Source organism: Thioalkalivibrio sp. AKL10 (genome assembly GCF_000381845.1).
GTDB classification, from domain to species: domain Bacteria; phylum Pseudomonadota; class Gammaproteobacteria; order Ectothiorhodospirales; family Ectothiorhodospiraceae; genus Thioalkalivibrio; species Thioalkalivibrio versutus.
This window is the reverse complement of record NZ_KB907145.1, coordinates 1-56,414: the sequence shown is the minus strand read 5'-3', so window position 1 is coordinate 56,414 and position 56,414 is coordinate 1. Positions and strand designations below refer to the sequence as shown.

At 67.3% G+C, this 56,414-nt stretch carries 53 protein-coding genes, 1 tRNA gene, 1 other RNA gene and 1 pseudogene; 17 read left to right on the top strand and 39 right to left on the bottom strand.

The annotated features are described in order from the left end of the window. Positions 1-101: 101 nt before the first annotated feature. From G333_RS14900 to G333_RS0111280, 7 genes are all read right to left on the bottom strand, one after another. Positions 102-236, bottom strand: a non-coding RNA gene (locus tag G333_RS14900) — RtT sRNA. 37 nt (positions 237-273) lie between these two features. Further along, a tRNA-Gln gene (locus G333_RS0111305) sits at positions 274-347 on the bottom strand. 40 nt (positions 348-387) lie between these two features. Beyond that, positions 388-780 carry a 30S ribosomal protein S9 gene (rpsI, locus tag G333_RS0111300; protein ID WP_018144105.1) on the bottom strand — a complete coding sequence of 131 codons (393 nt, stop codon included), beginning with the start codon at positions 778-780 and terminating at the stop codon, positions 388-390. A 31-nt stretch (positions 781-811) separates the two neighbouring features. Beyond that, positions 812-1,240 (bottom strand): 50S ribosomal protein L13, encoded by a 429-nt coding sequence (gene rplM / locus G333_RS0111295; protein WP_018144106.1) that lies wholly within the window; start codon positions 1,238-1,240, stop codon positions 812-814. 239 nt (positions 1,241-1,479) lie between these two features. Continuing rightward, a complete protein-coding gene (locus tag G333_RS0111290; RefSeq protein ID WP_018168109.1) occupies positions 1,480-1,995 on the bottom strand; it encodes a DUF4168 domain-containing protein in 516 nt (171 codons plus the stop codon). 303 nt (positions 1,996-2,298) lie between these two features. Next, positions 2,299-3,726: a sigma-54 dependent transcriptional regulator gene (locus tag G333_RS0111285; RefSeq protein ID WP_019628501.1), complete on the bottom strand. Its 1,428-nt coding sequence runs from the start codon at positions 3,724-3,726 to the stop codon at positions 2,299-2,301. Continuing rightward, positions 3,723-5,198 (bottom strand): ATP-binding protein, encoded by a 1,476-nt coding sequence (locus G333_RS0111280; RefSeq protein WP_019628500.1) that lies wholly within the window; start codon positions 5,196-5,198, stop codon positions 3,723-3,725. Before G333_RS0111280 ends, G333_RS0111285 begins: the two co-directional genes overlap by 4 nt. 367 nt (positions 5,199-5,565) lie before the next feature. On the opposite strand from G333_RS0111280, the gene G333_RS0111275 reads away from it, so the two are divergent. After that, on the top strand, positions 5,566-6,249 hold the full coding sequence (locus G333_RS0111275) for an MBL fold metallo-hydrolase (protein ID WP_019628499.1): 684 nt from the start codon (positions 5,566-5,568) through the stop codon (positions 6,247-6,249). A gap of 85 nt (positions 6,250-6,334) precedes the next feature. Here G333_RS0111275 and htpX read toward each other — a convergent pair whose 3' ends face one another. Continuing rightward, complete coding sequence (htpX, locus tag G333_RS0111270) at positions 6,335-7,222, bottom strand: protease HtpX (protein ID WP_018144111.1); 888 nt, start codon at positions 7,220-7,222, stop codon at positions 6,335-6,337. Positions 7,223-7,334: 112 nt separating this feature from the next. After that, positions 7,335-9,596 (bottom strand): DNA topoisomerase IV subunit A, encoded by a 2,262-nt coding sequence (gene parC, locus G333_RS0111265; protein WP_019628498.1) that lies wholly within the window; start codon positions 9,594-9,596, stop codon positions 7,335-7,337. Between the two features lie 126 nt (positions 9,597-9,722). Here parC and cls point away from each other — a divergent pair, with 126 nt between their 5' ends. After that, positions 9,723-11,144 carry a cardiolipin synthase gene (gene cls, locus G333_RS0111260; protein ID WP_019628497.1) on the top strand — a complete coding sequence of 474 codons (1,422 nt, stop codon included), beginning with the start codon at positions 9,723-9,725 and terminating at the stop codon, positions 11,142-11,144. 164 nt (positions 11,145-11,308) lie between these two features. Beyond that, a complete protein-coding gene (locus tag G333_RS0111255) occupies positions 11,309-14,212 on the top strand; it encodes an EAL domain-containing protein (RefSeq protein WP_019628496.1) in 2,904 nt (967 codons plus the stop codon). A gap of 15 nt (positions 14,213-14,227) precedes the next feature. On the opposite strand, the gene G333_RS0111250 is transcribed toward G333_RS0111255, so the two are convergent. Beyond that, the gene (locus G333_RS0111250) at positions 14,228-15,958 is read right to left on the bottom strand and encodes a diguanylate cyclase domain-containing protein (RefSeq protein WP_019628495.1); all 1,731 of its coding nucleotides are present in this window, start codon (positions 15,956-15,958) and stop codon (positions 14,228-14,230) included. Positions 15,959-16,111: 153 nt separating this feature from the next. Between G333_RS0111250 and G333_RS0111245 the strand changes: the two genes are divergently transcribed. Then, positions 16,112-16,609 (top strand): DUF3293 domain-containing protein, encoded by a 498-nt coding sequence (locus tag G333_RS0111245; protein ID WP_019628494.1) that lies wholly within the window; start codon positions 16,112-16,114, stop codon positions 16,607-16,609. 8 nt (positions 16,610-16,617) lie between these two features. Here the strand turns inward: G333_RS0111245 and G333_RS0111240 are convergent, their stop codons facing one another. Next, complete coding sequence (locus G333_RS0111240; RefSeq protein ID WP_018144117.1) at positions 16,618-17,085, bottom strand: CopD family protein; 468 nt, start codon at positions 17,083-17,085, stop codon at positions 16,618-16,620. A 171-nt stretch (positions 17,086-17,256) separates the two neighbouring features. Here G333_RS0111240 and G333_RS0111235 point away from each other — a divergent pair, with 171 nt between their 5' ends. Next, positions 17,257-17,646, top strand: coding sequence for a RidA family protein (locus G333_RS0111235; RefSeq protein ID WP_019571141.1), 390 nt, complete (start codon positions 17,257-17,259; stop codon positions 17,644-17,646). Next, positions 17,646-19,733: an ATP-dependent DNA helicase RecG gene (gene recG, locus G333_RS0111230; RefSeq protein WP_081624544.1), complete on the top strand. Its 2,088-nt coding sequence runs from the start codon at positions 17,646-17,648 to the stop codon at positions 19,731-19,733. Before G333_RS0111235 ends, recG begins: the two co-directional genes overlap by 1 nt. A gap of 304 nt (positions 19,734-20,037) precedes the next feature. Here recG and G333_RS0111225 read toward each other — a convergent pair whose 3' ends face one another. The 3 genes from G333_RS0111225 to G333_RS0111215 all read right to left on the bottom strand — a co-directional run bounded on the left by G333_RS0111225 (position 20,038) and on the right by G333_RS0111215 (position 23,185). Then, positions 20,038-20,580, bottom strand: coding sequence for a DJ-1 family glyoxalase III (locus G333_RS0111225; protein ID WP_019628492.1), 543 nt, complete (start codon positions 20,578-20,580; stop codon positions 20,038-20,040). Between the two features lie 22 nt (positions 20,581-20,602). Continuing rightward, positions 20,603-21,877, bottom strand: a complete 1,275-nt coding sequence (locus tag G333_RS0111220) for a S41 family peptidase (RefSeq protein WP_019628491.1) — start codon at positions 21,875-21,877, stop codon at positions 20,603-20,605. 126 nt (positions 21,878-22,003) lie between these two features. After that, complete coding sequence (locus G333_RS0111215) at positions 22,004-23,185, bottom strand: murein hydrolase activator EnvC (protein ID WP_038038323.1); 1,182 nt, start codon at positions 23,183-23,185, stop codon at positions 22,004-22,006. 74 nt (positions 23,186-23,259) lie between these two features. Here G333_RS0111215 and G333_RS0111210 point away from each other — a divergent pair, with 74 nt between their 5' ends. The 6 genes from G333_RS0111210 (at position 23,260) to G333_RS0111185 (ending at position 26,951) form a co-directional block, all read left to right on the top strand. Next, a complete protein-coding gene (locus tag G333_RS0111210) occupies positions 23,260-23,595 on the top strand; it encodes a helix-turn-helix transcriptional regulator (protein WP_026182005.1) in 336 nt (111 codons plus the stop codon). Between the two features lie 28 nt (positions 23,596-23,623). Beyond that, positions 23,624-24,052, top strand: coding sequence for a rhodanese-like domain-containing protein (locus G333_RS0111205; protein WP_018144124.1), 429 nt, complete (start codon positions 23,624-23,626; stop codon positions 24,050-24,052). Then, positions 24,052-24,342, top strand: a complete 291-nt coding sequence (gene grxC / locus G333_RS0111200) for a glutaredoxin 3 (protein WP_018938373.1) — start codon at positions 24,052-24,054, stop codon at positions 24,340-24,342. Before G333_RS0111205 ends, grxC begins: the two co-directional genes overlap by 1 nt. 111 nt (positions 24,343-24,453) lie before the next feature. Then, a complete protein-coding gene (secB, locus tag G333_RS0111195) occupies positions 24,454-24,981 on the top strand; it encodes a protein-export chaperone SecB (RefSeq protein WP_018938372.1) in 528 nt (175 codons plus the stop codon). A gap of 299 nt (positions 24,982-25,280) precedes the next feature. Then, positions 25,281-26,273, top strand: a complete 993-nt coding sequence (locus G333_RS0111190; RefSeq protein WP_019628489.1) for an NAD(P)H-dependent glycerol-3-phosphate dehydrogenase — start codon at positions 25,281-25,283, stop codon at positions 26,271-26,273. A gap of 99 nt (positions 26,274-26,372) precedes the next feature. Then, positions 26,373-26,951, top strand: coding sequence for a hypothetical protein (locus tag G333_RS0111185; RefSeq protein ID WP_018144128.1), 579 nt, complete (start codon positions 26,373-26,375; stop codon positions 26,949-26,951). 75 nt (positions 26,952-27,026) lie between these two features. Here the strand turns inward: G333_RS0111185 and G333_RS0111180 are convergent, their stop codons facing one another. From G333_RS0111180 to G333_RS0111165, 4 genes are all read right to left on the bottom strand, one after another. Further along, positions 27,027-27,311 (bottom strand): hypothetical protein, encoded by a 285-nt coding sequence (locus tag G333_RS0111180; RefSeq protein ID WP_018144129.1) that lies wholly within the window; start codon positions 27,309-27,311, stop codon positions 27,027-27,029. Positions 27,312-27,647: 336 nt separating this feature from the next. Then, positions 27,648-29,306, bottom strand: a complete 1,659-nt coding sequence (locus G333_RS0111175; RefSeq protein WP_019628488.1) for a BCCT family transporter — start codon at positions 29,304-29,306, stop codon at positions 27,648-27,650. Positions 29,307-29,374: 68 nt separating this feature from the next. Then, a complete protein-coding gene (locus tag G333_RS0111170) occupies positions 29,375-30,526 on the bottom strand; it encodes a putative zinc-binding metallopeptidase (protein ID WP_019628487.1) in 1,152 nt (383 codons plus the stop codon). A gap of 108 nt (positions 30,527-30,634) precedes the next feature. Next, positions 30,635-31,924 carry an alpha/beta hydrolase gene (locus tag G333_RS0111165; RefSeq protein WP_019628486.1) on the bottom strand — a complete coding sequence of 430 codons (1,290 nt, stop codon included), beginning with the start codon at positions 31,922-31,924 and terminating at the stop codon, positions 30,635-30,637. 246 nt (positions 31,925-32,170) lie between these two features. Between G333_RS0111165 and G333_RS0111160 the strand changes: the two genes are divergently transcribed. Beyond that, complete coding sequence (locus G333_RS0111160; RefSeq protein ID WP_019628485.1) at positions 32,171-32,647, top strand: cupin domain-containing protein; 477 nt, start codon at positions 32,171-32,173, stop codon at positions 32,645-32,647. A 126-nt stretch (positions 32,648-32,773) separates the two neighbouring features. On the opposite strand, the gene clpB is transcribed toward G333_RS0111160, so the two are convergent. The 3 genes from clpB to rluD all read right to left on the bottom strand — a co-directional run bounded on the left by clpB (position 32,774) and on the right by rluD (position 37,361). Next, positions 32,774-35,356: an ATP-dependent chaperone ClpB gene (gene clpB, locus G333_RS0111155; protein WP_019628484.1), complete on the bottom strand. Its 2,583-nt coding sequence runs from the start codon at positions 35,354-35,356 to the stop codon at positions 32,774-32,776. A gap of 270 nt (positions 35,357-35,626) precedes the next feature. Continuing rightward, positions 35,627-36,409 carry a peptidoglycan editing factor PgeF gene (gene pgeF, locus G333_RS0111150; protein ID WP_019628483.1) on the bottom strand — a complete coding sequence of 261 codons (783 nt, stop codon included), beginning with the start codon at positions 36,407-36,409 and terminating at the stop codon, positions 35,627-35,629. Then, on the bottom strand, positions 36,402-37,361 hold the full coding sequence (gene rluD / locus G333_RS0111145; RefSeq protein WP_019628482.1) for a 23S rRNA pseudouridine(1911/1915/1917) synthase RluD: 960 nt from the start codon (positions 37,359-37,361) through the stop codon (positions 36,402-36,404). The genes pgeF and rluD overlap by 8 nt, the downstream gene beginning before the upstream one ends. Positions 37,362-37,440: 79 nt before the next feature. Between rluD and G333_RS0111140 the strand changes: the two genes are divergently transcribed. Next, entirely contained in the window at positions 37,441-38,283 is an 843-nt protein-coding gene (locus G333_RS0111140) for an outer membrane protein assembly factor BamD (protein ID WP_018144137.1), read from the top strand. Between the two features lie 271 nt (positions 38,284-38,554). Here the strand turns inward: G333_RS0111140 and G333_RS0111135 are convergent, their stop codons facing one another. The 13 genes from G333_RS0111135 to G333_RS0111070 form a co-directional block, all read right to left on the bottom strand. Continuing rightward, the gene (locus G333_RS0111135; RefSeq protein WP_017940393.1) at positions 38,555-38,893 is read right to left on the bottom strand and encodes a P-II family nitrogen regulator; all 339 of its coding nucleotides are present in this window, start codon (positions 38,891-38,893) and stop codon (positions 38,555-38,557) included. 394 nt (positions 38,894-39,287) lie between these two features. Next, positions 39,288-40,319 (bottom strand): IS110 family transposase, encoded by a 1,032-nt coding sequence (locus G333_RS0111125; protein ID WP_019628480.1) that lies wholly within the window; start codon positions 40,317-40,319, stop codon positions 39,288-39,290. Between the two features lie 419 nt (positions 40,320-40,738). Then, a complete protein-coding gene (locus tag G333_RS0111120; RefSeq protein ID WP_019628479.1) occupies positions 40,739-42,433 on the bottom strand; it encodes an NAD+ synthase in 1,695 nt (564 codons plus the stop codon). Between the two features lie 7 nt (positions 42,434-42,440). After that, positions 42,441-43,316 (bottom strand): succinate--CoA ligase subunit alpha, encoded by an 876-nt coding sequence (gene sucD / locus G333_RS0111115; protein ID WP_018175814.1) that lies wholly within the window; start codon positions 43,314-43,316, stop codon positions 42,441-42,443. Continuing rightward, positions 43,313-44,473 (bottom strand): ADP-forming succinate--CoA ligase subunit beta, encoded by a 1,161-nt coding sequence (gene sucC / locus G333_RS0111110; RefSeq protein WP_019628478.1) that lies wholly within the window; start codon positions 44,471-44,473, stop codon positions 43,313-43,315. The genes sucD and sucC overlap by 4 nt, the downstream gene beginning before the upstream one ends. Positions 44,474-44,541: 68 nt before the next feature. Further along, positions 44,542-44,922 carry an aspartate 1-decarboxylase gene (gene panD / locus G333_RS0111105; protein WP_018144141.1) on the bottom strand — a complete coding sequence of 127 codons (381 nt, stop codon included), beginning with the start codon at positions 44,920-44,922 and terminating at the stop codon, positions 44,542-44,544. A 320-nt stretch (positions 44,923-45,242) separates the two neighbouring features. After that, on the bottom strand, positions 45,243-46,121 hold the full coding sequence (gene panC, locus G333_RS0111100) for a pantoate--beta-alanine ligase (protein WP_019628477.1): 879 nt from the start codon (positions 46,119-46,121) through the stop codon (positions 45,243-45,245). A gap of 30 nt (positions 46,122-46,151) precedes the next feature. Continuing rightward, on the bottom strand, positions 46,152-46,946 hold the full coding sequence (gene panB, locus G333_RS0111095; protein ID WP_019628476.1) for a 3-methyl-2-oxobutanoate hydroxymethyltransferase: 795 nt from the start codon (positions 46,944-46,946) through the stop codon (positions 46,152-46,154). A gap of 34 nt (positions 46,947-46,980) precedes the next feature. Next, entirely contained in the window at positions 46,981-47,631 is a 651-nt protein-coding gene (locus G333_RS0111090) for a deoxynucleoside kinase (protein WP_018144144.1), read from the bottom strand. After that, positions 47,628-48,173 (bottom strand): 2-amino-4-hydroxy-6-hydroxymethyldihydropteridine diphosphokinase, encoded by a 546-nt coding sequence (gene folK / locus G333_RS0111085; RefSeq protein ID WP_019562814.1) that lies wholly within the window; start codon positions 48,171-48,173, stop codon positions 47,628-47,630. Before folK ends, G333_RS0111090 begins: the two co-directional genes overlap by 4 nt. Further along, entirely contained in the window at positions 48,170-49,609 is a 1,440-nt protein-coding gene (pcnB, locus tag G333_RS0111080) for a polynucleotide adenylyltransferase PcnB (protein WP_019628475.1), read from the bottom strand. Before pcnB ends, folK begins: the two co-directional genes overlap by 4 nt. Positions 49,610-49,661: 52 nt before the next feature. Next, the gene (locus tag G333_RS0111075; RefSeq protein ID WP_018144147.1) at positions 49,662-50,132 is read right to left on the bottom strand and encodes an NUDIX hydrolase; all 471 of its coding nucleotides are present in this window, start codon (positions 50,130-50,132) and stop codon (positions 49,662-49,664) included. Beyond that, the gene (locus G333_RS0111070; protein ID WP_018938995.1) at positions 50,129-50,569 is read right to left on the bottom strand and encodes an RNA-binding S4 domain-containing protein; all 441 of its coding nucleotides are present in this window, start codon (positions 50,567-50,569) and stop codon (positions 50,129-50,131) included. Before G333_RS0111070 ends, G333_RS0111075 begins: the two co-directional genes overlap by 4 nt. Before the next feature lie 106 nt (positions 50,570-50,675). Here G333_RS0111070 and G333_RS0111065 point away from each other — a divergent pair, with 106 nt between their 5' ends. Next, positions 50,676-51,365, top strand: coding sequence for a glutathione S-transferase family protein (locus tag G333_RS0111065; protein WP_019628474.1), 690 nt, complete (start codon positions 50,676-50,678; stop codon positions 51,363-51,365). Positions 51,366-51,689: 324 nt separating this feature from the next. Here G333_RS0111065 and G333_RS15290 read toward each other — a convergent pair. Continuing rightward, positions 51,690-51,897: pseudogene (locus G333_RS15290) on the bottom strand (hypothetical protein). 421 nt (positions 51,898-52,318) lie between these two features. Then, the gene (gene fur / locus G333_RS0111060) at positions 52,319-52,744 is read right to left on the bottom strand and encodes a ferric iron uptake transcriptional regulator (protein ID WP_018145396.1); all 426 of its coding nucleotides are present in this window, start codon (positions 52,742-52,744) and stop codon (positions 52,319-52,321) included. A gap of 98 nt (positions 52,745-52,842) precedes the next feature. Between fur and G333_RS0111055 the strand changes: the two genes are divergently transcribed. Continuing rightward, entirely contained in the window at positions 52,843-53,205 is a 363-nt protein-coding gene (locus G333_RS0111055) for an outer membrane protein assembly factor BamE (RefSeq protein WP_018145395.1), read from the top strand. A 41-nt stretch (positions 53,206-53,246) separates the two neighbouring features. Here G333_RS0111055 and G333_RS0111050 read toward each other — a convergent pair whose 3' ends face one another. From G333_RS0111050 to G333_RS0111040, 3 genes are read right to left on the bottom strand one after another with little or no spacing between them, the layout of a single operon-like run. Continuing rightward, positions 53,247-53,600 carry an RnfH family protein gene (locus tag G333_RS0111050; RefSeq protein WP_018145394.1) on the bottom strand — a complete coding sequence of 118 codons (354 nt, stop codon included), beginning with the start codon at positions 53,598-53,600 and terminating at the stop codon, positions 53,247-53,249. A 28-nt stretch (positions 53,601-53,628) separates the two neighbouring features. Beyond that, positions 53,629-54,069, bottom strand: coding sequence for a type II toxin-antitoxin system RatA family toxin (locus G333_RS0111045; RefSeq protein ID WP_018145393.1), 441 nt, complete (start codon positions 54,067-54,069; stop codon positions 53,629-53,631). Further along, positions 54,069-55,427, bottom strand: coding sequence for a sodium-dependent transporter (locus G333_RS0111040; protein ID WP_018168070.1), 1,359 nt, complete (start codon positions 55,425-55,427; stop codon positions 54,069-54,071). Before G333_RS0111040 ends, G333_RS0111045 begins: the two co-directional genes overlap by 1 nt. Before the next feature lie 198 nt (positions 55,428-55,625). Between G333_RS0111040 and smpB the strand changes: the two genes are divergently transcribed. Beyond that, positions 55,626-56,105, top strand: coding sequence for an SsrA-binding protein SmpB (gene smpB, locus G333_RS0111035; RefSeq protein WP_018168069.1), 480 nt, complete (start codon positions 55,626-55,628; stop codon positions 56,103-56,105). Positions 56,106-56,414 lie beyond the last annotated feature (309 nt).

Sequence of the window (56,414 nt, the reverse complement as noted above, 5' to 3'; positions counted from 1 at the left end):
CGCAGTGCTTCGCTGCGCTTCGCCGAAGCTTCCAGGTTCGAACCCTGGTCCGCTCAAGTATCCATAGAGAAGGGCCCCACGAGGGGGCCCTTCTCTATGTTTGGCTGGGGAACCAGGATTACTCGGCGCTATGCGCCTCGCCCTTCGGGCCAGCGCCGCATACGGCGCTGTTCGGCTCGGCTACGCCTCACCGTCGAACCTTGCAGGTTCTCATCCTGAAATCTTCCAGCCATTCATGAAAAAAGGCCCCACAAGGGGGCCTTCTTCCATGAATGGCTGGGGGACCAGGATTCGAACCTGGGTTGGCGGAGTCAGAGTCCGCAGTCCTACCGCTAGACGATCCCCCAGTAAACCGGGTCGGGTGCAGCCCGAAACTCGACGCGAATTTTAGCGCTTCGAGTACTGGGTTGCACGACGGGCCTTGCGCAGGCCGATCTTCTTGCGCTCCACCTCGCGGGCATCGCGGGTCAGGTGACCACCACGACGCAGCGACGGGCGCATGTCTTCGTTGTACTGCACCAGGGCGCGGGCAATGCCCAGACGGATCGCGCCGGCCTGGCCGTTGCCGCCACCGCCTTCAACGGTCGCGATCACGTCGAAGTTGCCGGTCGACTCGGTCGCCTCCAGCGGCTGGCGTACCACCATGCGCGAGGTCTTGCGGCCGAAGAAGTCGTCCAGCGGCTTCTCGTTAACCGTGATGTTGCCCGTGCCGGGACGCAGGAAGACGCGCGCCGAGGCGGTCTTGCGGCGGCCGGTGCCGTAATACTGATTGATAGCCATTCGGATCGATTCCCTTGCTGATTCTGGCGGCTCAGACTTCGAGCGGCTGCGGCTGCTGGGCCGTGTGCCGGTGTTCGGTACCGGCGTAGACCTTGAGCTTCTTGAACATGGCCCGGCCAAGCGGGTTGCGCGGCAGCATGCCCTTGACGGCAAGCTCCAGCACCTTCTCCGGATGACGCTCGATCATCTGGGTGAAGTTGGCTTCCTTGATGCCACCCGGGTAACCGGAATGGTGGAAGTACTTCTTGTCCATGGCCTTGTTGCCGGAGACGCGGATCTTCTCCGCGTTGATCACGACGATGTAGTCGCCGGTATCGACATGCGGCGTGTACACGGGCTTGTGCTTCCCGCGCAGGCGATGTGCGATTTCCGTGGCGAGGCGACCGAGGGTCTTGCCGTCGGCGTCGACGAGAAACCAGTCGCGTTCGACTTCGGCCGGCTTGGCGCTAATGGTACTCATGATGTTCGATGCTCCGAGGTCGGGGCGATTCAGAAAGCGCGCAAGAATAACGCTTCCCTCTGCCCAATTCAAGCTACAGGGACAATTCCCGAGACGCGAAGGCGTCCGCCCTCGGGGGAATCACGGATCAATGTGCCGAACATTCGCGTGCATGCCCCGGACACAAACAAGGGGCCGCCCCGAAGGCCGGCCCCTGCAACCCCCCGGGCGCAATGCCCGGGGCGGTTTTGCGCTGCCCGTTACAGCTGGGCTTCAGCGCGCTCCTGGACTTCCTGCATCAACTCGGGGTCGTTCTGCAGGGCCATGGCCACTTCGTTGTATTCCTCGACGCTCATGCCCGAGTCTTCAACCGCGTTGACCATTTCGTCCTGTGCTTCCTGCTGCATGGACTGGGCCTCGGTTTCGTCCTCGGCACTCTGCAGGCGGTCGGCGAAGTCTTCGCGCACTTCCTGCACCGCAACGAAGGCGGTTACGAAAGTGTCGATGTCTTCTTCGCTCAGATCCACCTCGGGGGCTTCCTGCATCGGGGCACCGCCCTGGGCCGCGCCACCCTGGGCACCACCCTGAGGCGGCTGGCCGCCCTGAGCACCGCCACCGGCACCGCCTTCCTGGGCCGGCGGCTGGCCGCCCTGGGCACCGCCCATGTCGCCCCCACCGGCACCACCTTCGGCACCGCCGTACTGGGCAGAGGCGGCTCCACCCACGGCAAACAGGGAGGTCAGGGCCATCGCGAGCATCGTCTTGCGCATATTCATCATGTTGCTCCTTTTCCTTTGGATCGTTCGGATCTCGGGGCGAAGCCGGCGACGACTCAAGGTCGATCGTCCGCCCGCCCGATTTCGTTGCAACCGTGTGAGGAGGAATGGTCCATCACTGCGGTTCCGATTCCTCGATTGCTGTCCCAGGAGGAGCAGGCATCGTGCCAAGATTGGAAAAAGACAAACAAAACACTTTGAAACAGCGACTTATGCTCTCATCATCCCGAAAGGGCCGGGGAACGCCCCAACGGTAAACCGGGTCAGAATGACACATGGGTCAGGTCGACCCGGGTCAGGATGTCACGATGGGTCGGATTCCCCGAGTTTGCGGTACAGCGTCTTGCGGCCGATGCCGAGGATCCGCGCAGCGCGTTGCTTGTTGCCGTCCACATGCTCCAGCACCCGACGAATGTAGTCGCGCTCGCGCTCCTCCAGGGTCGGCCACTGGCCGTCGTCGCCCATCCCCGGTACCGGCGTCGCCCCCTCCGCCCGGTCGCCCGTCGTTCCGCCGGGATCCTCGGCGGGCGCCTCGAATACGCGCTCCGGCAGATCACGGGTCTCGATGACCTCGCCGGCCGCCAGGGTGGCGGCACGCTCCATCAGACTCGCGAGTTCGCGGACGTTCCCCGGGAACGGATACCGCACCAGCGCGCGCAGGGCCTCCGGGCTCAGGCGACGCTCGGGCAGGTCGCGGGCCAGGGCCTGCTGACGCAGGAACTGCAGGGCCAGGCGTTCGATGTCATCGCCACGCTCGCGCAGCGGCGGGATCTCGATACGAAAGGTCTCCAGGCGATAGTAGAGATCCTCACGGAAACGACCGTCGGCAATATGTGCCTGCAGATCCTGATGCGTGGCCGCCACGATACGCACATCGGTCGCGATCTCCTCGTTGGCGCCCACCGGACGCACGCGACCATCCTGCAGAAGACGCAACAGCTTGCTCTGCATGGCCACCGGCATCTCGGCAATCTCGTCCAGGAACAGGGTGCCGCCGTCGGCCTCGGTAAACAGGCCGCGCCGAGCCCCCTTGGCCCCGCTGAACGCACCGGCCACGTGCCCCAGCAACTCCGACTCCAGCAGGGCCTCGGGGATGCCCGCGCAGTTAATCGCCACGAACGGACCACCGGCCCGCTCGCTTTCCGCATGGAGCGCGCGCGCCACCAGTTCCTTGCCGGTCCCGGACTCGCCGGTGATCAGGACACTGCCGTCGGCGGCCGCGATCCGCCGAATCAGGTCGAACAACTGCAGCATGGCCGGACTGCGGCCCTGCATGCCGTGAAAGCCATCGGCCTGCGCAAGGACCTCACGATAGCGACGCACCTCGTCCTTCAAACGCCGCGCCTCGGTCACCCGGTCGGCGGCCAGGCGCAGGTGATCCAGATCCACCGGCTTGGTCAGGAAGTCATCCGCCCCCGCCTTCAGCGCGGCCACTGCCTGGTCGATGGTCCCGAAGCCCGTGAGCATGATGAACCCGGGTGCCGGCACCCGGGCGCGGGCCTCCTGGAGCACCTGGAAGCCATCCGCGCCGGGCAGGCGCAGGTCGCTCACCACCAGACTGAAGGCCTGCTGCGTAAGCACCCGCGCGGCATCCTCGGCACTGGCAACCGCCGTAACCGCGTAGCCGGCCTCGGTCAGTTCCTCGGTCAGCAGCTCGCGATGCCCGCGATCGTCCTCCACGACCAGGACCGACTCCGGGGGCGTTGCGGGGACTTGTGCCTTGCTGCTCATCGAAGCGAATCCTCCTGGGCGCCAGCGACCACCGGCAGATGCACGACAAATCGGGTCTCCCCCGCGACACTGCGATCCAGCATCACCGTACCCCCGTGGTCCTCCAGCGCCACCTGCGCCACCGCCAGCCCGAGCCCGGTCCCCTCGCCGGTGGGCTTGGTGGTAAAGAAGGGCTCGAACAGGCGTTCGGCCTGCTCATCGTCTATCCCTCGCCCGGCCGTGGGGCCGTCGTCCGCCACCACCAGCTCGACCCGGTCGGACGAGGCATACCAGCGGACCCGGACCTCGCGGGCGGCGACCTGCGCGGCATTCTCCAGCAGATTCTCCAGGGCCTGGCCCAAACGCAGGCGGTCCGCGGCGATGGTCAACTCGGGGCCTTCGAGCCGGAATTCCACCCCGCCGGAGGCATGCCGCTCGCGCACACGCTCGACCAGATCTCCAACCAGCTGCGCGAGATCCAGCGAGCGTTCCTGCAACGGATTGCGCCGGGCAAAGTCCAGCAGCTGGCGCACGATGGTCTCCACCCGCTCCAGCTCGGCCTTCAGCGCCTCCATCTCGGTGCGCGCCGGATCCGCCTCCGGCAGGTGCCGGATGGCGCGCTGCACGCGACCGGCGATAATCCCGAGCGGCGTCCCCAGTTCGTGTGCCACGCCGGCCGCCAGCTGGCCGATCGCCGCCAGCTTCTCCGAGTGCCGCAGCTTCTCCTCCAGCCGTCCCTGCTCAAGGCGTTGCGCCTCCAGTTCGGCCTCCGAGGCCTCGCGACGCTCCATCATGCGGTTCATCGAGACTGCCAGGCCGCGCAGCTCCGCCGGCCCCTGTTCCGGCGCCCGCAATCCACGCTGACCCTCGCCAATCGCGCGCATCGCGGCCATCAACCGAGACACATGCCGCCCCACCGCCCGGTGGTACCCGAACAGCACCACCAGCAGAAACAGCCCGCTAATCCCCAGCATCAGCAACCCACCCTGCCACTGGAGCTGCGCGACGAAGGCCCGGAACGGTGTGACGTCGCGCGTCACCTGCAACAGCCCCACGATGCGACCGGCCGGATCGGACAACGGAAGAAAGAACGAAAAGGTCTCGCGCCCCTGATGTTCGCCGAAAGCCCCGAGACTCCCGGTTTCGCTGATGACCTGCGCCTCGCCACGGCGCTGCAGGGTCGGACTGGGCGGGCCACTGGCCGCCACCATCCGGCCGTCGGCATCGTAGACATAGACCCCGAACACCTCCTCGATCTGGAACAGGGAGTCCAGCGACTGCTGCACACCGGCCGCGTCGTCCTGCAGCATCGCACCGGCCACAGGCAGGCGGATGGAGCGCGCCACCAGCTCGATGTCTTCCTGCATCCGGTTTTCCATCTGGGTCTGGAATTCGTGCAGACCCAGCGCCACCACCGCAGCCATCAACAGCAGCAGGGGCAGCAGCACGAACGACAACACCGCGGTGCGCAGACTGTTCAGGCGTCGAGTCATAAAGGGCGATTCGCAGCGTCGTCGAAGGCCACCATGGTAGACACGGCGGCCGGCATGACGCGAATTGCAGGCAAAAAAAAGCGCGGGTCGAAGCCCGCGCCAAGAAAACCACCAAAGGAGGATGGAGGAGTCCACCAACCGCTGACAGGGGGGACAGCGATTAGCGTATGCAAATCTTCTAATATGACGATATTCTTGTCAACCGGTGAATGCGCAGGGGGTTCGCAAATTCACCGCATCGTCATATCACGTACCCTTGAAGACCTGCACACCCCGTAAGACGCCCGCTCGCCAGTTCTATTCCCCGCTGCGTGCAATCCAGCGCCTCCAGCCTTCAAAATTCGAAATTGTTCACGGATCCACTGCCATGCTTCGCCATCTGAGCCACCCCGTCACCCCGCTTGCCCAGAACGCCACCCTGATCTGGTGCGACGTCACCGGGGCCGCGGCCTGGGTCGATCCCGGCGCGGATGCCGCGGCCCTGGAACGGATCGCGCGGGATCAGGGCGTCCACCTGGAAAAGATCCTGCTGACCCATGGCCACCTGGACCACGTGGGCGCGGCCGCCGAACTGGCCAAACGTACCGGCGCGCCGATCATCGGCCCGCACCGCGACGATGCCTTCTGGCTGGAGCAACTCCCGGCGCAGGCGCAGATCTTCGGCTTCTCCGAGGTGCAGCCACTGGTACCCGATCAGTGGCTGGACGATGGCGACACCATCGAGCTCGGGCAAGCCACCCTCCACGTCCTGCACTGTCCCGGCCACACCCCGGGCCACGTGGTCTTCCACGATCCGGAGGGCCGGCTCGCCCTGGTCGGTGACGTCCTTTTCCATGGCGCGATCGGCCGCAGCGATTTTCCGCGCGGCAACGGGCGTGAGCTGCTGGACTCCATCACCGGCAAGCTCTGGCCACTGGGCGACGACACCCGCTTTGTCCCCGGCCATGGCCCCGAGTCCACCTTCGGCGAAGAGCGCCGTAGCAACCCCTTCGTAAGCGACGACGTCATCTCCACCTCCGACGACGAACCCGGACGCGGTCGCTACTACTGATCCGACCGGCCGCAGCCCCGGCACTGCAAACGAAAAAGGCCGCCCCGAAGGGCGGCCCTCTCCTGGTACACATAAAGGGTTGCGGTCAGCCGTTGGCGCGCAGCGCCGCGATGCGCTGTTCGATCGGCGGGTGGCTCATGAACAGCTTCTTCAGCCCCTGGGCCATGCCACCGCGAATGCCAAAGGCGGCCATCTGGTCCGGCATGTCCACCGGGCGACCGGAGGCGCGCGCCAGCGACTCCAGCGCCCCGATCATCTTCTCGCGGCCGGCGAGCTGCGCCCCGGCCTCGTCGGCACGGAACTCGCGCTGGCGCGAGAACCAGAACACGATAATGGACGCCAGGATCGCGAGGATGATCTCGGTCACGATGGCGGTGATCCAGAACGCCGGCCCGTGACCGGACTCGTTCTTGAAGATCACGCGATCGACAAAGTGACCGATCACGCGCGACAGGAAGATCACGAAGGTATTGATCACCCCCTGGATCAGCGCCAGGGTCACCATGTCACCATTGGCCACGTGGCCCACCTCGTGCCCCAGCACGGCCTCGACCTCGCCTTGCCCCATGTTCTGCATCAACCCGGTGCTGACCGCGACCAGGGCATTATTCCTGCTCATGCCGGTGGCGAAGGCGTTCGGGTCCGGCGACTCGTAGATACCAACCTCCGGCATCCCGATTCCCGCCTCGCGGGCCTGACGGGTGACCGTCTCCAGCAGCCACTGCTCGGTGGCGTTGCGTGGCTTGTCGATCACGTGGACCTTCATCGTCTTCTTCGCCATCCACTTGGAGATGGCCAGCGAGATGAACGAACCACCGAAGCCAAACACGGCGGCGAAGATCAGCAACGCGGTCAGGTCGAGATTGACCCCCTGGTCGTCGAGGATGCTCTCGACCCCAAGGATGCGCAGAGTAATGCTAAGGACGATCAGGATGGCGAAGTTGGTCGCCAGAAACAGCACAATACGTTTCATGAAGCTTTCCTGTACTCCAATTAATAAACTCGACGGGATGAATCGATAGTCGGGGCGCAGCGGCCAAATTCAAGCACCGCCGCGTTCACAGACCACACAGGTACGCGCGGGTTCAGGCCGGGCGCACCTCCAGGCTGTCCGCGTTCTGATAACCGCGCGGGAGCTGACGCCCGCGACGCGCGCGCTCGCCAACGTACTCGGCCCATTCCGCCGGGGCCAGTGCCTTGAAGCGCTTGCCCGCATGCACGACCAGGGTGTCCTGCGGCGCCAGCACAGCCACCCCGAGCACCCGCTCGGAGCCATCCTTGAGCGCCGCGGACGGGATGCCGATCAGCTTGTTGCCCTTGCCGCGCGCCAGGTCCGGCAACCCCGCGGCCGGAAACACCAGCAGATAGCCGCGGGTCGTAACCACCGCGATGTGATCCTCGTGCGGGTTGCGCACCGGCGCCGGCTGCAGCACGGCCGCGCCAGCCGGTACGCTCAGCACGTTCTTGCCTGCCTTCTGCCGGCCGAGCAGGTCACCCAGCTTGGCAATGAAGCCGTAGCCGTGATCCGAGCCCAGCAGCCAGCGGTCTTCCTCCGCCCCGGTGGCCAGGCCCACAAAACGCGCCCCCTCCGGCGGGTTCACCCGGCCGGAAAGCGGCTCGCCCTGGCCGCGCGCCGACGGCAGCGTGTGGGCCGCAATGGTGTAGGTGCGACCGGTGGAGTCGATGAACGCCACCGGCTGGTTGCTGCGCCCGATGACTGCCGCCTGGAAGGCATCCCCGGCCTTGTAATTGAGCCCGCGGGGATCGACATCGTGGCCCTTGGCCGCCCGCGCCCAGCCCTTCTCCGAGAGCACAATGGTCAGCGGCTCGGTCGGCACCAGCGCCGACTCATCCAGCGCCTGCGCGGCCGCGCGCTCGACCAGCGGCGAGCGCCGCTCGTCGCCATACTCCTTCGCGTCCTTCTCGATCTCGCGACGCACCAGGGTGCGCAGGCGGCGCTCGGAGCCCAGCGTCTTCTCCAGCCCATCGCGCTCCTGACTGAGCTCGTCCTGCTCGCCGCGGATCTTCATCTCCTCGAGCTTCGCCAAGTGGCGCAGTTTCAGCTCCAGGATCGCCTCAGCCTGGATGTCGCTGAGGCCGAAGCGGCTCATCAGTTCCGGCTTCGGCTGGTCGTATTCGCGGATGATCGCGATCACCTCGTCGATATTGAGATAGGCGATCAGCAGGCCTTCCAGCACGTGCAGCCGCGCCTGCACCTTCTCCAGACGCCATTGCAGGCGCCGACGCACCGTCTCGATCCGGAACTGCAGCCACTCGCCGAGCAGCCCTGCCAGGTCGCGTACCCGCGGCCGACCGTCGAGGCCGATCACGTTCATGTTCACGCGGTAGGTCTTCTCGAGATCCGTGGTCGCGAACAGATGCGCCATCAGGCCCTCGACGTCCACCCGGTTCGAGCGCGGGGTAATCACCAGGCGCGTCGGATGCTCGTGGTCGGACTCGTCGCGCAGGTCCTCGACCATCGGCAGCTTCTTCGCGCGGATCTGGGCGGCGATCTGCTCCAGCAGCTTGGCACCGGAGACCTGATGCGGCAGCGCGGTCACCACGATGTCGTCGCCCTCGCGCTCGTAGCGCGCCCGGGCCCGGATCGAGCCCTGGCCGGTCTCGTAGACCTTTCGCAGCTCGGCCGGCGGGGAGATGATCTCGGCCTCGGTGGGGAAATCCGGCGCCGGGAGGATCGCGCACAACTCCTCGACCGTTGCCTTTGGGTGCTCCAGCAGGTGCACGCAGGCGGCGGCCACCTCGCGCAGGTTGTGCGGCGGGATGTCCGTCGCCATACCCACCGCGATCCCGGAACCGCCATTGAGCAGCACGTTCGGCAGCCGCGCCGGGAGCATCTTCGGCTCGTCCAGCGCACCGTCGAAGTTGGGCACCCAGTCCACCGTGCCCTGACCCAGTTCGGAAAGCAGCAGCTGCGCATAACGCGACAGGCGCGACTCGGTGTAGCGCATCGCCGCAAAGGACTTGGGATCATCCGGCGAACCCCAGTTGCCCTGCCCGTCCACGAACGGATAGCGATAGGAGAACGGCTGCGCCATCAGCACCATCGCCTCGTAGCACGCCGAGTCCCCGTGCGGATGGAACTTGCCGAGCACGTCGCCCACGGTGCGCGCGGACTTCTTGTATTTGGCGGTGGCGGAGAGCCCCAGCTCGCTCATCGCGTAGATGATCCGCCGCTGTACGGGCTTCAGGCCGTCGCCGATATGCGGCAGCGCACGGTCCAGGATCACGTACATGGAGTAGTCCAGGTACGCCTTCTCGGTGAAGTCCTTCAGCGGCAGCTGCTCGCCGCTGTTGGCGAACAGGCTGGGGGTCTCGATATCGGTCATCGACGGTCTCGCGGACGTGGATGGGCCGGGGTTTTACGCCGGGTCGGGCCCGCGTACTGTAGCGGGCACGCGCCCGGCGTTCCACGGGTGCAGTCGGAAAACGCATCATCGACAAGGAGTCCGTCCGTGCCGGATACAGGCTGGACCGCCAGTATCGTCGCCATCGCCGTCTTCGCCCTGGCGGTGATGAGCGTCGTGCACGCGCTGCTGCAACGCCGCGATACCGGGACCGTCATCGCCTGGGTCGGGCTGATCGTGCTGCTGCCCCTGGCCGGCTCGCTGCTCTACTGGCTGTTCGGCGTCAATCGTATTCGCCGGCGGGCCCACGCCCTGCGCGAGGGCTACCTGATCGCCGACCCCAGCACCGACGGGACCAGCCTGGCCGAGCCACCGGAACGCTGGCAGCGCCTGCTGCGTTCCGGGGACCGCCTGAGCCCGTTCCGCCTGGTCGGTGGCAACGCGATCGAACCGCTGTTCGACGGCGATCGCGCCTACGCGCAGATGCTGGCCGCGATCGACGCGTCCCGTCACAGCATCAGCCTGGCCACGTACATCTTCGACTATGACCAGGTAGGCGAGCGCTTCGTCGCCCACCTGCAGCAGGCACAGGACCGGGGCGTGCAGGTGCGCATCCTGATCGATGCCATCGGCGCCCGCTACAGCCGTCGCAACACCCTGCGCCAGCTGCGCCGGGTGGGCCTGCCTGCCGCCGCCTTCATGCCGGTACACCTGCCGAGCAGCCTGGCCGCCTTCAACCTGCGCAATCACCGCAAGATGCTGGTGATCGACGGCGCCCGCGCCTTCACCGGCGGCATGAACATCCGCCGCGGCCACAGCCACACCAACCCCGGTCCGCACCCCATACACGACCTCCACTTCGAGCTGCGGGGTCCGGCCTGCACCCAGTTGCAGCGGGTCTTCGCGGAAGACTGGCAATTCGCCACCGGCGAACGCCTGGAGGGTCCGCTCTGGCTTCCGCTGTCCGTAGACCCCGCCGGCGCGCGCGCCTGCCGCGGCCTGCCGGACGGCCCGGACGAGGACTTCGAGGTCCTGAACTTCACCCTGCAATCAGCGCTGGCCGAAGCACGCGAACAGGTCACCATCGTGACCCCGTACTTCCTGCCCGACGTGGCGCTCACCGGGGCGCTGAAGGCCGCGGCCCTGCGCGGGGTCCAGGTCGACATCCTGATCCCCGCCCGGAGCAACCTGCGCCTGGTGGAATGGGCCAGCCGCCCGCAGCAGGCGGAACTGCTGGAGCGCGGCTGCCGGCTGTGGCTCACACCACCACCGTTCAACCACGCCAAGCTGATGCTGGTAGACCGCGAGTGGGCCCTGGTTGGCTCCGCCAACTGGGACCCGCGCAGCCTGCGCCTGAACTTCGAGTTCAACCTGGAATGCCTGGATGCCGGACTGGGCCAGGAACTGGCCAGCTGGACCGACGCGCTGCGCGCACAGTCGCACCCCCTGACGCTCGAGGAGGTCCGTGCCCGGCCGCTCGCGACCCAACTGCGCGACGGGGCCGCGCGCCTGCTCACGCCGTATCTGTGACCGACCGTTAGCCACCCCCGCGGTGACCCTCACGCGAACCGGGACGCGCGCGCGTGGTCTTTTGTACTGTAGCGGCAGGGACCGAGCGCGGGCACCGACCCGCATCGCTTTACCGCAGGGCGGCAAGGGATGGCACGGCACTGGGATGCAAGCGCAGGGAACCGATGAACGGGATTCTTGCGCCATCGCTCTACCTTGCGGCGGGGCTGGCGATCTACGCCACGCTCAGCCACCTGCTGCACAGCCGGCAAAGCGCCCGGAGCACCGAGCACCGGTTGTTCGCCGCGATGTGCGCCCTGATGGCGGTGCTTGCCGTCGGATCGGCCCAGACCTACCAGGCCGGCACCGTCGAGGCCTATACCCGCGCACTCACCCTGAACGTCTATCTGCTGGGACCGTTCTACGTGCTGTTCGCCGCCTTCGTCGCGGCCCATACGCGCACCCCCGCCCGCTGGCTGATCTCCGGTCTTCTGGTACTGCTGGTCATCACCTGGGTGGTCAACACCCTGCAGCCCTACAGCATGCAGTACCAGGTGATCGACGAACTCCGCCCCCTGGAACTCCCCTGGGGCGAAACCGTGGCTCTCGCAGTGGGCACCATCAGCCCCTGGTTCGGCTTTGGCGTGCTCGCGGTCTTTCTGGTCCTGGGCTTCGCCCTCACCACACTCATCCGGCACTACCGGCGCTATCGCCAGACCACCACCCTGCTCCTGCTGGGCGGGATCGGGGTCTTCGTCCTGTTCACCTTGCAGGGCGTCCTGGCCCGGGGCGGCGCACTGGAGATGCCCCAGCTCGCGCCGTTCGGCTACGTGGTGATGGTCGTCATGATGAGCCTGGTACTGAACCGCGAGACCAGCGAACGCCTGCGTGACTCGGAAAGCCGTTTTCGGGCGCTGGTGGAGCAATCCCCGGTCGGCATCCAGGTACTCACACCGCAGGGCGAGATCCGCCAGTGCAACGCCGCCTGGGAAACCATGCACGGCGCACAAGCCTCCCTGCCGGGCGGCAACGTTCTGGACCGCCCGGATGCCATCGACCGGCACATCCACGAACCGCTCAAGGATGCCCTGCGCGGACACTACCGCGAGATCGGCCCGCTGCCCTACACCCCACCAGCCCGCCCCGACCAGTCGGCCGAACCCGCCGACCCCGGCCCGGCAACCCAGACCACCCCGCTCATCACCCCCGAGCGCTGGCTGCGGGGCTGCATCTACCCACTGCAGGATGCCCGCGGCGAGGTACAGGATGTGATCGTGATGCAGGAGGACATCACCGCCGCGCACCGCAGCGAGGACGCCCTGCGCCTGATCGCCGAGGGGCTGCAGGCGCGCTCGCGCGAGGAGTTCTTCCAGCAGCTGGTTCTCAAGCTGAGCAACCTGTTCGCTGCCGACCATGCCCTGATCGGCATCGAGGATCCGGAAAAACCCGGCGTGGTAGAGACCGTCGCCCTGTGCACCGCGGGGCAGATCGTGGAGAACTTGCGCTACGACCTCGCCGAGACCCCCTGCGAACGTGTGCTGGAGATCGGTACCTGTATCTACCCCTGCGACGTACAACAGCGCTTTCCGGCCGACGAGATGCTGGTGGAGATGGACGCCGAGAGTTATCTGGGGGCCCCGTTGCTGGACAGCCAGGGCACGCTGCTGGGGCACATCGCCATGGTCAACCGATATCCGGTGGAGGATGTCGACAAGGCGATGGAGATCCTCGGGATCATGGCCGACCGCGCAGGGGCCGAACTGGAACGCCTGCACACCGAGGAACACATCCATGCCCTGGCCTACCACGACCCCCTGACCGGGCTGGCCAACCGCACCCGCCTGCACGACGACCTGACCCGCCATATCGAGGAGGCCACCGCCGGCCACCTGCATGGCGGGCTGATCCTGATCGACCTGGACCACTTCAAGACCATCAACGTCGCCCTGGGGCATGCGGTAGGCGACACCGTGCTGGGCGCGGTGGCGGACCGCCTGCGCAGCCATGCCCCAGAGGATGCGCTGATCGTGCGCCTGGGTGGCGACGAGTTCGCCGTTGTCCTGCCCCCCTGCGCCCGGGTACGCGAGACCCTCGAGCCGGAACTGCAGGCAATCGCCGAGCGCATCCTGGAGGCCCTGCAGCGCCCGATTATCATCGGCGAACGCACCTTCGGGGTCGGCGCCAGTCTCGGCTGCGTATGCTATCCCGACGCCGGCGAGAGCTCGGCAGAAGCCCTGCGCCACGCCGATATCGCCCTGTACCAGGCCAAGCGTGCCGGCCGCGGCGGCGTGCAGTTCTACCGCCATGCACTGCAGGACGAGGCGCATGCCCGCCTGCAGATCGAGGACGGGCTACGACAAGCGGCCGAACGTGACGAGCTGGACCTGCACTACCAACCGCAGTTCGATGCCGCCGAGCGCCTGATCGGAGCCGAGGCCCTGCTGCGCTGGCAGCACCCGGAGATGGGCCAGGTCCCGCCGGATCTCTTCATCCCGGTCGCCGAGGAGACCGGCCTGATCCACGGGGTCGGTAACTGGGTCCTGGAACACGCCCTGATGCGGCTGTCGCAGTGGCAGGCCGGGAACCTGCAGCCACCTCGCCTGGCCTTGAATCTCTCGCCCTGGCAACTGGCGCGCCCGGACTTCGTCGACCAGTTCCAGGCGCGGCTGCGCCGATACGGGGTGGACGGCCACGCCCTGACCCTGGAGGTCACCGAATCCGGCCTGCTGCGCGACCTGCCGGACGCCATCACCAAGCTGGGCGCGCTGCGCCGGCTCGGCATGCGCATCGCCCTGGACGACTTCGGGACCGGCTATTCCTCGCTCGCCTACCTGCGCGACCTGCCGGTGGACGAGCTGAAGATCGACAAATCCTTCGTCAAGGAGCTGCTGGCCGGCGGTGACCGGACCCTGATCGAAAACATCGTGGACATTGCCCGCAACATGGAGCTCGACGTCATCGCCGAGGGCGTGGAGCACCCGGAGCAGCGGGAGCAGCTCCTGGCCCTGGGCTGCACCCGGTTCCAGGGCTTCCTGTTCAGCGCGCCGCTGACGCACGAACAATTCGTCGCGCGACTGCATCGACCGTAGACGAGGCCGGCCGATTCAGTCGCGAGCGGCCGGGTCTTCCAGCCCGCAACCCAGCGCGCCGCGCCGGCGCAGGGACAGATCCGTTTGCCGGCGCTCCTCTCCGGAGCATTCCCGGTACAGCACGATCCGGCTGCCGCCTTCCTCCTTCGCCACGTACATCGCGCGGTCGGCGCGCTGCAGCAACGCCTCCACATCGTCCCCGTCCTCGGGGTAGAGCACTGCCCCCATGCTGAGCCCGACGCGAACCGACTCGCGATTCACCTCCACCGGCTCCTCGAAGCGTTCGATCAGCTTGAGTCCGACCCCCGTCACCGCATCCGGATCACGCACATTCTCCAGCAGCAGCACGAATTCGTCGCCGCCCACGCGGGCCACCACGTCGCTCTCGCGCACGCCCTCGCGCAGACGCCGCGCCACGGTCACGAGCATCACGTCGCCGGCATCGTGTCCCAGACGATCGTTGATGGGTTTGAAGCCGTCGAGATCGCAGACCACCAGGGCCAGGCCGGTACCGGCGCGCTGGGCCCGGCGCAGGGCCTGCTGGATATGCTCCTGCAGCAGACTGCGATTGGGCAGGCCGGTCAGGGAGTCATGATGGGCCTGGTGCCACAGGCGCTCCTCGGAGGCCTTGTCGCGGGTGATGTCACGGACCATCCCGAGGACCTGCACGGCGCGGCCTTGGGCGTCCCGATCGATTTCGCCCTCGACCCGCACATGGCGCAGCCCGCCGTCCGCGCGCACCACCCGGTGATCCACCCGGTAATAGGCCTCGTGATCCAGCGCCTCGTTGGTGGCGCGGCGCACCCGCGTACGGTCGTCCGGATGGATGGCTCGCATGTAGGCCTCGAATCCCGCGGTATCGGTTTGCGGGTCGAGCCCGAACAGATCGAATACATGCGTGGACCAGTTCATCCGCAGACCACGAATATCCCAGTCCCAGTAACCGGCCCCGGCAATCCGCTGGGCCTCTTCCAGGCGCTCGGTGGTCTCCTGCAGGGCCGCGGTTCGCCGGGCCACCGCCGCCTCCAGCCCGGCCTGCGTCTCGCGCAGGCGCGCCTCGATCTGCTGGCGCCCCTCCAGTTCCTTGTGCAAGGCGGCGTGATCACGCCAGATCCTCCGGCGCACCCGCACCCACATCAGCGCAATCATCAGCATGGTCAGGACGGTGGCCACCAGCATCACCTGTTGCGCCTGTTCATGGCGTTGCGCCATGGCCGCCACCGCCTCCTCGTTATCACGTTCGAAGGCCGCGAGGATGGCCTCCATCTGTTCCAGCACATCCTCCTGCACCGGCATTGCGTCCGCATACAGGATCGCCAGCGCCTCGTTGCGCCCACCCGCCAGGGCAATGTCGAGGAGCTCGGACAGGATCGGGGCACCGGTCGCGGTCAGCGCACGCAGTTCGGCCAGCAGCGCGGCGTCGCGTGGGGTCCGAGCCAGTAATTCCGCACCCTCGCGGGCGTCCAGGAAGCGCTCGGCCAGCTCGCGAAACTCCCGCTGGTAGCGATCCTGCAGGGCCGGGTCCTCGGCACTGATCACCAGCGAGGCGCGCAGCATACGCTCGCGCACGAGGCTGCGCATGCGATGCACGCGGTCCACCTTCTGCACGTATTCCTCGGTAAGGGCCTGGACGTCGTACTGCAACTGCTGCACCCGAAGCCAGCTGGCGACGGCGACCACCGCAACCAGCAGCAGCACCACAACAAAGGCACCGGTCAGCCCGGGAACGAAGGGACGCGGGGCCATCGCGTCTCAATCCCAGCCGGGGAGGGGCCGGTCCATGGACGCACCCGCACCCGACGAGGCACCACAAACCGCTGTCGCATCCTTGACGCGCATCCCGCTCCCCCTGTTTGATCGACCACATCCGCACGATCCAGGCGGGGAGGTTGCCGCGAGATGTCCACCAATACAAGCAAATACCGCGACCGGATGTCCGCCTCGCGCCCGGAGTCGCCCGCTCCCGTAGCGCAGCTGGCGACACTGGAGAAGGCCTACCTAAGCGCCGCCTACTGCCTGGAGATCGAGGGCAGCAGCCGAGTTCTGCACATCGACCAGCCCGCGGAGGATGTCACGGCCTGGATGGCCGAGCGGGACATGCAGCGCCTGGTCCTGTTCACCGCCTGCAATCCGGGCAGCCGCCCAAGCACCGAGGGTGAAAACATCCAACGCCAGCGCCGGCTGGAGCAGACCGTGGCCGAGCACGGCCTGCGCGCATGGCCTGCCCGCAACCGCGACCCGCGCGGCCAGTGGCCGGACGAACCGGGCCTGGCCATCGCGGACCTGCCCGACGACCTGCTGGCGCGCTGGCTGGAGGCCTTCGGCCAGAACGCAGCCGTGCTACTGGAACCGCCGGCTCTGCCCCGGCTGGTATGGCACCCGGGGCTAGGAAGGTAGCGTGCCTCCTACAACGGCAGGCGACCGCCCGAAGCGACCACGATCGTCACCAGACCGATGACGGTGTTGATCCCGACCAGGATGCGGATCTGCCCCAGCCGGCGCAGGCCCTCCTCGGTATCGTTTGCCGCAATGGCCTTGCGCATCCGCCGATAGGGGGCGAAGAACACATGGGCAAAGATCGCCATCATGATCAGACCCAGCAGCAGCATGGTGTGCACGCTGGGATGCACATCACCCATGCCGCCGAACACCCCGAAGATCAGGTAGAAGCCGGTCACCAGGATTACCAGCACCGAGGCCCAGACCCAGGGGAAGAAGCGCGCGAACACCCCCTCCCAGAGCTTCAGCCGCGCCGGCCCCTCGAGCTGCTGCCCGGCCACCGGGCGCAGGAACATGTAGGCGAAGAACATGCCGCCCACCCAGATCACCACGGCCAGTACATGCAGCACGTTTGCCAATGCGTATCCCGTCATTGCCTGCTTCCTTTTGTCATTACGGATGTGGCCCGCAGTGTAGCCGTCCGCGTGCACGGCTGCCGAGCCCCCCGACCGCACACGCGTGCGGATTGATCAGTAGAATGGCGGGTCCGCATCCAGCAATCGCTGGCCCTATCAAGATTCAACCCGGCAGTACAAGGAGTCCACATGTCGCGCGAGATCATCCAGACCGAAAACGCCCCGGCCGCCATCGGCCCCTACTCGCAGGCCGTGCGTACCGGCGACACCCTGTACCTGTCCGGCCAGATCCCGCTGGACCCGGCCACCATGGAACTGGTCGACGGCGGCATCGAGGACCAGATCCGCCAGGTGTTCGCCAACCTCCAGGCTGTCCTGGAGGCGGCGGGAGCCAGCACCGCCGATATCGCCAAACTGAACATCTTCCTGATCGACCTGGCTCACTTCCCGCTTGTGAACAAGATCATGAGCGAAGTCTGCAACGAGCCCTACCCGGCACGTGCCGCGATCGGCGTGGCCGCCCTGCCCAAGGGCGCCCAGGTGGAAATGGACGCCATCGCCTGGTGCCCGCGCGACTGATTCGCGCTGCGCGAACCCAACCGGTGGAGCTGCAGGTCCCGCTGACCGCGCTGAAGGGTGTCGGCCCGGCGGTGGCGGAACGACTGGAGCGTCTGGGTCTGGAGCAGGCCGGGGACCTGCTGTTCCATCTGCCCCTGCGCTTCGAGGATCGCACGCGCCTGACGCCGATTGCCGCGCTGCGTCCGGGGCTGGCTGCACTGTTCGAGGGGCGCGTCACCCACTCCGAGGTGATCCACCGCCGCCGGCGCATGCTGGTGGTCACCCTGGCCGACGGCCAGGCCCAGGTCCTGCTGCGGTTCTTTCACTTCGGGGCCAACCAGCAGCGCCGCCTGAGCCCCGGCACGTGCATCCGCGCCTTCGGCGAACCCCGCGGCATGCCCGGCGCACTGGAGTGCGTGCACCCGGAGATCCAGACCGTGGGCGATAGCCCGCCGGCCATGGAGTCGCACCTGACCCCGATCTACCCGACCACCGAGGGCGTGTCGCAAAAGCTGCTACGCCAGCTGGTCGCGCACGCCCTGCCGGGGATGCAGGCCCTGCCCGACCTGCTTCCGGAACTACCCCGGCAGGGCCTGCCTGGCCTGCATAACGCCCTGGAGCAGCTCCATCACCCACCGGCGCAGGCCGACGCACTGGCCGCCCTGGACACCCCGGAGAACCGCAGCCCGGCGCGCACACGGCTGGCCCTGGAAGAGCTCTGCGCCCACCAACTCGCGCGCATGCAGCAGAGCCGGATGCCCGCGGACACACGCAGCGCCCCGGTCATCCAGCCCCCGGGGGCGCTGTGGCAACAACTGCGCGGGCAGCTCCCCTTCGAACCCACCGGCGCACAGGAGCGTGTTACCGAAGAGATCCTGGCCGACCTCGCGCGCCCGCAGCCGATGAACCGTCTGGTCCAGGGCGATGTCGGCTCCGGCAAGACCCTGGTCGCGGTCGCAGCCGCGCTGGCGGCGGTAGAGGCCGGCTATCAGGTGGCGTTCATGGCCCCGACCGAACTACTCGCCCGCCAGCACGGGCGCAATCTTGCCCAGTGGATGGAACCACTGGGCGTCGCGATCGCCTGGCTGGGCGGGCGCCAGACGGCCAGCGAACGCGGCCAGCTGCTCGCGGAACTGGCCAGCGGGCAGCGCCAGGTCGCGATCGGGACCCACGCCCTGTTCCAGGAGGAGGTGCGGTTTCATCATCTGGGGCTCGCAATCATCGACGAACAGCACCGCTTCGGCGTGCACCAGCGCATGGCCCTGCGCGACAAGGGCAACGGCCGGATGCCGCATCAGCTGATCATGACCGCCACCCCGATCCCGCGCACCCTGGCCATGGCCCTGTACGCGGAACTGGCCAGTTCGGTCATCGACGAACGCCCGCCCGGGCGCACCCCGGTACGCACCGCGCTGATCAGCCACGAGCGCCGTGACGAGGTCATCGAACGCATCCGCGCCGCCTGCGGCTCCGGCACCCAGGCCTACTGGGTCTGCCCGCTGGTGGAGGAATCGGAACAACTGGAGGCGGAATCGGCCGAGGCCACCGCCGAACGCCTGCGCGAGGCGTTGCCGGAGCTGACCATCGGACTGGCCCACGGACGCATGAAGGGACCCGAGCGCGATGCGGTGATGGAGCGCTTCCGCGCGGGCGCGATCGACCTGCTGGTGGCGACTACCGTGATCGAGGTCGGCGTCGACGTCCCCAACGCCAGCCTGATGATCATCGAGAATGCCGAACGCATGGGGCTGTCGCAGCTGCACCAGCTGCGCGGCCGGGTCGGGCGCGGCAGTGCCGCCTCGGCCTGCGTGCTGCTTTACCGTCCGCCACTGGGCGATACCGCACGCGAGCGCCTGGAGGCGATGCGCCGCACCGACGACGGCTTCGAGATTGCGGAGGTGGATCTCAAGCTGCGCGGTCCGGGCGAACTGCTGGGCACGCGCCAGACTGGCGATCGCAGCTTCCGCGTCGCCGACTGGTCACGCGACCAGGACCTGCTCGACGAGGCCACCACTCTCGCGGCACGCATCGAGAAGGACCCGGCGCGCGCCGCCGCCCTGATCGAACGCTGGCTGGGCACCGCCACCCGCTACGCGACCGTGGGATAGCCCAAAAACGAAGGGCGAATCCACCACGAAGCGCACGAGGAAGGTCAAAAGCTTCCACCACAGAGTTGGCGCCCCGTCCGGGGACGACGCGCTATCGCGCACGAAACAGCGCGTGTTGACGACCTCCATCGGGCCTTTTGAGGCGTATCAGAAAGGCCACGATCGTTTTGCAGCGGGCAGGATGCGGATGAGCGCAGCGAATCGCATCGGCCTCGCGGAATGATCCGGGCCCCGATGCGTTTCGCTGCGCTCAACACATCCTACCCTCTTCGTATCTTCCTTCGTGTCTTCGTGGTTAAGACCATCAGGGTCTTAGCAGCGGGCCCTCGACGGCGTCGCGGGCCTCGCGGCCGGCGAGCTGTTCGATCAGGGTCAGGGCGAAGTCCATCGCGGCACCCGGGCCACGGCCAGTGATCAGGCGCCCGTCGATCTCCACCGGGGCGCCGGTGGACGGGATTCCCGCCTCGTCCAGCGCGCCGGTGAAGGCCGTCACGGTGCGGCCCTCCAGCAGCCCGGCCTCGGCCAGCGCCTTGGGCCCGGCACAGATCGCGGCCAGGTATCCCTCGCGTTCAGCCTGCGCCCGCAGCAACCCCTGCACCCGGGCGTCGTCGCGCAGGTGATTGGCGCCGGGCAGGCCACCCGGCAGGACGATCAAGTCAAAGGACTGATCCAGCACCTGATCAACCGTGGTATCCGGCTGGATGACCGTGCCCCGCGAGCAGGTCACCGGCCCGGGCTCCAGCCCGGCCACGGTGACCTCGAATTGCGCCCGGCGCAGCAGGTCGATGATCGTGACCGCCTCCAGTTCCTCGGCCCCGGCGGCCAGGGGCACCAGTACGTTCGGCATCAATCCTCCCTGTCCGCCGCGCTCAGCGGCGGTTGTAGAAGTTCAGGCCCTTCAGGAGATTCAGCGCCTCGTTCATACCGTAATCGCGCTCGGCCAACGTCTCGCCATTGTCTTCGTCCGCATCCACAGATTCCGGCAGACCGTCACGGCCCATGCGGGCGCCGCCGTTTTCGCTGTCGGAGCGCTGCACCACGAGCTGCTGCAGGCGGATGTCCGGGTCAATCCCGTCCTCGTTGATGGCACGGCCCTCAGGCGTGAAGTAACGCGCGGTGGTCAGCTTGATCCCGGTGTTCTGGGTCAACGGCAGGATGGTCTGCACGGAGCCCTTGCCGAAGGTGTTCTGACCCATAACCACGGCCCGCCTGTGGTCCTGCAGCGCACCCGCCACGATCTCGGAGGCGGAGGCCGATCCGCGATTGACGAGGACGACCATCGGCGCGCCCTTGAGAACATCCCCCGGCGAGGCCTGGTAGCGGAACTGCGAATCCTCCAGCCGACCTTCGGTGTAGACGATCAGGCCTTCTTCGAGGAAGGCGTCCGAGACGCCCACAGCGCCCGTCAGAATGCCACCGGGGTTGTTGCGCAGATCCAGCACGAGCCCCTGCAGCTCGCCCTGTTCCTGCAGGTCTTCGATCGCCCGCACCAGGTCGCGTGCCGTGCGCTGCTGGAAATTGCTGATGCGTACGTAGCCGAAGCCGTCCTCCAGGATCTCGGAGCGCACGCTCTGCACCTGGATCACGTCGCGGGTGATGGTGATTTCTTTCGGGCGGTCCTCGCCATCGCGCAGGATGGTCAGGGTGATGTCCGAGCCTTTCTCGCCCCGCATCTTGGCAACCGCGTCGGACAGGGACATACCCTTCACCGACTCGCCATCCAGGCGAATGATCAGGTCACCGGCCTCGACCCCGGCACGGCTGGCCGGGGTGTCATCGATCGGCGCGATGACCTTGACGAAGCCGTCTTCCATGCCAACCTCGATGCCCAGACCGCCAAACTCGCCGGAGGTCCCGACCTGCATGTCCTCGAAGTCCTGTTCGTCCAGATAGGCCGAATGCTGGTCAAGGCCGGACAGCATCCCCTGGATCGCATTGTCCAGGAGATCCTTGTCTTCGACCTCGGTGACGTAATTGCGCTTGATGCGCATGTATACGTCAGTGAAGCGCTGCAGATCTTCTACTGGCAAAGCGGATTGCGCGCCATTGTCGCGGTCGGCGTAGACCGCCACCGAGACACTCAACATGACCCCGACAACCAGTCCGACGATCAGGGAGTATCCGGTGCGACAAGACTTGCTCATTACCTTTCCTCGTTCACTTGAGGTGATTTGTGTGAAGATGGTAGCACCCGCAATGTGACGGCTGCCTGAATGCACGCCACCGATCGGCCTTTTGCCGGGGCATGGGCGCATTCCATCTTTTTCCCTCTACTGAGAGGGCCACCAGCTCTCGGGGTTCAATGGTCCGCCGTTGTGACGGATCTCGAAGTAAAGCCCGGGCGCAATCGCCTCGCTGCCCTCGCCCGCCACGGCCAGTTGCTCGCCAGCACCCACGGTCTCGCCTTCCGCCACCAGGATCTCCTCTACGTTGGAGTAGAGCGTCAGGTAGCGCTCCCCATGATCGACGATCACCAGGAAGCCGTAGCCCTGCATCCAGTCGGCGTAGACCACCTGGCCGTAGTGCACCGCGCGTACCGCCGTGCCGTTATCGACCGCCAGCACCGCGCCACGCCAGCGCGAGCGCAGGCGGCTGCCACGGGACTCGTTGAAACTGCGGATCACGCGGCCTTCGGCCGGACGCGGAAGCTCGCCCTCCAATTCCACGAAGGCCACGTCCGGCCGTTCGGGGGTGGACTCGCGGGGTGCCGCGGCACGCGCCGCGCTGCGCGCCTCGACCTCCTCGATCACCGTCTCCAGGGTCTCGGCATTGCGCGCCAGGCGCTCCAGTTCCAGCGACTCGTCCTCGATCACCGCCTCCAGCTCCGCCATCGCCTGGCGCTGGTGCGCCTCCTCGCGTTCCAGATCCGCGACCGCCGCGCGGGCCTGCTCTTCCCGTTCTGCCAGCACCGCCCGCTCCCGCGCGAGGTTCTCGCGCGCCGTCTCCAGCGCCTCGATGCGGTCGCGCAACACGACCAGGGCCTGCTCGCGCGCTTCGCGGATGCGCGCGGCAAACGCGGCCTGATGGCGGTGCTCCGCAGACTGACCGTCGCTCCGTCCGGGATGGCGTTCGCCCTGCCACTGATCGCGCACCAGGCGGGCCGCGGCGCGGCGTTCTGCCTCCAGCCGCTCCCGGGCCTCGTCCACACGGTCCTCCTGGTCGGCGACCACCGCCTCCTGACGCGAACGCGCCCGCGCCAGCTCGCGCAGCTCCTGGCGCGAGGCCTCGGTCCCGCGAGCGGCCTCCGCAAGCAGCCCTTCCAGCTGCTGCAGGGCCGCGTAACGCTCTTCCTGGCTGCGCTCCAGGTCCTGGATGGCCTCGCGCGTCTCGCGCAGCTCCGCCTCCGGTTCCAGCGCCACGGCGCTGACCGGCCACAGAAAACAGAGCAACACACCGCACCACAAAAGGGCGCGTGAACCGCTTGGATGACTCAAGATTGCGCAAATTCGCATATCGGGGTACGTTTAGGTTCTTATATTCTGACCCAGTTGCGAGGGCCTTCCCTCGCGAGCAAGAGAGGCATGCCGTGAGCAACGAAACGGTTGAAGACGAAATGTACGTCGAAGACGGTTTGATGTCCCAGGACGAAGACATCGAGCGGGCCTCGCGCTCGCTCAAGGCCATGTCCCACCCGCTGCGTCTGAAGATCCTCTGCATTCTCGGCGATCGCGAAATCAGCGTACAGGAAATCGTCGATCAGGTCGGGACGTCGCAGAGCAACATCTCGCAGCATCTCGGCATCCTGCGCGACAAGGGCATCCTCGCCACGCGCAAGGACGCCAACCGGGTTTACTACCGGGTGGGGGACTCCCGGACCCTGCGCCTGATCGGTATGATGCAGGACGTTTTCTGCAGTTCCTGACACCCACCCCTCCGATCCGGTCTCCCGAATGCTTGAACGCCTGCCCGAATTTCTCGCCAACCACCCCATCCTGACCGGCGCCCTGCTGGCGGTGATCGGGATGATCCTGTTCGTCGAACTGCGACGCCTGAACCGCAAGTATCGCTCGCTCTCCCCGGTCGAGGCGGTGCGCGTGATCAACCAGGACGACGCCCTGGTACTGGACGTGCGCGAGGACAACGAAGTCGCCTCCGGGCGCATCGGCGGCGCCAAGCATATCCCGCTCGGCAGCCTGAAAAAGCGCATGGGCGACATCGAGAAATACAAGGACAAGCCGGTGGTGGTGTACTGCCGCAGCGGCAACCGCTCCGCCAGCGCCGCGCAGCAACTGACCGCGGCCGGGTTCGAGGACGTAGTCAACCTGCAGGGCGGCATCCAGGCCTGGCAATCGGCCAACATGCCCATCAAGAAGAAGTAATGCAGTTCGAGGTCTACTCCAGCGGGCGCTGTCCATTCTGCCTGCTCGCGCGGCGCCTGCTCAATCAGCGTGGCTACCCGTTCGCGGAGTACGCCGTCGACCGCGAACCCGGTCTGCGCGCGGAGATGGAACAGCGCGCCGCCGGCCGCAGCTCGGTCCCGCAGATCTTTCTCGGCGACACACACATCGGCGGCTTCGACGAACTGCAGGCGATGGACAGTAACGGCCAACTGGCGCGCCTGGCCAGTGAGGCCGGCCTCGAAGCCCCGACCGACAACGCCTCCGGATAACACGCGCCGCCGCCGGCAACGGGCGGCAAACGGGATCGCCCCGGCGACCCCGAAAAACACCGCTCATCCCCCTTACAATGCCCCGATTCCAGACGACTGCGAGACAACATCATGGCTGAAGAGAAGAATTCCCCGAAGAGCGGCAACGGCGCGGCCCAGGCCGAACAGAGTGACCGGCCCGACTTCTCCATCCAGAAGGTCTTCATCAAGGACCTGTCCTTCGAGGCGCCGGAATCCCCCGAGGTATTCATGCGCGAGTGGAAGGGCGAGACCAACATCCAGCTGAACACCAACGCACGTCCGATCGACGAGGCCGCCGGCGCCTTCGAGGTGGAACTGGGCCTGACCGTGACCACCGAATCCGACGGCAAGACCGCCTATCTGGTCGAAATCAAGCAGGCCGGCGTGTTCATCCTGCGCAATTTTGCCGAGGATCAGCGCAACCACCTGCTGGGTGCCTACTGCCCCAACGTGCTGTTCCCGTTCGCCCGCGAAACGGTGGCCGATCTGGTACTGAAGGGCGGCTTCCCGCAGCTCCTGCTACAGCCGGTCAACTTCGAGTCGCTGTATGCCCAGCACCTGCAGGAACAGAAGCAACAGGCCGGCGGGGAACAGGCCGAGCCCACGCAACAGGCCTGACGCGAGGCGCCGAGGGAAACACTGATTCATGTACACACTCGCGTTGGTACCCCAGGTTTTCCGAGACAAGGCGCGTCGTGCAGCGGGTAGTGGTTCTACCCGCAAGCGGCGCAACGCAGGATCGGGGAACCTGGGGTACCAACCCCACAAATTATTGAAAGCAGGGGCTCGGCCGCTTTTGCGTGGGAACGGCGTTGCGGCTCCCTTGTGTAGAATGACTGCACCGCAGTCACCGCGCCTTGTTCGCACGCAAAAGCGGCTCGAGCGCGAGCGTGTACATGAATCAGTGTTTCCCTAGGATGCGTATCGCGGTCCTCGGAGGCGGCTGCTGGGGCACGGCGCTGGCGGTGCATGCGGCCCGTCTGCATGCCGACGTCGCCCTGTGGGTGCGCAACGACGCCACGGCCGGGCAACTGGAACGCGAGCGCGAGAACGCCCGCTACCTTCCCGGCCTGCACCTCCCGGACAACCTGCGCGTCAGTGCCGACCCGGCGATCATCGAGGGCCGCGACCTGGTCCTGATCGCAGTCCCCTCCGGCGCCTTCCGCGAAACCCTGCGCTGGATCGCCCCGCGGCTCGCACGCGAACAGGTAGTCGCCTGGGCCACCAAGGGCCTGGAGACAGCAACCGGGGCCTGGCTGCACGAGATTGCCGAACAGGAACTGGGGCCCGAGCGCCCGCCCGCTCTGATCTCCGGGCCCTCCTTCGCCGCCGAGGTGGCGCAGGAGCAGCCGACCGCGCTGTCCGTGGCCTCCAGCGACGAGGGCCACATGGACTGCCTGGTTACGGCCCTGCACGGGCGCTCGCTGCGCCTGTACCGCAATACGGACGTGATCGGCGTGGAACTGGGCGGCGCGCTGAAGAACGTGCTCGCGGTGGCCACCGGTATTGCCGACGGCGCCGGGTTCGGGGCCAATGCGCGCGCCGCACTGATGACCCGCGGGCTGGCCGAGATCCAGCGCTTCGGCGCGGCGGTCGGCGCCCGTCCGACCACCCTCACCGGCCTCTCCGGACTGGGGGACATGATCCTCACCTGCACCGACAACCAGTCGCGCAACCGGCGCCTGGGCCGGATGCTGGGCGAAGGCCTGGATCTCGACAGCGCCCGCGCGCGGGTGGGACAGTCGGTGGAGGGTGTAGAGACCGCCCGGGTCGCTGTGGCGCGGGCGAAGGCACTGGAAGTGGACATGCCGATCTGCGCCGAGGTGCACGCGGTGCTCTATCAGGGCCGCCCGGTGCACGACACTGTGCGCCGGCTGCTGGAACGCGACGCCACCCGCGAAGAGGACTGAAGCCGCGTCCGCAAAAGCCCCGCGCGACACCCGCACAATCGCCCGTACGCTCCGGTCGGACTACCGTGGCCCTCACACGCGAACGCAACGGAGAACCGCATGAGCAAGGCCTGGAAGGAACTGGACCTGGAAGGTGGCGGCCTGCAGGCGGTCAACGCCCGCCTCGCTCGCGAGATGCGCACCCGCCCTGCGGCCTACGCTGCGTGGATCCTGTTCCCGCTCGGGCTGCATCGCTTCTACCTGCGCGAGCCGCTGGGCGGCGCCGGCTTCCTGGCACTCAGTGCGGCCACCCTGGCCCTCGCCGGATTTGGCCCCGCCGCCTGGTGGTTGCTACCGCTGATTATTGGCGTGTCATGGGCGCTGGTGGACCTGTGGTGGATCGACCGTCGGGTGACCGACTACAACAAGGAGCTACGCAAGCAGCTCTTCCTGCGCAAGGGCCACAAGCCACCGCAGGACTACCGTGGCCGCTACACCAGCGACGAAGACGCCCGCCGCGAACTGGACGAATACCAGCAGATCAAGGAAGCCGAAAAGCCCGGGCAATCAGGCCTGGCCGGTCGCAACGACCCGGCCCGCGACGCCGGCGGCAAGCGCCGCATGCCCAGCTTCAACGAACAGGAAGCCATGCTGCGCCAGATGCGCAAGGACAAAAACAAAGGCGACGGGAACAACTGACCGCCGCCTTCACAAGATCGCCGAGGTTGCGCCGCCCCCGGTTGCGGCCACGCCCGACGGCATGGCCCGTGGCGCTCAGTTCTCGCCGGGGCGCCACACGCCACTGGCCTCCTGCGGCGGCGGGGCGGTCTGCTTGCGGCTCTCGACGTCCACGAACACCGACTCGGTAAATTCGGAGAGCTGCTTGAGGTACTCCTTGCGCTCGTTCACCGACTCCGGCATCTGCGCGACCATGAACCCGGTGATTGCGCTCAGGTACTGCACGGCCACGATGGGTTGCTGCGCCTTCGGGTCCACCTCGGTCAGCAGATCCTGGACCTTCTGAATCAACTCGCCGGACAACTGCAGGGTATCGCTCATGGGGTTCCTCTCGCGGTTCGTGAAATCGTTGCGCACAGGCTACGGCAAGCCCCGCCACCCCGAAAGTGAACGCAAGATGCGCGGGCCTTTCCCTCCCTGGTGTGTTCAACACGAAGCGCGCGAAGGCACGAAGAAGGTCACGTTCAAGAGCGATTTGAACCACAGAGGGCACAGAAGACACGGAGAACATCAGGGTTGAAGGGCAAGGCGGATCGAACTGCGCCTTCGCCACCCAGGCGTTACCGCGTTCCTTCCTTTTCTCTGTGCCCTCTGTGGTGCAAAGGCTTTTGACCTTCTTCGTGCCTTCGTGTGCTTCGTGGTGGAAAACAGGGGCGGTCAGGAGCGACGAGGGTCGTCGTCTTCGTCACGGGCCTCGGGGGCATCGTCGTCCATATCAAAGTCCTCGTGGACGCGATCCGGCGGAATGGTCCATGGCTCGCTGGGGGCGACCGTATGCGCGCCCGGGCGTGGGGCATAGCGCTCGTCTTCCAGGGCGCGCATCAGGCCCACCACCATCATCAGCATCACCAGCGAGAACGGCAGCGCGGCCAGGATGACTGCATTCTGCAAGACCTCCAGCCCGCCAGCCAGCAGTAGCACGCCGGTCACCAGACCGATCATCGCACCCCACAGGATCAGGTGAATCGCCCGGTGTTCGGTGGACCCATGGGCCAGCAGGGTGTTGATGACCACGATGCCGGCATTGGCCGAGGTCAGCAGGTAGGTCGCAATCAGTACCGTAATCAGGACGGCCCCGCTCTTCGCGATCAACCAGGGCTCCAGGGTCTCCATGGTGGCGAAGGTTGCCATGGTCAGGTCCTCCGCCACCTGATCGGCAATGTTCGCGATGCCCTCGACCTCGGCGTGCAGGGCCGTACCGCCCAGCAGTGCGAGCCAGAAGAAGGTGATCAGGGTCGGCACCAACAGCACCCCGGTGACGAATTCGCGCAGGGTACGCCCGCGCGAGATGCGCGCGATGAACAGCCCGACGAACGGCGCCCAGGCCAGCCACCAGCCCCAGTAGAAGACCGTCCAGTCGGAGTGCCACTCGTCCAGGTGGTGCGCATGGGTGTACAACGACAGCCCCAGCAGGTTCTGCATGTAACTGCCACTGGACTGCACCACCAAGGCCAGCAAGTACTGGGTTGGACCCCATACCAGCAGTAGCCCAAGCAGAGCGACACTGAGCCACAGGTTGGCCTGGCTGACCCGCTGCACCCCGGCCTGCATCCCGGCCACCACCGACACGATCGCAGTCACCGTCAGCAGCGCCGTCAGCAGCAGGAGACCGCGATCCCCTTCCAGCGAGAGGCCCACGGTATGCGCCAACCCGGCCTCCAGCTGCTGGATACCCAGCCCCAGAGTCGTTGCGATCCCGAAGACCGTGGCCACGATGGCGAGCAGATCCACCAGATCGCCCGGCCAGGTATGGCTGTACTTGCCGATCAGCGGGTGCAGGGCCGAGCGCAGCGCCAGAGGCTGGCCCTTGCGGAAGCTGAAATAGGCCAGGATCAGTGCCAGCAGCGCGAACACACCCCAGGCATTCAGCCCCCAGTGGAAATACGTCAGCACCATCGACATGTCGGCGGCGGCCGCCTGGTTGCCGTTCTCGGCCAGAAACGGGTTGCCGCCGTAATGCGACAGCGGCTCGGCCACCGCCCAGAACAGCAGGCCGACGCCCATGCCGGCGGCGAACAGCATCGACAGCCAGGACAGCGTGGTGAACTCCGGGACCTCGTCGTCGCGCCCCAGGCGAACGTTCTTGTAGCGCCCGACCCCGAGCCAGATCACCATGACCAGGAAGAAGGCCATGATCACCACGTAATACCACTCCAGCAGCGGCGTCACGAAGGCACGCGCATCCCCCACCACCGCGCCCAGCTGCTCGGTTCGATAAACCCCCAGCAGGGCGATGATCACCACGAGGATCAGCGCCAGCGGCGCAACACGCGGGTTCAGCCCCTTGAACGGGCCGCGGGTGGCAACGTTGTACATCTCGCGTCCTTTCGCTTGCGCGATGGATGTATTTCAGGACCGGACCTTTGCCGATCCATGCCAGCAGATCAAGGGCCGGTGGCGCCCGCCGGTTGTACGCGGCTGCCCATGCGGAAATCCTGAATGACCTGATGCACGAACGCCAGCTTGGCGATCGCGGTAGCGGTCAGCACGAAGGGGTAGACATGCGAGTGGCCCATACTGCGGTTGAGGCTGTTCAGGGCGCTGACCAGCGGCAGCCAATGCTCCAGAAGCAGATCGAAGTCCGCCGTGGCATAGGCATCAAAAGCCGGCAGATTCCCCTGTGCCCCCAGCCGCGCCGACGGTCCGGCGACGGGTTCGATGTCCATGTTGTAGGCAGAGGCCGTGTCCAGCGTATCCACGATGTGCATATAGTGAGCCCAGGTCTCGGCCCAGTCTTCCCAGGGGTGCGAGCTGGCATAGGCGGACACGAACGAGGCCTGCCAATCCGCCGGCGGACCGCCGGTGTAATGGCGCCGCAGGGCCTCGTCGTAGTCCGCGCGCTCGTCGCCGAAGCGCTCGCGAAAATCGGTATGCCAGTGGCTACCGCGAATCAGTCGATCCCAGTAGTAGTGCGCGGACTCATGGCGAAAGTGGCCGAGAATGGTGCGATAGGGTTCGGCCATCGCCTCGCGCATGCGCTCGCGCACCGCGGGATCGGCCTCGGCGATATTGATCGTAATGAGCCCGTGCGAATGGCCGGTGACCACGCCACCGCCCTCGCGGAATTCCGGGGCCGGGTCGGCCAGGAAATCAAACGCAATCCCCCCAGGATCGCTTTTCCGCGGCACCACCGGCAGGCCCAGGCGCAACAGGCCATATACCAGGCGTCGCTTCTCGGCCTCCAGACGCTCCCACAGCCGCGCATTGCCCGGCACACTGAGGTCCGGGATGGTGCGATTCAGGCGGCAGGCGCGACAGAACGGCTCGGCTTCTTCATGTGGCACCATCCAGTTGCACACCGCGTCTACCGCATAGTGCCGGCACTGGCGATAAAACAGCCCGTCCGGCTCGTCCGCTACCCGCCACAGGCCACCGGGGATCGGTCGCCCGCGGGCGCCCACAGCCTCCCCCGCCGGCACCAGGGCGGAGACCTCCAGGCGGTCCGGCAGGAATCCCAGCCGGTGGCCGCAGCGGGTACAGAAGGTGTTGTCGAAGTACACCCCCTGCCCACAGACCTCGCACTCGAACAACTGCATCGCGCTCCCCGTTGGCTGGCCTGCCGCCAGAAGATCCGGGCGGCAGTCATCCTTTCAGACTACGCCGATCCCGCTGCGCCGTCGCGGTGCAACCGGGTCGCCAGGGCCTCACTCGCCCTGCACGCCGGACAGCAGCCCTTCCACCCGTTCCAGCACCAGTGGGTGCGACAGGATACCGGCATGCGTGGTCGCCACCCCGAAGACCGAGGCCGCCTCGCGCTGCGCGGGCGGGTGCAGCATGCTGGCGAGAGTGACCACCCCGTCCGCAGTGGCGCGCGCACCTCCCTCCCCGCGCTGGTAGCCAAACAGCAGGTGCAGCTCGGTCACCTCCGTGTTGGCATCCGCGAACAGGCCTTCCAGGTAATCGCTGCCCGGGGCCATGTCGCGCCATACCGGAATGACCACCGGCGAACGATCAACACCCCGCTGGGCGCGTTCGTGTCCGGCCCAGGGAGTGGACAGGGTGATCATCGCCGGCACGGTCGCCGCCGCCTCGCGCCGGGCGCGCTCGTTCAGGAAGCCGCGCGCGATCAGCCCCCCCATGCTGTGTGCCACCACCGGCAGTGACTCGACGCCGTGGCGTACCTCCAGCTCCTCGACCACCTGTGCCAGGTGCGCCGCGGCCGACTGCAGCGGCAGCCCGGAGGCGTAATAGTAGAACCACGGCTGGTAACGTTCTCGGTCAAGCCCCTCCAGCAGCCCAGCGAAATCCCGCGGCGAGCCGTTCATCCCGTGCACGAACAGCACGGGCGTCCGAGCGGGATCGTATGGCTCAAGAAAGTACACCCCGGCATACCCCGCCAGCACGAAATCCAGAGGGCGCCACTGGCTGCCCCGCGCCACCTCGTTCGCGAAACGCGGATCCTCCAGATGGGTGATCTCGCCGTAGACCGTCACCCGACCCAGGCTCAGCGGCGCCGCGCCGTCCCCGGGACCCCGTGTATCCGGCAGGTGAATGGCGTGCGCCAGGCGATCACTCCCGTTCACGCGGATATCGATCCCGGTCAGCCGTCCGCCAGGACCACAATCCAGCGAATCGCCGCCCGCGACGTGCTGGACCGGTGCGCCGGCCGGATGCGCGCGATCACCATCCTCGTCGCGGAAGGCCAGCACGCTGTAACGACCAGGCTCCAGGGCAAAGAACCAGCTCCCGCCGCGCGCGCTCACCACGTGGTCCACCGGTTCGGGCACAACGGCGCCGGCGACCGGCTCGCGGAACACCGCCACCACATAGGGCCCGGTCCGTTCCGACTCATCCGCCCCTTCGTTCGATCCTACCGTACCGCTGATCACACAGGCCCCGCCCATCCGCGCCAGCTGCTCGCGCGCATCCAGCAGCGAACACCCCACCAGCCCCAACACCACCGCCAGGACCGCACACACCCGCAACACACCCATTCTGAACATCCCTATCCGACAGCGCCCAGACCCCGAGTGTAGCGAGCCGGCAATCGTGGCGCTGCCTGGTGCCCACCCACCGCAACATCCGCCCCCCTGCCGCAAGATCTTGGAAGCCACCCCCACGTGAACCAGCCAGACTTACAGGCAAAAGCCGCTCCGGACGGACACCCGCCCGGTCAGCCACACCACGACACGCCCACCCGGAGCGCGCCGGGTGAAGCCATGACCCACAGGAGGTGCACCATGTTCAAACACGATATCCCGCCCACCGGGGCCATACCCCGCCTTGCCTCGGCCGCCGCCCTCGTGCTGGTCGCCGCCTGGACAGTCGCGACGGCGGACCAGGGCCCGGCCTTCATCCACGAACCCGATTCCCCCGATCTCGAATGGGGCCCGTGCCCGGACTTCATGCCGGATGGCTGCCGGCTCGCCGTGCTGCAAGGTGACCCGGCGCAGCCCAATGCCGACGTCTTCTTCCTCCTCCCCGGCAACAGCACCGCGCCCCACCACTGGCACACCAGCGCCGAACGCATGGTGCTCGTCAGCGGCGAGATGCAGGTCGACTACGACGACCAGGATCCGGTCGCGCTCCGACCCGGCACCTATGCCTACGGACCGGCCCGGCTGGCACATACCACCCATTGCACATCGGACGAGGACTGCATCCTGTTCATCGCGTTCGAGGAACCGGTGGACGCCCACGCCAGCCACGACGACTGACCCCGTCACCGTCCAATCACCACCGCCGGATGCGGCCGCCAGCCCCTTCGCCCGCTCTGCTGCTCCCGGACCCAAAAAAGGCCCGCACGGGGCGGGCCTTGTTGGATCGGAACAGCGACAGCCCGGTCAGGCGGCAGCTGCAGCCCGGGTAAAGGCAAGCTGGTCGCCAGCCAGGTCCACCTCGATAGTATCGCCGGGGCCGAATTCGCCGGACAGCAGCGACTGGGCCAGCGGGTTTTCCATCTGCGTCTGGATGGCCCGCTTGAGTGGACGCGCGCCGTACACCGGGTCGAAACCGGCGGCGCCCAGGTGATCGAGCGCGGCGTCGGTGATGGTGAGCCCCAGATCGCGCTCCTCCAGACGCTTGCGCAGGAACTGCAGCTGGATGCCGGCAATCGCCCGGATCTGCTCGCGTTCCAGCGGGTGGAACACCACCACGTCATCCACGCGGTTGATGAACTCGGGGCGGAAGTGCTGCCCGACGATCTCCATCACCGCGGCCTTCATTGCGTCGTAGTTCGCCTCGCCGGCCATCTCCTGGATCTGCTGCGAGCCCAGGTTGGAAGTCATCACGATCACCGTGTTGCGGAAGTCCACGGTGCGCCCATGACCGTCCGTCAGACGACCATCATCCAGCACCTGCAGCAGCACGTTGAACACATCCGGGTGCGCCTTCTCGACCTCGTCCAGCAGGATCACGGAGTACGGCTTGCGGCGCACGGCCTCGGTCAGGTAGCCGCCCTCCTCGTAGCCGACATAGCCCGGGGGCGCCCCGATCAACCGCGCCACCGAGTGCTTCTCCATGAACTCGGACATGTCGATGCGCACCATGGACTCTTCGGTGTCGAACAGGAACGACGCCAGTGCCTTGGTCAGTTCGGTCTTGCCAACCCCGGTCGGGCCGAGGAACAGGAACGAGCCATTCGGCCGATTCGGATCGGACAGGCCCGCCCGCGAACGGCGGATGGCGTTGGCCACCGCGCGCACGGCTTCCGTCTGGCCGACCACGCGATCACCCACGGCCTCTTCCATGCGCAGCAGCTTGTCCTTCTCGCCCTCCAGCATCTTGGAGACCGGGATGCCGGTCCAGCGCGCAACCACCTCGGCGACCTCCTCGTCGGTCACCTTGGTGCGCAGCAACTGGGTCTCCTGGCTCTCCATCTCGTGGGCCATGGCGAGGGACTTCTCCAGATCCGGGATGCGCCCGTACTGCAACTCGGACATGCGCGACAGGTCGCCGGCACGGCGGGCGGTCTCCAGCTCGGTACGTGCGCGCTCGAGCTCTTCCTTCAATTGCGCGGCGCCGGAGACCGAGGCCTTCTCGGACTTCCACACCTCTTCCAGATCGGAGAGCTCGCGCCCCAGGCGATCGATCTCGCCCTCCAGGGTATCCAGCCGCTTCTTCGAGGCGTCGTCGGATTCCTTCTTCAACGCCTCGCGCTCGATCTTGAGCTGGATCAGGCGGCGCTCCAGGCGGTCCATGGACTCGGGCTTGGAGTCGATCTCCATGCGGATGCGCGAGCTGGCCTCGTCGATCAGGTCGATCGCCTTGTCCGGCAGCTGGCGATCGGTGATGTAGCGCTGCGACAGCTGCGCCGCGGCGACGATCGCCGGGTCGGTGATCTCGATCCCGTGGTGGACCTCGTAGCGCTCCTTCAGCCCGCGCAGGATGGCGATGGTGTCTTCCAGCGTGGGCTCGTCCACCACCACCTTCTGGAAGCGGCGTTCCAGCGCGGCGTCCTTCTCGATGTTCTGGCGGTATTCGTCCAGCGTGGTCGCGCCGATGCAGTGCAACTCGCCGCGCGCCAGGGCCGGCTTGAGCATGTTGCCGGCGTCCATCGCGCCCTCGGCCTTGCCGGCGCCGACCAGGGTATGGATCTCGTCGATGAACAGGATCACGCGACCCTCTTCCTGCGACAGCTCCTTGAGCACGGACTTCAGCCGCTCCTCAAAGTCACCACGGTACTTGGCCCCGGCCAGCAAGGCGCCCAGATCCAGTGCAAGCACGCGCTTGTCCTTCAGCCCCTCGGGCACCTCGCCGTTGATGATGCGCTGGGCCAGACCCTCGACAATCGCGGTCTTGCCGACCCCGGGTTCGCCGATCAGCACCGGGTTGTTCTTGGTGCGGCGCTGCAGGACCTGGATCGAGCGGCGAATCTCCTCGTCGCGCCCGATCACCGGGTCCAGCTTGCCCTGCTCGGCGCGCTCGGTCAGGTCGATGGTGTACTTGTCCAGCGCCTGGCGGTTCTCCTCGGCGTTCGGGTCGTCCACCTGGGCACCGCCGCGCATGTCGTCCACCGCCTTCTCCAGGGAGTCCTTGTTGGCGCCGGCGTTGCGCAGCATCTCGCCCACACCGGCCTTCTCGGCGATCGCCGCGAGCAGGAACAGCTCGCTGGGGATGTACTGGTCCTTGCGCTCCTGGGCAAGCTTGTCGCAGACATTCAGCATGCGCCCCAGGTCATTGGAGACATGCACCTCGCCCGCGGCACCCTCCACTCTGGGCAGGCGGTCCAGCGCCTCGCCCAGCGCGGAGCGCAGCTGGCGCACGTTGGCGCCGGCGCGGTCGAGCACGTGGCGGATGGTGCCGCCCTCCTGGTCCAGCAAGGCCAGCAGCAGGTGGGCCGGTTCGATGAACTGGTGGTCGCGGCCTACCGCGAGCGATTGTGCATCCGCGATGGCGGACTGAAACTTGGTCGTCAGGCGATCCATTCGCATTGGGAAACCCCTCGGTCAAATCTGGGTGAACTGACACCAATGATGGGGGCAATCCCCCGACCTTCAAGGATAGACGGACGGAAACCCCCTCATCAGACAAACGCCAACACCGTCACGAACGAACGTCGGGGCTGCGCCCGGAGGTTGCCACGGCCCCTGCGGGGCCTCGCGATGACGGGGGCAGGAAAAAGCACCGTCATCGCGAGGAGAGCAGCGACACGGCAATCTCCATGGGCAACCTACGCGCCGGACCGAGCGTCGGGGTTATCGCAGGTGGCCGGGATCGACCCAGACGAGCGTGCCCATGCGGCCGGTCTCGCCATCGCGGCGGTAGGAGAAAAAGGTATCCGCCTCGCTGAAGGTGCAGCGTCCGCCACCGGCGACCTGCGCCACCCCGGCCCGCTGCAGGCGCTGCCGGGCCAGCAGGTAGAGATCCGCCAGCAGGCGGCCCTCGGCGCCGGGGCAGAACGCGGCAACGGCCTCCGGGTCGTGCGCGACAAAGGCCTCGCGGACCTCGGAGCCCACCTCGAAGGCCGCAGGGCCAATGGCCGCCCCCATCCAGGCCTGGATGGGCATCCCCGGGCGCAGCGTCTTCAGGGCCTCCACGCTGGCCTCCAGCACCCCGTCCGCCAGCCCACGCCAGCCGGCATGCGCCACCCCCACCGCCGCGCCATCGGCGGTCGCCAACACCACCGGCAGGCAGTCGGCGGTCTGCACCGCACAGACGACCCCGGGCCGGTCGCTGACCACTGTGTCGGCCGCGGCCGCGTCGCCGGCCTCCAGCGCCGCGTGCAGGGCGTCGGCGTTGGTCACGCCGGTGCCGTGGACCTGGCGCGGCCAGGCGATCGGCGTGGCCAGCCCCAAAGACTGTTCCAGCCGACGCCGATTCTCCGCCACATGCTCCGGGTCATCGCCGGTGTGCAGCGCCAGGTTCAGCGCGGCCCAGGGCCCGGTACTGACTCCGCCCACCCGCGTGGTCTGGACCGCGCGCACGCCGGCCGGCAGTTCGCCGGGGGACGGCGCCAGCAGGGGCAGGGTCTCAGGCATCACCGGTCTCCCGGGCATCGGCGCGCAGGGCTGCAAGCAGGCCCTCGAAGTCCTCCGGTAGCGGGGCCTCGAACGCGCAGGGTTCGCCGCGGGTCGGGTGCTCGAACTCCAGGCGCGCCGCATGCAGGGCCTGACGCTTGAAGGCCGCCACCGTGGCCCTGGCCGCCTCACCCATGCCCTTGACCGGCCGCGGGCGTCCGCCGTAGGTCAGGTCGCCCACGATCGGGTGGCGGATATGCGCCATGTGTACGCGGATCTGGTGGGTACGGCCGGTCTCCAGACGCACGTTCAGCAGGGTGTGGGCGGGGAAGCGTTCGGCCACGCGGTAATGCGTGACTGCAGGTTTGCCACCGCCGGTCACCGCCTGGCGCTTGCGATCCACCGGGTGGCGCCCGATCGGCTCCTCGATGCTGGCACCGCTGATCACCCGACCCTGGACCAATGCGCGGTACTCACGGTGCACGCTGCGCGCCTGTAACTGGCGCACCAGGGCGGTCTGCGCCTCCGGAGTGCGCGCGACCACCATCAGTCCGGTGGTGTCCTTGTCCAGGCGGTGGACCACGCCCGCGCGCGGCAACTGCGCCAGCTCCGGGGCGTGGTGCAGCAGGGCATTGACCAGTGTGCCGTCGCGATGCCCGGCTGCCGGGTGGGCCACCAGCCCGGCCGGCTTGTTGATCACCAGCACCGCCGCATCCTCGTACAGGACATCCAGCGCTATGGCCTCGGGCTGCGCCGCCAGCACCGGGGCGTCCGGCGCGATCAGTTCCACCCGCTCGCCGCCTCGAACCGGCGTGCGCGGGCGCGGCGAGGCGCCGTCCACCCGCAGCGCGCCCTCCTTCAGCCACTGGGTCAACTGGCTGCGCGAATACTCGGGGAACAGCTGCGCCAGCGCGGCATCCAGGCGCTGCCCGGCCGCCTCCTCCGGCAGATGGGCCTCACGCGGTTCACTCATTGCGCGGCCTCCCGCTCGTCGCCACCGGGGCTTGATGTTGTAGAATCCTTGGACTTTGGTTCATCTGTGAGGCCTCGCCGTGATTTCTGTCCCGCACCTGTCGCGCCTGCTCGTCGTTCTGTTCGTGGCGCTCGTGGTCGCCGGCTGCGCCGGGCGCGAAGACCCCACGCTCGGCTGGTCCGCCAGTCAGCTCTACGGCGAGGCCAAGAACGCCCTGAACGAGGGCAACTACGATCAGGCCGTCGAATACTACGAAAAACTCGAGGCGCGCTACCCGTTCGGGCGCTACGCCCAGCAGGCGCAGATCGAGATTCCCTATGCCTACTACAAGGCCGGCGAGCCGGAACCCGCCCTGGCGGCCGTGGACCGCTTCGTGCAGCTGAACCCGCGGCATCCGAACCTCGATTATGCGTACTACCTGCGCGGGCTGATCAACTTCAACCGCCAGCAGGGCTTTCTCGCCAACCTGTTCCCGCGCGACCCGGCCGAGATGGACCCGGAACCCTTCGACCAGGCCTTCCAGGACTTCGACCGCCTGATCCGCGAGTTCCCGGACAGCCGCTACGCCCCGGACTCCTACCAGCGCATGCTCTACATCCGCAATGCACTGGCCGCCTACGAGCTGCGCGTGGCGGAGTTTTACATGGAACGTACCGCCTGGGTCGCCGCGGCCCAGCGCGCGCGCAACGTGGTGGCCACCTATCCCGGGGCCGAGGTGATGCCGAAGGCCCTGGCCGTGCTGCACCGCGCCTACACCGAACTCGGCCTGGAAGACCACGCCGAGAACACCATGACGGTGCTGGAACTGAACTACCCGGATGCCGCCGTCGCCGTGCGCGCCGGCGAACCGGTGGAGCTGGAAGGCGAGGAACGCCGCGGCCTGTGGCGCGTGATGGACCGCATCCCCTTCCTGACGAATTAACCGGGGAAAGCGGCACAACCGTAAAGCCATCCCCCGGCGGGCGCCCCCGCACCACCTTGGGGATGGCACCGTCATTGCGAGGAGCGCAGCGACGAAGCAACCTCCTGAAGCTGGCAGAGCGCCGGGATCCAGTGGTTCCGGACGGAGGTTACTCGCTACGCTCGCCCTTCGGGCCGGCCTGCGGCCGTTCAACGCCGCTTCGCTGCTTTTGTGCCACGTCGGCTTCGCCTCCTCGCAATGACGCTGCGATCCCCCGCCGTGCGGGCCGAGGCTACAACGCTTCGCTGCCCTCTTCGCCGGTGCGGATGCGGACCACGCGCGACATGTCGGACACGAAGATCTTGCCGTCCCCGATCTTGCCGGTGCGCGAGGCCTTCACGATCGCGTCAATGCAGGGATCGACACGGTCGTCGTCCACCACCAGTTCCAGCTTCACCTTGGGCAGGAAGTCGACCACATATTCCGCGCCCCGGTAGAGTTCCGTATGGCCCTTCTGGCGCCCGAAACCCTGAACCTCGGTCGCGGTCATGCCGGCAATACCCATCTCGGTCAGGGCCTCGCGGACATCTTCCAGCTTGAACGGCTTGATGATCGCCTCGATCTTCTTCATGCGAATCCCTTTGGTTGAGCCCGCTGCGCGGGCGCTTGTCTCACATCCGGAAGTGTATCAAACCCCCGGCGCTGCGCTGGAAGATCCGCCCCGGCGCGGTCCGAGGCCCCCGTCATTGCGTACATGGACGCCCCCGGTTTGCCAAGCGTTTGAGTCGATGGTTTCGGGGCGACGATTGCTCCCGTACATTCGGACTGCGTGTGCGGCTTTCATTCGCCACGGTCCCGGATGGATTCCGCGGGTGGAGGGTCCCAGCGAGGTCGCGCACTCGAGGTGCTTCGCAATGATCGGACTGGCCCCCACCGGGATCGCTCCCGTTGCCATCATGCTCAATCGCTTGCGCAATCGAGGGTTGGGTACGTACTAACGCGTTCGCTTCTCCGTTTTTGCGGGCTTACGCGGCGGCGCCGCGCAGGCCGGGGTCGAACGTCCGGTCATGGGCCATCAGGGCCCAGACCGTGCGGGCATTCTTGTTGGCCAGGGCCACGGTCGCCACGTTGGGACAGCGCCGCTGGCGCAACCCTTCGAGCCAGGGGTCGCCGCCCTCGCCGCGGCGCTGATCCGCCAACAGGGCGGACCGCGCCCCGTGGATCAGCAGCATGCGCAGGTAGCGGTCGCCGCGCTTGCTGATCCCCAGCAGGTTCGACTGGCCGCCACTGGAGTGCTGCTTGGGCACCAGCCCCATCCAGGCGGCCAGTTGGCGACCGTTCTTGAAGTGCCGGGCATGGCCGATCGCGGCGACCAGGGCGGTCGCGCTGATCGGTCCGATCCCCGGGATCTCGGCCAGGCGCCGGCTGACCGCATGACTTCGATGCCAGGCCTGGATCTGGCGCTCCTGTTCCTTCACGGCCTGCTCCAGTCGCCGCAACTCCTCCAGCCGGTCGGCCAGCAGCGTGCGGAACAGATCCGGCAAGCCGTTCTCCGCATCCTCCAGGATCCCCGGGAGCTCGCGGAACAGGGTCGTCATCCCCTGGGGCACCACGATCCCGAACTCGGCCAGCAGCCCGCGCACTTGGTTGGCCTGCGCCGTGCGCGCCTTGATCTGGCCCTCGCGCACCCGGTGCAGCGCCAGTACCGCCTGCTGGTCGGGCGTCTTGATCGGCACAAAACGCATGTTCGGGCGGGTCACCGCCTCGCAGATCGCCTCGGCGTCCGCCCGGTCGTTCTTGTTCGTCTTCACGTAGGGCTTCACGAACTGCGGCGCCATCAGCCGCACCTCGTGCCCCAACGCCTGCAACTCACGCGCCCAGTAATGGGCACTCCCGCAGGCCTCCAACCCGATCCGGCAGGCCGGCAGCTGGGCGACGAAGTTGCGCAACTGGCTGCGCCGCAGCGCCTTCGAAAACACCTGCCGGCCCTGCGCATCCACGCCGTGGACCTGGAACACGTTCTTCGCGAGATCAATACCGAGTGTTGTAACCTGCATCCGGACGCCTCCGTCTTCTTCGAGTGAGAGTGATCACCCCCACTCTGGCACATCGCGATGCCGTAATAGGGCGGGGGCGTCCATCCCATTGAGGCCCCGCAGGGGCCGCGGCAACCTCCTGAAGCTGGCAGAGCGCCGGGATCCGGTGGTTCCGGACGGAGGTTACTCGCTACGCTCGCCCTTCGGGCCGGCCTGCGGCCGTTCAACGCAGCTTCGCTGCTTTTGTGCGACGGCCCCTGCGGGGCCTCGCAATGACGCGACCGGGAAGCACCGTCATCGCGAGGCGCGCAGCGCCGTGGCGATCTCGCTGGACGACCGCGACGCCGGCCAAAGCGAACGTCGAGGGTTCCGGACGGAGGTTGCCGCGTCGGCTTCGCCTCCTCGCAATGACGGGGGCCGGGTACGGCGTCGGGGATCACTCAGTCCGGACGATAGCCGGAGGTAATCGGGTAGCGCCGGTCGCGGCCGAAGGCGCGCGGACTGACCCGCACCCCTGGCGCGGCCTGGCGGCGCTTGTACTCGGCGATGAACACCATGCGCGCGATGCGCTCCACCGTGGGGCCGTCGAAGCCCTGGGCGACGATCTCGGCGACGGACTGCTCCTGCTCGACGAAGGCCTCGAGGATCGCGTCCAGCACGTCGTATGGCGGCAGCGAGTCGGCATCCCGCTGGTCCGGCGCCAGCTCGGCGCTGGGCGGGCGCTCGATCACCCGCGGCGGGATCGCCGCGCCGCACGTGTTGCGCCAGCGTGCCAGGCGGTACACCCACTGCTTGGAGACGTCCTTCAGTGGCGCGAAACCGCCATTCATGTCGCCGTACAGCGTGGAATAGCCCACCGCCATCTCGGACTTGTTGCCGGTGGCCAGCAGCAGCTTGCCGCTGCGGTTGGACAGCGCCATCAGCAGCACGCCGCGGGCGCGCGCCTGCAGGTTCTGTTCGGTCACGTCTCCCGCCCCGGCCGGATACGCCGCCAGGGCATCCCCGAGCCCGGCCATGAAGCTCTCCACCATCGGCTCGATGGCGATCTCGTGGTATTCGAGACCCAGAAGCCGCGCCTGCTCCTCCGCATCCTCGATGCTCATCGAGGCGGTGTAACGATAGGGCATCATCACCGCGGTCACCGCCGCCGGGCCCAGCGCATCCGCCGCCAAGGCCGCAGTCAGACCGGAGTCGATGCCGCCAGACAGGCCCAGCAATACCCCCGGGAAGCCGTTCTTGCTCACGTAGTCACGGATGCCGATCATCAGCGCCTGATAGAGGTCACGGGCGTCCGCCTCGTCCGGTTCCGGGCCGGGGTCGGTCAGGGTCGGAAGCATGCCGCAGGCGGACAGATGCATGTGCTCGTCGCGGGACCGCAGGACCGGCCCCTGCGCACTGCGACTTGCCTCTACCTGGCCCTGGCCGGTGGCCCAGGCGGGCAGCACGGCGCGGGCCCCGTTGACCGGGTCGTGCACGAACGAGCGGCCGTCGAACACCAGTTCGTCCTGCCCGCCCACCTGGTTCACGTAGACCACCGGGCAGCCGGTCTCGGCCACCCGCGCCCCGACCACCTGCAGGCGTTCCTCGGCCTTGCCGCGGTGGTAGGGCGAGGCGTTGAGATTCAGCAGGAGCTCGGCCCCGGCAGCCTGCGCCCCGGCGGCCGGACCCGGCTGCCAGATGTCCTCGCAGACGGTCAGCCCGATCTGCCAGCCATCCAGCTCGACCACGCAGGGGGCATCGCCAGCAACGAAATAGCGCTGCTCGTCGAATACCGAATAGTTAGGCAGGACCTGCTTGGCGTAGCGCGCGATACAGGCCCCGTCGCGCAGCCACAGGGCCGCATTGATCAGGCCGCCATCTCCCTGCACCGGGGCACCCAGGATCACGTCGATATCCCGCGCCGCCTTGGTGATCGCCACCACCGCGCGCTCCACGCCCAGCAGGAAGGCCGGGCGCAGCAGCAGATCCTCGGGGGGATAGCCGGTGACCGCGAGTTCAGGGAAAACCACCGCGCGGGCGCCACCGGCACGGGCCTGCTCGATGGCCTCGAGGATTTGGTGGCGATTGTCGTCCAGCCCGCCCACGACCGGATTGATCTGGGCCAGGGCCAGACGCAGAGGCTGGTCAGGGGTCATCGGCGACTCAGGCGCGGGCGAGCGCGGACTGCATCGCGGCGCCCAGCTCGGCCGGGCTCTCCGCCACGGTCGCGCCGGCCTCGCGCAGGGCCGTCATCTTCTGCTCCGCGGTACCCTGGCCACCGGCGATGATCGCGCCGGCATGACCCATGCGCCGCCCCGGGGGCGCCGTGGCGCCGGCAATATAGGCGGCTACCGGCTTGTCGAATTCGTCCGCGATATAGCGTGCGGCGCGTTCCTCGGCATCACCGCCGATCTCGCCCACCATCAGCACGCCGTCGGTCTCCGGGTCATCGCGGAACAGGCGCAGGCAGTCGACAAAGTCGAGGCCCTGGATCGGGTCACCGCCGATGCCCACGCAGGTGCTCTGACCAAGCCCGAGGTCCGATGTCTGCTTGACCGCCTCGTAGGTCAGGGTGCCCGAGCGCGAGATGATGCCGATGCGCCCGCGGCTATGGATATAGCCGGGCATGATCCCGACCTTGCAGGCCTCCGGGGTGATGATGCCCGGGCAGTTCGGGCCGATCAGGCGCGTGGGGCTGCCGGCCAGGACCTGCTTGACCCGCACCATGTCCTGGACCGGGATGCCCTCGGTGATGCAAACGGCCAGTTCGATCCCGGCATCCGCCGCCTCGCAGATCGCGTCGGCCGCGAACGGCGCCGGGACGTAGATCATGCTGACCGTGGCGCCGGTCTGCGCCACCGCATCGGCGACGGTATCGAACACCGGCCGATCCAGGTGGGCCTGGCCGCCCTTGCCCGGGGTCACGCCCCCGACCAGGCGCGTGCCGTAGGCGATGGCCTGCTCCGAGTGAAAACTGCCTTGCTTACCGGTGAAGCCCTGGCAGATCACCCGGGTGTCGCGGTCGACGAGGATGCTCATGCCACGGCCTCCACCACGGCGCGCGCCGCCGCGTCCAGATCGGCGGCCGGGATCACGTCCAGCCCGGAGTTGGCCAGCGCGGCGCGGCCCTGCTCGGCGTTGGTGCCCTCCAGGCGCACCACCACCGGCACCTGCACCTGGATCTCGCGGATCGCGGCGATAATGCCCTCGGCGATCAGGTCGCAGCGCACGATGCCGCCAAAGATATTCACCAGCACCGCCTTCACCGATGGGTCCGACAGGATCAGCTTGAACGCTGCGGTGACCCGCTCCACAGTCGTACCGCCGCCGACATCGAGGAAGTTGGCCGGCGAGCCGCCGTGGTGCTGGATCAGGTCCATGGTCGCCATTGCCAGCCCGGCGCCGTTGACCATGCAGCCGATCGAGCCGTCCAGGCGGATGTAGTTGAGGTCGTGCTCGTGTGCCTGCTCCTCGGCGGGGTCGCGTTGGCGCACGTCGCGCTCCGCGAACAGCGCCTTCTGGCGGTAGGCCGCGGAGTCGTCGATGGTCAGCTTGGCGTCGATCGCCAGCAGCTGATCCTCATGGGTCAGCACCAGTGGGTTGATCTCGAGGAGCTGCGCGTCGAGCTGCTGGAACAGGGCATGGGCATTGGTCACCAGCTGCGCCATCGCCTTCGCCGCGTCGCCGGACAGGCCCAGGGTGGCGGCGACCCGGCGGCCGTGGAAGGGCATCACGCCGGTGGCCGGATGGATCGGCAAGGTCACCACGGCCTCGGGGCGCTCTGCCGCCAGGGTCTCGATGTCCATGCCGCCCTCGGCGGAGACCACCAGCGCCAGGCGCTCGCGCGAACGATCCACCAGCATCGCGAAATAGAACTCGCTGGCGATGTCCGCCGCCGGCTCCAGCAGAAGCTGGTCCACTGGCAGTCCTTCGGGGCCGCTCTGGCCGGTCACCAGGCGCGAACCCAGCAGCTTTTCCGCCGCCTCGCGCGCAGCATCGGCGGAATCCGCCATGACCACGCCACCGGCCTTGCCGCGACCGCCGGAGTGCACCTGGGCCTTGACCAGCGCGCGCTCGGCACCCAGCGCCTGCCAGGCCCCGGAGACCTGCTCGGCGGCGTCGATCACCTGACCTTCGGGGACGGGGATACCGGCGTCGCGAAAGCGCGCCTTGGCCTGGAATTCGTGGAGATTCATGGGCGTCGAGGATAGCGGCGCAGCCCCGGCCCGACAACTGCGGGAGGCGCGCGCGCAGGAGAGTGTTCTTAAGCGGCCTGGACCGGGATGCCGTTACCGGTACGCACGATGCGGTTGCCGGCGTCGAGATAGACCAGGTCGGGCGTGAATTCGCGGGCCTCGGCGGCCTCCATCTGGCCATAGGCACAGATGATCACGCGATGGCCCACCGCGGCCTTGTGTGCGGCCGCGCCGTTGACCGAAATGATCCCGGAGCCGGCCTCGCCCTCGATCGCGTAGGTGGTAAAGCGCTCGCCGTTGTCGACGTTGTAGATCTGGATCTGCTCGAACGGCAGGATGCCTGCGGCGTCCAGCAGGCGCGTGTCGATGGCACAGGAGCCCTCGTATTCCAGCTCGCAATGCGTGACCCGGCCCTGATGCAGCTTGCCTTTCAGCATGGTGACAAACATACGGCGAATTCCCGGCTTGAACCTCGGAAGGGCGGAAAATTATCCGCGATCCCGGCGGATACGGCAAACGCGCCTTCTCGAGTCGATGGTTTTTCACCGTGAAGCGCGCGAAGACACGGAGAAATTCGAGGGCGACTTACAGGCAGGCTGGAAGACAGAACGAGTGGCATAACAGGAATGGACCCGGCGTTCGGGGGCTCGCAAGAACGTTACCGATTGTCAGCGCCCTGCAGCACCACCCTCACCCTTTAACCTGCCCGTCTTCTGTGGATGACTCTTGAATTTCTTCGTGTGCTTCGGGGTAGCCGAAACAAGCAGCGTCAGTCGGTACGGGTGCGGACGTTGTCGATCAGGCGGACGCCTTCCAGCCAGACGGCGGCCAGGACCACCAGGTCCTGCTCGGCCAGGGGCACATCGGTTGCCGGCTCCATCAGGTCTTCCGCACGGCGGATGGAGAGGTATTCGGGCTCGAAGCCGGCCTCGCGCAGACGATCGCTGGCGCGGGCCTCCACCTCGGCGATGCGGTCGGCGTCCACTTTGGTGGCCGTGCGGCAGACGGTCGCCACCTCGTCCAGCACCCGCTTGAGCTCGGGTGCCACGGCCCGCGCCTCTTCCGACAGCTGGCTGTTGCGTGAACTGAAGGCCAGGCCATCCGGCTCGCGCACGGTCGGGACTGCCTCCACCCGGGTGGGGATGTCGAGCCCCTGCACCATGCGCTCGATCAACTTGAACTGCTGGTAATCCTTCTCGCCGAACAGGGCCAGATCCGGGCGCACCAGGTTGAACAGCTTGGTCACCACGGTGGCCACGCCCTCAAAGTGCCCCTGGCGATAGGCACCCTCCAGGATCTCGGAAAGCACCGGCACCACGACCTGCACCGGGGGCAGGCCGTCGGCAGGGTACATGTCCTCTTCACTGGGACAGAACAAGGCGTCCACACCGGCATTCGTCGCCAGCCGGGCGTCCTCGTCGAGGGTGCGCGGATAGCGCTCCAGATCCTCGGCGCGGTCGAATTGCAGCGGATTGACGAAGATCGACACCACCACCCCCTGGGCCCGCGCCCGGGCATGCCGGATCACGGTCATATGGCCCTCGTGGAGGTTGCCCATCGTGGGCACCAGCGCCACGGTACCGCGCCCCTTGCGGGACCACTCTCGATGCATGGCCACCAGTTGCGGCCGATCACGCAGGATTCTCATGGGCCAGGATCCATCCTTTGGGAAACGCAGTTAACTGAAGGTATGCACGCCGGATTCGGGGAAGGCTCGCGCCCGCACCGCATCACAGTATCCGCGGACGGCGCCCTCCAGGGAACCGCCTTCGACAAGGAAATCGCGCGCGAAGCGCGGCGGCTCGGGCGTCAGGCCGATCACGTCGGTCAAGACAAGCACTTGACCATCGCAACGCGGGCTGGCGCCAATCCCGATCACCGGGACCCCTGCACTGCGCACGATGACATCGGCCAGGCTTTCGGGGATACCCTCCAGCAGCAGGGCCTGGGCCCCGGCGTTCTCCAGCTGGGCGGCCAGGGATTCCAGCTCCGCCGCCGCCTTCGGGTCGCGCCCCTGCACGCGGTGCCCGCCGAGACGGTGCACCGCCTGCGGGGTCAGGCCCAGATGGGCACAGACGGGAATCCCGGCGGCGACCAGGCGCTCGACCACGGGGACCTCCATCGCGCCGCATTCCACCTTGACCATGTGAGCCCCGGCGCGCAGGAGCGCCCCGGACTGGATCAGCGCGGTAGCGGGATCGACATCGCCAAGGAACGGGATGTCGGCCATGATCAGCGCGTTCTCACTGCCGCGGGCCACGTTGGCTACATGGTAGACCATGTCCTCCAGCGTCACTGGCAGGGTGGTCGCATGCCCCTGGACCACCATGCCCAGGGAATCGCCGACCAGGATCACGTCGAGCCCACAGCGATCCAGCAACCCGGCGAAGGCTGCATCATAGGCCGTGAGGCAAGCGATGGGTTCGCCCGCCTGCTTGCGCTGGGCCAGGGTATTCACGGTAATCGGACGCATGCTCATGCCTCCCGGGCAGTCCGGCTTGCCAGCCTCAAAGCGAGATCGGCAACGGGTTGAAGTAGTGCCGCCCGCCCTGGATCGGCTCCAGGAACTGCACCAGCTGGTCAAAGTCGGCCGGGTTGTTCACCCAGTCGATCTCGGTGGCGTTCACAATCACGAGCGCCGGTCCTTCGAAATGATAGAAGAATTCCGCATAGGCCGCGTTCAATCGCTCCAGATAACCGGCCTCGATGTGACGTTCGTACGGTCGTGCCCGGCGGCGGATGCGCTCCTGCAGCACCTCCACCGGCGCCTGCAGGTAGACCACCAGGTCCGGGCGCGGCAGCCCCCCGCGCAGATGGCGGAACATCTCGCGGTAGATCTCCAGCTCATCCGGATGCAGGTTCAACTCGGCGAACAGCGGGTCCTTGTCCATCAGGTAGTCGGACACATGGCGCTGCTCGAACAGGCCCTTCTGCGCCAGCGGCGTCAGCTGGCGCACGCGCTGCACCAGAAAGTGCAGCTGGGTCGCCAGGGCGTGCTTGTCCGGCTCCTGATAGAAGCGATCCAGGAAAGGGTTCTCGTCCGGGGCCTCGAAGATGCCCTCCGCCTGCAGGTGCTCGGCCAGGCGCTTGGCCAGGCTGGACTTGCCGACCCCAATCGGCCCCTCTACCGCGATGAAATCGAAATCGGCAAGGCTCATCCGCGCCCCTCCGCGGTCGCCACGGCCTCCTGCGGTTCCGCGATCGGGATCAGGCTCGCACCGTCGAAGCGCTGCGCCAGCCGATCCAGCGACCCCACTCCCGGGATCTGTAGCGACGGCGCCAGCTCCAGCAGCGGCAGGATCACAAAGTCGCGCTCGGCAATCCCGGCGTGCGGCACCTTCAGCCCCGGCAGATCCAGCGACTGCTCGCCGAACAGCAACAGATCCAGATCCAGCAGGCGCGGCCCCCAGCGGGTACCGTCCCGCTCGCGCCCGCAGGCGCACTCGATGGCCTGCAGCTCCGCCAGCAGGTCCAGCGGCTCCAGTCGGGTGTGCAGACGGGCCACGGCGTTCACGTAGTCGGGCTGGTCCTGCGGGCCCATCGGCGGGTTACGGAACAGCCGCGAGCGCCCGATCAGACGCGTTTGCGGCAACTCATGCGCCAGCCGGGCAAAGGAGTCCCGCACCTGCGTCTCGGGGTCACCCAGGTTGGCGCCGATCCCGATGAACGCGTGTACGCCGCGGGCAGGCACGCTGCTCATTCGCCGCCACCCCCCGATTCCGGGTTTGCGCCCGCATCGGCGCTCGCGCCGGCGCCGCCCTTGCGTCCCCGACGCCGGCGCCGGCCGCCACGGCGTGACTTGCTCTTGGCCCCAGCCTTGCCATCCCCTTTGGGAGCACCCTTGCCCTGGGCACCCGCCATGGCCTTCTGTGCGTCCTCGTCCAGCTCCTGGATCTCGGTCCACCAGCGACACAGCTCGGGGTCGGCATCGCCGGCGCGGGCGCGCAGGCAGAGAAAGTCATAACCGGCGCGAAAGCGCGGATGCGTCAGCAGGCGCAGCGCACGGCCACCACGGTGGCGCTCCAGCCGCGCCTGGAGTTCCCAGATCTCGCGCACGATCAGGCTGAAGCGTTTGGGAATGGACACCGTCTTCACCTGACGATCCAGCACCTCGGCCATCGCCTGCTGCCAGGCCGGAATCTCCTGTTCGTCGGCCGCGATCCGTTGGGCCGCGGCCACCTGCACCGGGGCCCAGAGGATGGCCGCGTAGAGGAACGCCGGGTTCACACCCAGGCCTTCATTGATGCGCTTGTCGGTATTCAGCAGCGACTCGACCAGGAACTGGCGGCGCTCGGGGCCAACGTCCGTATCGGCAAAGCAGGCCGCAGCCTCGGGGAACATCGGCTCGAACAGGCCGAGGCGTTCCAGCTCGTCCAGACAGGTGACCGCCGCACCGCTGTGGAACAGCTTGATCACCTCGTCGAACAGCCGCGCCGGGGCTACCGTCTGCATCAGCGAGGCGAGATCAAGGATGCCGGCCTCGACCTCCGGCGCGATGGTCAGACCCAGCTTGGCGGCGAAGCGAACCGCACGCAGCATGCGCACGGGGTCTTCGCGCAGGCGCGTCTCGACGTCGTCGCCGATCAGGCGCAGCTCGCCCGCGCGCAGGTCCTCGAACCCACCGGTGTAATCCAGCACCGAGAAATCCTCGATGTCGTAATACAGGGCGTTGATGGTGAAGTCGCGGCGCACCGCATCCTGCTCGATGGTGCCGTAGCGATTGTCGCGCAGAATACGACCTTCCTCGCTCAGCGCGACCTGCCCTTCGTCCTCGGACTCGTCGTCATGCGGCGCGCGGAAGGTCGCCACCTCGATCATCTCGCGTCCGAACAGCACATGCGCCAGGCGAAAGCGACGCCCGATCAGACGGCAGTTGCGGAACAGGCCACGCACCTGCTCGGGGGTGGCGTCGGTGGCGACATCGAAGTCCTTCGGCTCGCGGCCCAGCAGCAGGTCGCGCACGCCGCCGCCCACCAGGCAGGCGCGATAACCGGCCTCGCGCAGCCGATAAAGCACCTTCAGGGCGTTGTCGTCGATCGCCGCGCGCGAGATGCCGTGCTCCGCACGCTCGTAGACGCGCGGTTCCGGCAGCTCGCTGTCGGGCCGGGACGGGGTTGCGGGGTCAGCCTTTGTCACGCGATACCGTATCGGTGGTCGAAAGCGCCGTATGGTAACAGCTTGGCCGGATTCATCCCGTTTTTTGTACCGGACGCGGGGCGGCGGTTTCGCCGGTCAGGCGCCAGCGCCGATAGTCGTCGAGGATACGTCGGTGGTCGAAGACCAGCACCTGGCCCGGGTCTTCCGGGTCCAGCCAGGCGCAGTCGGCAGCGTCATCCCCGGCCCTGGCCTCGCCCCGGCCCCGCGCGATGTAGACCGCGCTGACGGTGTGCCCGCGCGGGTCGCGCTGCGGGTCGGAATACACCCCCAGCAACGCCTCCAGCTCGACCTCCAGCCCGGTCTCTTCGCGCGCCTCGCGTACCGCGGCATTCTCGGTCGACTCACCGACGTCGACGAAGCCGCCCGGCAGGGCCCAGCCGTGCGGGGGGTTGTGGCGCTCGATCACCAGCACACGACCGGGCTGCGCCGAGTGGCGGATGACCATGTCCACCGCCAGCCGGGGTGTGACGGGCGGGCCACTCGAGGCTTCGGGGTTGTTCACTCGGATTCACTCCTGTCGCTGCCGTCCTGGCGAATAAAGCGGCGGATCTTGCGCCGCTCGCGCTTGTCCGGGCGCCGGCTGGGGGCGCTGTCCGCGACCGCGCGCTCGGCGCGCCGGCGTTCGCTTTCGGCCGCGCGCCGGGCCTGGCTTTCTTCGGTCTCGGTGTACAGCGCCTGGGCTTCGCGCGCTGGCCGTCTCTGGTCGCTCAAATGGACCACATCCAGCTCCCAGACCTGCGGGCCGCGGTGGATGGTCAGGCGATCACCGGTGTGCACCCGACGCGCCGGCTTGCAGCGCTCGCCGTTCACGTGGACCTTGCCGCCGCCGACCGCCTCGCTGGCAAGGCCGCGCGTCTTGTAGAACCGGGCGGCCCAAAGCCATTTGTCGATCCGCAGCCCGGCGCCGGGCGCCCCGTTGTGGCCGCTACCCTTGCCCAAGGCTTTCCCGCGACATCACGAGGGGAGACAATGCGCCCCCCTTAATAGCGAGGAACCGGCGACCCGGATCGGGGCCCCGCCCCACCTGCGGACGCCGAAGACCACCATGAATCTGCCGCATCTGCACCTGATCAGTTTCGCCATCTGTCCGTTCGTTCAGCGTAGCGTGATCACACTGAAATACAAGGAGGCGCCGTTCGAGCTGAGCCTGATCGATCTGGCCAACCCGCCGGACTGGTTCCGCGAACGCTCGCCCCTGGGCAAGGTTCCGCTGTTGATCGTCGACCACGATACGGTGCTGTTCGAGTCGGCCGTGATCAACGAATATATCGATGCCATTACCCCGCCCGCGCTGATGCCGACCGACCCGCTGGAACAGGCACGCACCCGGGCCTGGATCGAGTACCTCTCGGAACAGACCTTTGCCCAGTACCACTGGATGACCGCGACCACCGAGGATGCCTTCGAGCTGGCGCGCCACACTGCCGCACGCGGGCTGGAGCGCCTGGAACAGCAGATGACGCAGGACGACCGCCTGGCCGCGCCCGGCTTCTCGCTGATTGATGCCACCCTGGCCCCGATCCTGATGCGCTATGCGCTGCTTGAGGATCCGGACAGCCCCTGGGAGACCGAGGCCTTTCCGCGCCTTGCGGCCCGCTGGGACCAGCTGCGCGAGATGCCGGCCGTGCGGGACTCGGTCCCGACCGACTTTGCGGCACAACTGGCCGACTACCTGCGCCAGCAGGACGGCTTTGCGCCAGCGCATTTCGCGCCGCGGCTCGACGCGTCCGCCTGACCGAGGCTTCACCCGACCGCCTACCCCGGTGGTCGGACTCGGCCCATCAACCGCCGGGTTGAGTCTGGTCATGGTTCGACATCTGGTGTTTACGCTGGCTTCGGTCCGCCGCCTGCCTGGTTGTGGCTGGCCCCGGTTCATCATCTGATGTTTACGGTGGCTTCGTCTGGCCGCCTGCCAGGCGCTCTCTCGCGAGCGCACCGCGAGGCACTTTCTTGCTTGCCCAAGAAAGTGCCCAAAGAAGGGCACCCGGATTTCGCCCGGGAACCTCGCTCCGGACGCGCTGGGCCGGCGGCGCTGAACTCGCTGCGCCTGCGGCTCCGCTCAGACATCCAGCGCCTTCTTCCGGCCTATCACGCCCTCCGCGAGGGGCTCCATACGGGAGGGGAAGGTCAAAACAGCAGGTATTCCGGCGCCATGGAACGACAACAGGTATCGCCGCCCGAAGGCCCCCCGGCGCCCGCTTCGCGGGCGCGGCACGCAACGGCCAAAGGCCGAGCGTGCCGAAGGTGTATGAAGACCTAGCCATCATCCACTGGCAGGAACGCTGGGATAGCCCTTGTTTGGACCTGCCTCCCCGTTGTCGTCGCGCCGAGTGGAGAGGCTTTTCGCGGGAGAAGAGGTGCTGGATGTCTGAGCGGAGCGCCGCGCAGCGAGTTCAGCGCCGCCCGCGAAAAGCCTCGGAGCGAGGGAAACCCCGGCCCGCGCAGCGGGCCGGGGTCGCGGCAGTCGGGCGTGTTTCTTGGGTACTTCTTTGCACGAGCAAAGAAGTACCTCGCGGTGCGCTCGCGAGAGAACGCGTGGCAGGCGGCCAGACGAAGCCACCGTAAACACCAGAGGACGAACCAGAGCCAGCCACAACTGAGCGAGAAAAGGCCCGAGAGCGAGCCCGCATCACACGCCGCGTGCGTCGCGTCGGTGCGGCTGGGAAAAGACTAGCGAGAGGCGCGAGCTCAGGCCGGGCGGTGGGGGCAGGCGCTGTCGGTGCAGTCGCCGTACAGGACCAGCGCGTGGTCCTTGATGGCAAAGCCGTGATGCTGCGCCACCTCGCGCTGACGCCGCTCGATGGTCTCGTCGAAGAACTCCTCGACCCGCCCGCACTGGTTGCAGACGATATGGTCATGGTGCCCGCCCCGCTCCAGCTCGAACACCGCCTGGTTGCCCTCCAGGTGCAGGCGGCAAACCAGCCCGGCCGCCTCGAACTGCGTCAGCACGCGATACACCGTGGCCAGACCGATTTCCTCGCCGGAATCGAGCAGCTCGCGATAGATCGCCTCGGCCGTCAGGTGACGGGTCTCCGAGTTCTCGAGGATCTCGAGGATCTTCATCCGCGGCAGCGTGACCTTGAGCCCGGCCTTCTTGAGATTACTCGTTTCCATTGCCCGTTTTCCCGGTCCCGTCCGCTTGAGAGAGGCGGGACGCTTTGGTGTACCATGCGCGTTCACGGCCCACCAGACGCCGAGGACCGCCCGCTCAGATGATCAAGATTCTCATTTCTATCGCCGTGGCCGCAAGCCTGCTGAGCGCCTGCGGCGGCCTCAACCAGTTCCGTCTGGATGTCCAGCAGGGCAATGTGATCGACCCCGTACAGGTGGCCCAGATCCAGCCCGGCATGACCCCGCAGCAGGTCCGCTTCCTGATGGGGTCGCCCCAGCTGGAGCCCGCCTTCCGGGCCGATGACCGCTGGGACTACGTCTACTATCGCCGTCCAGGCTTCGGCTCCACCGAACGCCAGCGAGTGACCGTGCATTTCGACAACGGCGTAGTCAGCCATGTGGATGCCGACATCCCGCAGCCGGTGGCGCTGGACGAGCATCCGGTCGACAGAGACAACGACTGACACCCGCGCGCGGCGGCATATTTCGCCGCCGCAAGCCCCTGCTACTCCTTCGCGTTGTCGGCCGGCGCCTCCTTCGGCTTGTCGTCGGCGGCGCCGGCGTCACCCTTGCCCGGCTTTTTCTTGCGCCCCTTGTCGGCACGCTGGCGCCGCACCTCCTTCGGATCCGCGATCAGCGGGCGATAAACCTCGATGCGGTCGCGTGGGCGCAGCACGGTGTCCCTACGGGTGATCTTGCCGAAGATCCCGACCTTGGCGTTGTCCAGATCGATCTCGGGAAACTGCAGTTCAATCTCCGACTGGCGCAGCGCGGTATCGACCGTCGTGCCCTCGGGCACCACCAGCGGCAGGATCACCTGCCGGTCGGGCCGCGCGTAGGCAATCTCCACCCGGATCATGCCGCCCTCTGCGGCCGTTGCCACGTGGCTATCCGTCACCGTGGACCTCGCGCGCGCGCTGGACAAAGGCATCCACCAGCGAATTGGCAATCTGAGTGAACACCGGGCCAATCGCAAAGGCCATGAGCCGGTTGGCAAACTCGAACTCCAGCTCCAGGGCGATGCGGGTCTTGCCGCCCTCGACCTCGGTAAAGCTCCAGGTCCCGTGCAGGCGTCGGAACGGCCCGGAGACCAGGCGCATGTCGATGCTTTCCGGGCGCTTGAGCGTGTTCCGGGTGGTGAACGACTTGTGCAGCGCCCCCTTGGCCAGCTCGATCGTGCCCTCCACCTCGTGCTCGCCACGCGGGCGCGCGGAGGCACTGCGGCAGCCGGGCAGGAACTGCGGATAGGCGTCTACGTCATTCACCAGATTGAACATCTGTTCACGGCTGTAGGGCACGTCCGCGTAGCGGCGAATCTTCGAGGCCATCAGATCAACTCCACGGCGCGCAGGAACACAAACAGGATCGCGACCGGCGCGACGAAACGCACCAGAAAGTACCAGACCTGGTACAGGACCGGGTGCTTGAGGCGCAGCTCGGACTGCACCGAGCGCTCGGTCATGCGCCAGCCCACGAAGATCGCGATCAGGAACCCACCCAGCGGCAGCAGGATGTTGGCCGTCACGTAATCCAGCAGGTCCAGGATGCCCATGTCGAACAGGGTGTAGTCGGACCAGACGTTCAGCGACAGCAATGCGCCGATGCCGAGGAACCAGGCCCCGATGGCGATCATCGCGGTCGCCATCACCCGGGTCAGCCCCATGTTCTCGACCAGGAAGGCGACCGCCGGCTCGATGATGGAGATCGCCGAGGTCCAGGCCGCAAACACCAGCAACACGAAGAACATGGTGCCGAAATACAGCCCGCCCGGCATGTCGGCAAAGGCCAGCGGCAGGGTCACAAAGATCAGCCCCGGCCCCTGCTCGGCCGACAGCCCGGCCCCGAGCACGATGGGGAAGATCGCCAGCCCGGCCATGATCGCGACCAGGGTGTCCGCCCCGACCACCGCCGCGGAGGTGCGCGCGATGGACGCATCGCTCTGCAGATAGCTGCCGTAGATCATGATCGCGCCCATGCCCAGGCTGAGCGTAAAGAAGGCCTGGCCCATCGCCAGCAGAACCGCGTTGGCGGACAGCGCGGAGAAGTCCGGATACAGCAGGAACTCCAGTCCGGCGAGGAACTGCCCCTCGACCATCGCATAGCCGACCATCACCACCAGCATCACGAACAGCAGCGGCATCAGAATGGTCACCGCCTTCTCCAGGCCGGACTGCACCCCACGCGCGACCACCATCGCCGTCATCACCATGAAGATGGTGTGCCAGGCCAGCAGGGCCTCCGGGTCCGCCAGCATGTTGCCGAACATCGACTCCGAGCCATCTGCATCCAGCCCGAGAAAGCCGCCGGTCCCCGATTTGAAGACATACGACAGCGACCAGCCCGCGACCACGCTGTAGAACGACAGGATCAGAAATCCGGCCAGCACCCCGATCCAGCCGATCATGCCCCACGCGCGCGTCAGGCCCTCCTCGCGCGCCAGGGCCGACATGGTATTGATCGGGCTCTGCCGCCCGCGCCGGCCCAGCAGGATCTCCGCCATCATCACCGGCAGGCCGATCAACAGGATGCAGCCGAGATAAACCAGCACAAAGGCGCCACCCCCGTTCTCACCGGCGATATAGGGGAAACGCCAGATATTGCCCAGGCCAACGGCCGAACCCGTGGCCGCGAGAATAAAGGCCAGACGGGTCGTCCATTGCCCGTGGATCGAGGTCGTGGCTGGCATCGGTGGCTCCTTGTTGAACGGAGACGGGGGGCTCTCCCGCGGGCCGCCGCCCCCGGCAGCGGCCAGGGCCGGTCGCGCAAGCGCATCGCCGGGTCCGCCGGAATTGTGGGGCAGCGGGTCGCCCGGCTCAACTTTCACCCCGCGCGCCCGGACATTCCGACTGCTTCGGCCGCCCGCCTGCAGTACACTGCCCGGGTTATGGGAAAGAACAAGAAACAAGCCAAGGAACCGTCCAGCACCATCGCCCTCAACCGCAAGGCGCGCCACGAATTCTTCATCGAGGACCGCCTGGAGGCGGGGATGGAGCTCGAGGGCTGGGAGGTCAAATCAATGCGCGCGGGCCGCGCGCAGCTGAGCGAGGCCTACGTGCTGCTGCGCAACGGCGAGGCCTTCCTGTTCGGGGCCCACATCACCCCGTTGCCGACCGCCTCCACCCATATCAATCCGGATCCCAGCCGCACGCGCAAGCTGCTGCTGCATCGCGCGGAGATCAACCGCCTGGTCGGCGCGGTGGAGCGCAAGGGCTACACCCTGGTGCCGATGGCTCTGTACTGGAAGCGCGGGCGAGCCAAGCTCGAGATCGGCCTCGCCAAGGGCAAGAAGGAATACGACAAGCGCGCCGACAAGAAGGACAAGGACTGGGAACGCGAGCGGGCACGGATCCTGAAGCACGGCTAACGCCGCCACGCCCCGCCCACCATCCCCATTCCGGCTCGCGCCGGCCGCGCCTCCTCATCCCGGGATGTGTACGGTGCCCTCTTCCTGCCATCTGCCAGGGGGGCTGGGCCTGGTTCAGCATCCAGTGTTTACATGCCTTCGTCGGGCCGCCTGCCAACTTGGCTGGCCCGGGTTCGTCCTCTGGTGTTTACGGGGGCTTCGTCGGGCCGCCTGCCACGCGCTCTCTCGCGAGCGCACCGCGAGGTACTTCTTTGCTCGTGCAAAGAAGTACCCAAGAAACACGCCCGACTGCCGCGACCCCGGCCCGCT

Excerpts from the sequence above, each read along its gene's own strand:
- rpsI (WP_018144105.1), bottom strand. The coding sequence starts at position 780 with ATGGCTATCAATCAGTATTACGGCACCGGCCGCCGCAAGACCGCCTCG.
- rplM (WP_018144106.1), bottom strand. The coding sequence starts at position 1,240 with ATGAGTACCATTAGCGCCAAGCCGGCCGAAGTCGAACGCGACTGGTTT.
- G333_RS0111290 (WP_018168109.1), bottom strand. The coding sequence starts at position 1,995 with ATGAATATGCGCAAGACGATGCTCGCGATGGCCCTGACCTCCCTGTTT.
- G333_RS0111285 (WP_019628501.1), bottom strand. The coding sequence starts at position 3,726 with ATGAGCAGCAAGGCACAAGTCCCCGCAACGCCCCCGGAGTCGGTCCTG.
- G333_RS0111280 (WP_019628500.1), bottom strand. The coding sequence starts at position 5,198 with ATGACTCGACGCCTGAACAGTCTGCGCACCGCGGTGTTGTCGTTCGTG.
- G333_RS0111275 (WP_019628499.1), top strand. The coding sequence starts at position 5,566 with ATGCTTCGCCATCTGAGCCACCCCGTCACCCCGCTTGCCCAGAACGCC.
- htpX (WP_018144111.1), bottom strand. The coding sequence starts at position 7,222 with ATGAAACGTATTGTGCTGTTTCTGGCGACCAACTTCGCCATCCTGATC.
- parC (WP_019628498.1), bottom strand. The coding sequence starts at position 9,596 with ATGACCGATATCGAGACCCCCAGCCTGTTCGCCAACAGCGGCGAGCAG.
- G333_RS0111255 (WP_019628496.1), top strand. The coding sequence starts at position 11,309 with ATGAACGGGATTCTTGCGCCATCGCTCTACCTTGCGGCGGGGCTGGCG.
- G333_RS0111250 (WP_019628495.1), bottom strand. The coding sequence starts at position 15,958 with ATGGCCCCGCGTCCCTTCGTTCCCGGGCTGACCGGTGCCTTTGTTGTG.
- G333_RS0111245 (WP_019628494.1), top strand. The coding sequence starts at position 16,112 with ATGTCCACCAATACAAGCAAATACCGCGACCGGATGTCCGCCTCGCGC.
- G333_RS0111240 (WP_018144117.1), bottom strand. The coding sequence starts at position 17,085 with ATGACGGGATACGCATTGGCAAACGTGCTGCATGTACTGGCCGTGGTG.
- G333_RS0111235 (WP_019571141.1), top strand. The coding sequence starts at position 17,257 with ATGTCGCGCGAGATCATCCAGACCGAAAACGCCCCGGCCGCCATCGGC.
- G333_RS0111225 (WP_019628492.1), bottom strand. The coding sequence starts at position 20,580 with ATGCCGAACGTACTGGTGCCCCTGGCCGCCGGGGCCGAGGAACTGGAG.
- G333_RS0111220 (WP_019628491.1), bottom strand. The coding sequence starts at position 21,877 with ATGAGCAAGTCTTGTCGCACCGGATACTCCCTGATCGTCGGACTGGTT.
- G333_RS0111215 (WP_038038323.1), bottom strand. The coding sequence starts at position 23,185 with ATGCGAATTTGCGCAATCTTGAGTCATCCAAGCGGTTCACGCGCCCTT.
- G333_RS0111205 (WP_018144124.1), top strand. The coding sequence starts at position 23,624 with ATGCTTGAACGCCTGCCCGAATTTCTCGCCAACCACCCCATCCTGACC.
- grxC (WP_018938373.1), top strand. The coding sequence starts at position 24,052 with ATGCAGTTCGAGGTCTACTCCAGCGGGCGCTGTCCATTCTGCCTGCTC.
- secB (WP_018938372.1), top strand. The coding sequence starts at position 24,454 with ATGGCTGAAGAGAAGAATTCCCCGAAGAGCGGCAACGGCGCGGCCCAG.
- G333_RS0111190 (WP_019628489.1), top strand. The coding sequence starts at position 25,281 with ATGCGTATCGCGGTCCTCGGAGGCGGCTGCTGGGGCACGGCGCTGGCG.
- G333_RS0111185 (WP_018144128.1), top strand. The coding sequence starts at position 26,373 with ATGAGCAAGGCCTGGAAGGAACTGGACCTGGAAGGTGGCGGCCTGCAG.
- G333_RS0111180 (WP_018144129.1), bottom strand. The coding sequence starts at position 27,311 with ATGAGCGATACCCTGCAGTTGTCCGGCGAGTTGATTCAGAAGGTCCAG.
- G333_RS0111175 (WP_019628488.1), bottom strand. The coding sequence starts at position 29,306 with ATGTACAACGTTGCCACCCGCGGCCCGTTCAAGGGGCTGAACCCGCGT.
- G333_RS0111170 (WP_019628487.1), bottom strand. The coding sequence starts at position 30,526 with ATGCAGTTGTTCGAGTGCGAGGTCTGTGGGCAGGGGGTGTACTTCGAC.
- G333_RS0111165 (WP_019628486.1), bottom strand. The coding sequence starts at position 31,924 with ATGGGTGTGTTGCGGGTGTGTGCGGTCCTGGCGGTGGTGTTGGGGCTG.
- G333_RS0111160 (WP_019628485.1), top strand. The coding sequence starts at position 32,171 with ATGTTCAAACACGATATCCCGCCCACCGGGGCCATACCCCGCCTTGCC.
- clpB (WP_019628484.1), bottom strand. The coding sequence starts at position 35,356 with ATGGATCGCCTGACGACCAAGTTTCAGTCCGCCATCGCGGATGCACAA.
- pgeF (WP_019628483.1), bottom strand. The coding sequence starts at position 36,409 with ATGCCTGAGACCCTGCCCCTGCTGGCGCCGTCCCCCGGCGAACTGCCG.
- rluD (WP_019628482.1), bottom strand. The coding sequence starts at position 37,361 with ATGAGTGAACCGCGTGAGGCCCATCTGCCGGAGGAGGCGGCCGGGCAG.
- G333_RS0111135 (WP_017940393.1), bottom strand. The coding sequence starts at position 38,893 with ATGAAGAAGATCGAGGCGATCATCAAGCCGTTCAAGCTGGAAGATGTC.
- G333_RS0111125 (WP_019628480.1), bottom strand. The coding sequence starts at position 40,319 with ATGCAGGTTACAACACTCGGTATTGATCTCGCGAAGAACGTGTTCCAG.
- G333_RS0111120 (WP_019628479.1), bottom strand. The coding sequence starts at position 42,433 with ATGACCCCTGACCAGCCTCTGCGTCTGGCCCTGGCCCAGATCAATCCG.
- sucD (WP_018175814.1), bottom strand. The coding sequence starts at position 43,316 with ATGAGCATCCTCGTCGACCGCGACACCCGGGTGATCTGCCAGGGCTTC.
- sucC (WP_019628478.1), bottom strand. The coding sequence starts at position 44,473 with ATGAATCTCCACGAATTCCAGGCCAAGGCGCGCTTTCGCGACGCCGGT.
- panD (WP_018144141.1), bottom strand. The coding sequence starts at position 44,922 with ATGTTTGTCACCATGCTGAAAGGCAAGCTGCATCAGGGCCGGGTCACG.
- panC (WP_019628477.1), bottom strand. The coding sequence starts at position 46,121 with ATGAGAATCCTGCGTGATCGGCCGCAACTGGTGGCCATGCATCGAGAG.
- panB (WP_019628476.1), bottom strand. The coding sequence starts at position 46,946 with ATGCGTCCGATTACCGTGAATACCCTGGCCCAGCGCAAGCAGGCGGGC.
- G333_RS0111090 (WP_018144144.1), bottom strand. The coding sequence starts at position 47,631 with ATGAGCCTTGCCGATTTCGATTTCATCGCGGTAGAGGGGCCGATTGGG.
- folK (WP_019562814.1), bottom strand. The coding sequence starts at position 48,173 with ATGAGCAGCGTGCCTGCCCGCGGCGTACACGCGTTCATCGGGATCGGC.
- G333_RS0111065 (WP_019628474.1), top strand. The coding sequence starts at position 50,676 with ATGAATCTGCCGCATCTGCACCTGATCAGTTTCGCCATCTGTCCGTTC.
- fur (WP_018145396.1), bottom strand. The coding sequence starts at position 52,744 with ATGGAAACGAGTAATCTCAAGAAGGCCGGGCTCAAGGTCACGCTGCCG.
- G333_RS0111055 (WP_018145395.1), top strand. The coding sequence starts at position 52,843 with ATGATCAAGATTCTCATTTCTATCGCCGTGGCCGCAAGCCTGCTGAGC.
- G333_RS0111050 (WP_018145394.1), bottom strand. The coding sequence starts at position 53,600 with ATGATCCGGGTGGAGATTGCCTACGCGCGGCCCGACCGGCAGGTGATC.
- G333_RS0111045 (WP_018145393.1), bottom strand. The coding sequence starts at position 54,069 with ATGGCCTCGAAGATTCGCCGCTACGCGGACGTGCCCTACAGCCGTGAA.
- G333_RS0111040 (WP_018168070.1), bottom strand. The coding sequence starts at position 55,427 with ATGCCAGCCACGACCTCGATCCACGGGCAATGGACGACCCGTCTGGCC.
- smpB (WP_018168069.1), top strand. The coding sequence starts at position 55,626 with ATGGGAAAGAACAAGAAACAAGCCAAGGAACCGTCCAGCACCATCGCC.